The sequence below is a fragment of the Bradyrhizobium sp. Kon58 genome (genome assembly GCF_055807455.1).
Genome location: NZ_JBVVOT010000043.1, coordinates 1 through 46,440 on the forward strand (window position 1 = coordinate 1; position 46,440 = coordinate 46,440).

Consider the following 46,440-nt stretch of genomic DNA (forward strand, 5'->3'; position numbering starts at 1 on the left):
TGGACGACGACGGACAGCCCCGCACCGTCGATTCCGGCGACGTCAACGCCTACATCAAGGACATCACGGGCGAGGACCTCAGCGCCAAGGATTTTCGGACTTGGGCGGGAACCGTTCTGGCGGCGTTGGCGCTTGCCGAATTCAAGAAGTACGACAGCCAGGCCGAGGCGAAGCGCAACGTCGTCACCGCGATCGAAAGCGTCTCGAAGCAGCTCGGCAACACACCGGCCATCTGCCGCAAGTGCTACGTGCACCCGGAAGTCCTGAACGCCTACCTGTCAGGTGACCTCGTGAAGATGATTGAGACCAAGATCGCGCAGAAGTTCAAGCGCCAGTACGCCAAGCTCACTTCCGACGAGATCGTGGTGCTGGCATTTCTCCGGAAACGTCTCGATTCTCTGACGGAGCCCGCCTAGCCGGGCCTACCCGGTCTCCGGACGCCTGCGTCCTCCTCGATGTCTCCAGGCACACCTCGGCTGGGGCTCTCGTCGGCAAAAAGGGGCCTTCCATTCAAAGCCGGGATGCTGGGCGTGGTGCGGGCCGGCGGGACGGTCGTTTACCGTTCGGTTCCGCTTCCGTCCTTGCCATTCGCGGCTCTGCCGGCTGGGTAGATGGACCCGTGCACAAGTCCCCGTCCCGATACCCGAAGCAAAACCGTTCTTAGGTCGCATCGGCCTGGCCGCAAGCAACGTAAGGGCGGTGCGCTTGGGGCTGGGGAGGCGTAATGGACAGTTTGGGACTATTTCAGCCGCCGCGCCTAGGCTGCGGCTTCTTCTTGGACTTCGATCTACCTCAAGAGGTGTTTGCTCTCGCGTGTTCGCGCGCCTCCCGACGACGTTCACGGCGTTCGCGCCGCCGCTTGGCACGGTCGGCGGGCTGTCGCAGCGGAGGAACGGGCGCTGTGTCGGATACCAATTTGGGAGCCTCATCGGCTGCGGCCTGTTGGGCCGGCTCGGATGCCTCCGGGCGGGCTTCCATGAATTCAAGCACTGCCCGACCCTTTGCCGTAATCTTCCAGCCCCCGCTGATGCGTTCGACTAAGCCTTGAGAAAAGATATCGAGATCGGGTACCCGCGCGGCGAGGCGCTTGGTCCGATTCGCCCACTCGCGGCCACTGGTCGCCAGGATGGCCATGTCGCGCTTGAGGTCTTCCATGACGGCGAAGCCGTCCGGATAGCTCACCAGGATCTTCAGCACCGTGACCTGGAAATTCACGCCCGCCTCGACCGATCAGCGCCACATCGTGGGTGCACGCGAAAGGGCATCACGGCCTACCTGCCTGAGTTCGTCTAGTGATACCTCACCTTTGGTAGCAGCCTCCAGTATCTTTGAGGCGACATGGGTACGCACTCCAATCTCGCGGTGCGAAACGCTCTCGGAAACTTCGTTTAAGACCGCGCGCAATAGCGCACTAGTTGACGGATCGAACATGAATGCCCCCAGAAGGGAAAACCTATCATAGCCAACATTTCGCGTGCCGCGATTCAAAAATGATTGCGATAGGCCAGCTGGTCTGACCGACCTTTTGGAAATTGCCTCCACGGTGGACTTGCCTTGCAAGATCAGGCAATTCGTAAGGCCATCTTCGAGATCAGGAAGTCGCGTGTCGAGACCCCACCGAGTCTATAGGCAGGTCGTTCTTTCGATGTCGGTAGTCATCCTCCTGGCAGCCGGCGCCGCGGCCCAGGAGGATAAGAAGACCGACGACGACAAGCCGGCCGATCCGGACACGGGTGAGAGCACCGTGGAGGAAAAGACGCTCGGCATTCTGCCCAATCCGCTGCAGAAGTACGGCGTGAAGTTCGCGGCCACTTACATAGGCGAGGCGTTTGGTAACGCTTCCGGCGGCCTGAAACAGGGAGCTATCTACGAAGGCCGTCTCAACCTCGCAGTGGATGTCGATCTGCAGAAGCTCGTCGGCATCGACAAACTCACTTTTCACGCCAACATGTTCCAGATCCATGGCGACGGCCTGTCCCGGAGCAATCTTCAGAACTTCTTCGTCGTCAGCGGAATCGAGGCCCTTCCCTCAACGCGTCTCTACGAAGCGTATTTCGAGAAGCAGTGGGGCGCGAAGAGGATCTCGCTGAAAGTGGGTCAGCTCGCCGCCGACAGCGAATTCTTCAACACCAGATATACAGACGTGTTCACCAACGCCTCAATGGGTTGGCCCGCGATCACGTCGCTTGATCTTCCCAGCGGCGGACCTTCGCCACCTTTGGCGGCTATGGGCGCAAGGCTACTGGTCAACGTGACCGACCAGCTTTCCGTTCTGGGCGGGATCTTCGACGGCGACCAAGCCGGCCCCGGATCGGGCGACCCGCAGGAGCGCAATCGCTACGGCGTGAATTTCCGCGTCAACGATCCGCCGTTGTTACTGGGTCAGATCCAGTACGCCTGGAACAACAAGAAGGGCGATCCCAACCTGACCGGCCAGATCAAGTTCGGCGGCTGGCGGCACTTTGGCTCTTTCGCGGATCAACAGCTCGCGTCGAACGGCAGCTCGCTCGCCGCTCCCGGTAGCAGCGGCGAGCCGCTATTGCTCGCAGGAGACATCGGTGGTTGGGCGGTCTTCGAGCAACAGATCTACCGCGTGCCTCACAGCGACAATCGCGGGATCGGTGTGTTCGCAAGGGCCGCCGGCGCGCCCGCTGATCGCAACCTGATCGATCTCTACGCTGATGCCGGCGTCGAGTTCATTGGGCTTCGTGATGGCCGGCCCGATGACAAGTTCGGGATCGCCGCGGGCTATGCCCATCTGTCCAAACGGGCGCAGGCGCTCGACGCCGACTACCGCATGCTGGTGAATCCCAACTGGCCCTCGCGAAACTTCGAGGGGTTGCTGACGACGGTCTACCAATACCAGATAAAGGAGGGCTGGTCGTTGCAGCCAAACTTCCAATACATCATCCACCCGGGCGGGGGCGCCACCGGGCAGGCGACGCCATTCGCCGGCAAGGCCCTCAAAAATGCGTCGGTATTCGGCCTCAGGACGACGCTCAAATTCTAGCACCGCGCGCATCGCACGGACTCTGCTCAGGAAGAGCTCGTGCAGATGAACACGATGGCGCAGGTGGCATCAGAGCGCCCCCCATGTCGTCCTCCGGGCGGACATCTCATTGAGCCTTTTCAGCCTGCTCGCGCTCGCGCAAGCCTCGGGCAAGTTGATCAACAGACGTCTCCTGCGCCAATTCGTCTTGTTGGCAATCCTCGTCATCGACATTCAGCCGCCTGGCAAGCTTCTGCAATATTCTCAAAGACCGCGTCGCCTCCCGTTCAGAGAGCAGATTAATCTGAAGTTCTAGACGATCTCGCTTCTCCAAAATGCGGTCGGTCGCATTTTGGCGAATGAGGACACAGGAGGTGAGAAGTACCGCCTCCAGCGCGAGGAATGTCCCGAGCAGCGGGAACGGGAATGGATCAAGCGCGCGATCGGGGAATACCCGGCCGAAGGCAATCCAACACACCACCGCCCCGCACTGCAGCACCACGAACTGCGGAGTGCCCGCAAACGATCCGATTGCATGAAAAACACGATGATGAAGAGCGATCTTTTCCTCATCCTGCTTTTCAAGCCGCAGGATGGCGTCGATATTTTCTACCGGTCTTTTCGATGATGTCGGCGTTGACATCGTCAGCTGGCGATCTGCTCGGCGGCTCGCCGCGCTGACTGTCGGGTCCGGTCGAGTGTCTCATCTCCGGCTTTTTCGGCCTTGGCACGCGCTTCACATTTTGAGCGAAGCTCCTCAATCTCATCGTCTGTGAGGTGCTCAATTCCCACGAGACTATTGCGCGCCGCACTCACGCGAATGAGTTCGTCCAGCTTTACCTGAATGGCGGCGCTGTCACGGTTTTGCGAGTTCTGAATCAGAAATACCATAAGGAAAGTTACGATTGTGGTCCCAGTATTAATGACCAACTGCCAAGTGTCCGAGAACTGGAAGAGCGGGCCGCTTATGCCCCACACGACCACCACACCCGCAGCTAACAGGAAGGTCGAGGCGCGCCCAGCCGCAAGCGAGGTCTTGTTAGCCAAATCACCGAAGAATTTTGAGATCCGGGATGGTTCGTTTTTCATGACTCAGCCTTTGCCACCAACCACAATGTTGTTTCGGGGCGAAAGTTCCGCGTCAGGAACCGACATACATTGGCAGCAAACCGAGGCATGCTTTGCGCGGGAGCTCCCGAGAGCACGTATTGAGAGCGATCGCAGAGTACGTCCAAGCCACGCCCGTTCGGATGCCGACCTCAACTCTAGAATTCAACTTGCTCCTGATTCGAAAACGGCATGGCCAAGGATTCCATTCACGCCAGTGCCACAAGCCAGCCGCGGATCTCTCACCCGCAGCGTCCTCCACGAGCGATCAGGTTGCGATATCGGGTCTCGTATTCATGCGCCATCCGGCTTGCGGCGAAGCGCTCTTCGAACCGGGCGCGGACCACTCGTCTGTCCAGTCGGCCCAGTTCTTTCACCGCCCTGATCGCCTGCTCCTGACCGTCGACGATGAAGCCGGTGACGCCGTCCTCCACAACTTCAGGCACCGACCCTGATCGATAAGCGATCACGGGCGTCCCGCACGCCATCGCCTCGATCATCACCAGACCGAACGGCTCGGGCCAATCGATCGGAAATAGCAGGCCCGCTGCGTCTGCGAGGAAAGGCTGCTTCTTCGCGTCGTCGACCTCGCCGACGAGTTGAACCGTCTGGCCATCGATGTTCGGCTCGAGCTTGTTCTTGAAGTAGGCCGTCTCCGACCGAGGAATCTTGGCGGCAATTCGCAGCGGCATTCGCGCCGCGCGCGCGATGCGTATGGCGTCCTCCGGTCCCTTGTCAGCCGTCAGCCTCCCCAGAAAGGCCAGGTAGGAACCCGGTTCGTAGGACGGCCGAAACAGATCCTTCGGCAGTCCGTGCTGGATCGTCGCGATCCAGTTCGCCTCCGGAAGTGGCCGAGGCTGGTCGGCGGAAATGGAGACGAATGGAGCGTCTGCAAAGATGCCGATTACCTCGGGCAGACAAGGAAGGTCTAGCCTGCCGTGCATCGTGGTCAGAAAAGGCACGCCGGTTCGGCTCAGCACCGGAAGGGGCAACCAGTCGATGTGGGAGTGGATCACGTCGAAGTCGCCTGCGCGCTCGGCGATGGCCTCGATCAGAAGCGCGCAGGCGGCATTCGGATCGGCACCCTTCCGCCCCAGGCGCAGCGCGCGCGGCCACACGCCGTGGAGCTTTCCCTTCGTCTTGGAATCCCCGCTGGCGAACAGGGTGACGTCGTGTCCGAGTTCGACCAGTTCGTCCACGAGCCAGGCGATCACACGCTCAGTGCCGCCGTAAAGCTTTGGAGGTACGCTCTCGGCCAACGGAGCAAGCTGCGCAATCCGCATCGGCTAGGCTCCGAACACGAACCGCAGGACAGTCACGATCGTCGCGGAAATGAGGGCCGAAATCGCGAGCAGCGTCCAATCAGGCCTCGTGCTTCCGCGGGCCACTCGCGCTGCAAGCGTCTTCATGGCCGTCAACATTCGTCTCGAGGAAGCCGCTGCAGATAGGCTATCCCGAAGCCAGCGAGTTCTTCGGTATCGCTCTCTCGCGCTTCCGACCTGCTGTGGAGGTGGCGCTCCAGCAGGCAGCGCCGGCTGTCGTGCGGATCGACCTCGGGGTGCTGCGCCCGGTACACCGTCCAGGCGGTCTCCATGGCGTTCTTCAAGACGACTTCGTCGACCATACTCACTCCCTCCGGAGACCGAACCCAGTCGCTCCCAACTCAAGGCACTCCGGAAAGTTTCCGGTTATTCCCGCTGGCTTAGCCGCTCGAGAAGGAGCCTTTGCTCGGCTCTTTCGCGCGGTCCGACCGAGCTGCAGGCGTTGGCTTCGGCCGGACCTTCTGGATGCAAGCGGGGCGGCCGTAGCGGTCACGGCGGCGGGCTCCGTACTGGCGCATCGCGCGCCGTCTCCGGCGGCGAGGATTCCATTGCCCGCGCCGCCCGGGCGGCTGCAACCATTGCCTCTTTTTCCCGTTATCGGTAGGGCGCGAGCAATGTGAAAGGAATCTCGATGAAGAAGATCGCGATGTCGGCGCTGATGGTCGGCGCTCTTGGTCTGTCCTCGGTGGCCACCACCTCTCCTGCCGAAGCCCACTGGCGAGGTGGCTGGGGACCGGGCATCGCCGGCGGTCTGTTGGCCGGCGCCGTAATCGGTGGACTTGCCTCGTCGGCTTATGGATGGGGACCTGGCTACGGCTACTACGGTGGCCCCCGCTATTATGGAGCGGGCTATTACAGCGGACCCTACGCCTACGACTACGGCTACGACGAGCCCTATCGCTGGGGTGGTGGTTACGCCACCACGACCTACTACACAGCGCCCGTGTCTTACGGCTACCGGTACCGCCGAGCCGTGCGGCCTGCTTACGCCTATTACCGCGGATCATATCCGGTCGTGCGGCACCGCTGGCACCATCACCGCTGGTGACAGGCCCCGACAGCAACAAGCCGCGCTCGTCGAGGGCGCGGCTTTTCCTCGGTCAAGCGCTTACCACCACTCGCCGAGAAAGGGTTCGTGTCGACCAAGGGCGGCTGACGGGCGTCCCACTTCCCCTAGCTTAAGGCCCTGCTCGTGGGCTTGTTTCGGAGTCCTTCGCCATTCCGCTCGGGAGCGGTGATTGCTCGCCCGGGCCGCCTGATGCCGTCGACACAGGATCTGTTGGCCTAGCGAAAGGATTGGCTGTAGCCACGATCTCGACCACCACATCAGCAAGCCGTCGCCGGATCAGATCGCGTCAAAGGCAACGTCCAAGCCGGCGCGTTCGTCCGGCAACGCTATCGAGCCGTCGCCAGCCTCCCTCCTCAATCTGCACCAAATCCACCTGATCCCATCCGAGCTATTCTCGTCCCTGATTGAAGCTGGCTCCGAGAGTGCGGCGGGGGCTGGGCGAGAACATCTGCTGGTCTGGACCGCGAACGAATGCCGTCGGGACGATCATCTAGCTCGGACCCATGGCGATATCGAGCTGACCGAAATCTGGACGCCGTGTGTTCTCAACGGCCCCTTGTTCAGAACGGCTTCAAACGACAGGTGCTCTCGTCGGCGAAGGCGATCCCCCGCAAGCCAAGAATCCTGCTGCCAGCCATCGTGCGTGAACGATCTCTGATGGTCAGGCGATCGAGTTTACCGCACCTCTGACCGGCATTCCGTCCTGCGCGCCCTCTTTAAGGCAATTTAATGCGGCAGCCTCGCATCCAATTTCCAAAGACTTTTGCAACGGCACTATCTCACTTACCATAGACGCGAAGGCGCCGACGAAGGCATCGCCGGCCCCGGTTGTGTCGATGGGGGTGATGCAGGGAGCAGGCGCGCGGAGACGCTTGCCATCGGCGGTGAAGGCGAGTGCGCCTAGCGCGCCAGCGGTTACGATGCAGTTGAGGTCACCGGCCCTGGCAAGTTCGGCGGCTGCGGCGTCGTAATCCGGCGACGGGGCGAAGCCGATGGCCCTGGCTGCATCCAGAGCCTCATGCTCGTTGACGAGGAGATAATCGGTCACCGAGAGAAGCTCGACCACCATCTCGCGGGTCATCAACTCCGGCACGGGTGCGAGATTCCAGATGACAGTACCGGACACGGATTTCGTCTTGCGTGCGGCCGCCAGCGCTTCTGCGAAAGGCACTTCCATTTGAAGCACCAGGATTGTGTCACGGCCGAATAGCGCGATGGGGAGGTCATCGGCGCTCGCGGTCATGTTGGCGCCGCTTGCCACCGTGATTGCATTTTCACCGGTCTGATCGACGGTGATGAAGGCACAGCCGGTCGGCTGGTCCGATCTGACGACGAGATCCGTGTCGACGCCGTTTGCTCGGAGATTCTCTACCGCTCTGTCGCCGAATCCGTCGCGTCCGATACGGCCCGCCATTCGGACGCGTCCCGACCCGGCAATGCGCGCGGCAGCCACGGCCTGATTGGCGCCCTTGCCGCCGAAATGGGTTCGATAGGAGGGCGCGAGCACGGTGCGGCCGGGGCCCGGAATGACCGGGACATGGGCGACCAGATCGATGTTAAGCGATCCGAACACTAGGATCATGGCGGAGAAACCGTCAGCCTTGCTCGTCCAAGACTCGCAGCTTCTCCACGCGGCGGCGGAAATCCTCGTCGGTGGAGAACTCGGCCGAGAGATAGGACGAGACGAGATCGACGGCCAGCCACGCGCCGACGATCTGCGCGCCGATGCACATGACGTTGACGTCGTCATGCTCAACGCTCTGATGGGCTGAATGGATGTCGTGGCAGACCGCGGCGCGAATGCCCTTCATCTTGTTGGCGGCGATCGAGGCGCCGACGCCGGTGCCGCAGACCATGATGCCACGCGTGGCTTCGCCCGAGGTCACCTTCTGAGCCACGGCGCGGGCGATGTCGGGGAAATCCACCGGCTTGTCGTCATAGGAGCCGACGTCGACGACGTCATGCCCGAGGCTGCGGATGTGGTCGATGACGGTTTGCTTGAGCGGCCAGCCGGCGTGGTCGGATCCGATGACGAGACGCATGTGATGCCCTTCTTGATTTTGCATGGGCGTGGCAGCCGCGCGCGGCTGCCACGATTGTTTCCGGTCTTAGCTACGCATATCCGGCGGCAGCTCGACGCCGTGGAATTTCTTGTAGATCGCGTTGAGCTTGCCGTTCTTGACGTTCTCGGTGATCCAGGTGTTGAGCTTGTCCATCAGGCGCGGCTCCCCCTTCTTCAGTCCGATGGCGAGGTCGAAGGTCGCCAGCGGAATCCGGGACTCGAACACGCGCGAGGGGTTCTTCACGCCGATCTGGTTGATGATGGTCGCGGACGAGGCGACGCAGTCGACCTGACCGGACACAGCCGCCGTGACCATGGTGGCGTCGTCATCGTAACGGGAGATCTTGAGGTCCTTGTCCTTCATGTTGGACAGGGTCGTGTCCTGCGTGGTGCCGCGCGAGACGCCGATCGACTTGTCCTTGAGGTCAGGCCAGTCCTTGACCGTCGATGATTTCAGGCAGCCGACGTCGGATTGCAGCGTCGCATAACGCTTGGTGAAATCGATCACCTTGGCGCGATCCGGCGTCACCGAGAGCGTCGAAATGATGATGTCGGCCTTGCCGGTCAGGACGTTCGGGATACGGGTTGCCCCGGTGGTCTGGATGAACTCGAGCTCGAGCCCCCAGTCCTTGGCGAGCAGCTGCGCGACTTCGACGTCGGAGCCGGTCGGCTTCATGCTCGAGTCCATCATGCCCGAAGGCGGGATGGCGAGGTCGGTCGAGATGCGGATCTTCTTGGCCTGCGTGATATCGTCGAGCAAGTCGGCCGATGCCGGCGTCGCCGCCATCATGACGAGGCCACACAGCGCGGCGGCAGCTCCCAGCAATGTCTTGTTGGTCATTCCTAGTTCCTCCCTATTATGATTTTAAGTTGCCCGTGCCCACGAATTGCGTGAGTTCGGGGGTCGTCGGCGACGTCAGGATCGAGGCAGGTCCGGTTTCGTGAACCTTGCCGCGATGCATGAAGACGATCCGGTCGGCGATGCCTTTGGCAAAGCCCATCTCGTGGGTGACCATCACCATGGTCATGCCATCAGCCGCCAGCTGCTCGATCACCTTCAGCACTTCGCCGGTGAGCTCCGGATCGAGCGCGGACGTGACCTCGTCGAACAGCATCACTTTCGGCTGCATGGCGAGCGAGCGGGCGATGGCGGCGCGCTGCTGCTGGCCGCCGGAAAGCTGCTCCGGGTAGGCGTGAAGCTTCTCCTCGAGCCCGACCTGCGCCAGCACTTTTCGCGCAAGGTCTTTGGCCTGCGACGCTGTCATGCCCTTGACGGCACAGGGCGCCAGCGTGATGTTCTGCTCGATCGTGAGATGCGGAAACAAATTGTAGCTCTGGAACACGATGCCGACGTCCTGGCGCAGCGCGCGCAGGTCGACGTCGGGACGGTCGACCCGATGTCCGCAGACGACGATCTCGCCGCCGTCGACCTTCTCGAAGCGGTCGATGCAGCGCAGCGCCGTGCTCTTGCCGGAGCCGGAGCGGCCGATCAGCGCCAGCACCTCGCCGCGCTCGACGGCAAAACTGACACCATCGAGCACCCGCAGCGAGCCAAAGCTCTTCTGCACGTCGCGGAGCAACACAATCGGTTCGGAGGCGGAGGCGTTCTGCTGCATGTTCAGGCCGGTGCAAGGTGAAACTTGCCACGCCCCATGCGACGTTCCAGCTTCTGGCTGAACAACGACAGGGGATAGCACATGGTAAAATAGGCGACCGCGATGATGGCGTAGATGACGAACGGCTCGAAAAGCGAGTTGTTGACGATCTGGCCCGAGCGCATCAGCTCGACGAAGCCGACGACGGAAGCGAGCGAGGTGTTCTTGATGATCTGCACCATGAAGCCGACGGTAGGCGGCGTCGCGATGCGGATCGCCTGCGGCAGGATCACCTTCATCATGCGCTGGGTCCGGCTCAGTGCCAGGCCTTCGGCAGCCTCCCATTGCGGCTTCGGCACGGACTGGATGCAGCCACGCCAGATCTCGCCGAGATAAGCGGCGACATAGAGTGTCAGCGAGGCGCCGGCGGCCGTGAGCGATGAGACCTTGAGGCCGATTGCGGCGAGGCCGAAATAGCCCAGGAAGAGGATGACCAGCAGCGGCGTGCCCTGGATGAGCTGGACATAGACGCCGCTGGCGATCCGCACCGATTTGAGCGGCGAGATGCGTGCCAGCGCAATCACGAAGCCCACGATGCTGCCGCCGATCAGCGCGATCACGGATAGACCAATGGTCCACAGCGCGCCCTGGCCGAGGAACATCAAATGGTTAATGTTGAGATGTCCGCCCATGGTCATCTCACAACGGTGTGCCGAGCCGGCGACGGCGCGGGAACAGCACGAGGCCGAGGCCCCAGAAGCCCGCGCGCATCACCAGCGACAGGATAATGTAGAGCACGGCGACGATGATGTAGGTCTCGAACGCGCGATAGGTGTCCGACTGAATGTAGTTGGCGACGGCGGTGAGCTCTTCGGCGGAGATCTGCGAGCAGACCGAGGAGGCCAGCATCAACAGCACGAACTGGCTGGTCAGCGCTGGATAGACCTTCTCGATCGCCGGCAGCAGGATGATGTGCCAGTAGATCTGGAGGCGTGACAGCGCCAGTCCTTCGGCGGCCTCGATTTGTCCGCGTGGAACCGCCTCGAAGCCGGCGCGCATGATCTCGGCGGTGTAGGCGCCGACATTGATGGTCAGCGCGGCCACCGCCACGGTAAAGGCCGAGAGTTTCAGTCCCAGGCTGGCGAGGCCGAAATAGACCAGGAAGATCTGCACCAGCAGGGGCGTGTTGCGGATCGATTCGACGTAGACCTTGCAGGTGCCGGCGATCAGCGCGCTGTGCGAGCCGCGGCCGACGGCTGCAAGCGTGCCGAACAGGGCGCCGAGCACGGTCGCAAAAACCGCCAACTCCAGCGTCAGCGCGGCGCCGGCGAGAAAGCTCGGCCAACGCTCCAGCACTGCGGGGAAGTCGAGTTGGAGGCTCATTGTGTCAGGTTCAGCCGGTGGTCTGGTTGGTCATGCGGTCATAGACGCGGAAAAGCGCCTGGTTGCCATTGTTGCCTTCGCCATGCGCGCGCGCGTCCACATATTGGCTGGTGACGAGCGCCGTGCCCGGCAGCGGCACGCTCAGCGCCTGCGCGTGCTCCTGCACGAGGCGGAGGTCCTTCAGCTGGAGATCGATCCGGAAGCCGGCGGAGACATCACCGGCGATCATCGCGGGGCCGAGCTTGTCGAGCATCCAGGAGGCGGCGGAGCCTCCGAGCAGCACTCGGCGCAGCAAATTGAGATCGAGGCCCGAAGCGCGCCCGAGCGCGAGCGCCTCGCAGATGGCCTGGATGTTGATGCCGCAGATCAGCTGATTGCAGAGTTTGACGGTCTGCCCGGCGCCGGACGCGCCGACATGCGTGATGGTGGTGCCCATCGCGCGGAAGAACGGCTCGGCCTGCGCGAAGGCGTTCGCATCACCGCCGGCCATGATCGAGAGTGCGGCGTTCTTGGCGCCCAACGGCCCACCCGAGACCGGCGCGTCGATGAAGCTGACGCCAATTTTTTGCAGGTCGGCATGGATGCGGCGGACCGCGACCGGCGAGATCGTGCTCATGTCGACGATCAGCTTGCAGGGGGGCGGCGACTTCAGCAGCCCATGCTCACTGTAAACAGTCGCCTCGACATGGGGCGTGTCGGGCAGCATGGTGATGACGATGTCGGCGCCTTGCGCAGCATCGGCCGGGTTCTTGGCCCGGGTCGCGCCTTCCTGGACGATGTCGGCTAAGGCGGCCTCGTTGAGGTCGAACGCGTGCACCGCGTGCCCCGCCTTCAGAAGGTTGCGCACCATCTCCAGGCCCATCGTACCGACTCCGATGAAGCCGACGCTGCCCTTGTCGTTCCGTCCCATGCTATTCGTCCGTTTCTAGGTTGGTCCGCGATCAGCGCGAGGCGCTGGTCTTGTCGATGTCGCCGACGACGGCCCTCCTGCGGTATTCGTCGCCAATGGCAAAATGCTTGCGCAGTGTCGCATCCGCTCGCTCAGGGTCGCGCGCGATGATCGCGTCGAATATGCGCCGGTGGTCGTCGATGAGGTACGTCTTCATCGACGGGAAGGCCTGCACCAGCTTGCGGCGGCTGCGATGCGAATGCGTCAACAGACCCGCCAGCGACCCGTGCAGGACGGTCAGCGTCTCCGAATGCGAGGCCACGACGATTGCGCGATGGAATTCGAAGTCGGCCATGCCGCCGGCATCGGACTCGTCGATGGTGTCCCCAATTTTCGCCAGTGCACGCTGCAGCCGTTCGAAATCGGCAATGTTGGCGCGCTCGCAGGCGAGGCGGATCGCCTGGCATTCGATCGCGACGCGCGCCTGCATGACGTCGTCAAGCATGTCTGCCTGGTGGGCAAGGGCGAAGGTGAAGAAGTCGTTCAGTACCGAGACGTCCGGCCGGGCCACCACAGTGCCGATGCGGTCGCGGATCTCAACGATGCCGAGCACCGTAAGGGCACGCAGCGCCTCGCGGACGATCGGCCGGCTAACGCCAAGCAGGGTGGCGAGCTCGCGTTCCGAGACCAGGCGGTCGCCCGGCCTGAGCGAGCCCGCGAGCAGGCGTTCGCGCAGGAAGGCAAACACCTTCTCAAACCCTTTTTCGGCTTCGACCGCGCGCTTAAGCTCCATCCCGATCTCGCTGGTCTGATCTTGGTCAGACCAGTATGACGACAAGCTGACCTCGTCAACTCTTTTGATGTGGGGCTATCCGTGGATTCCGGTTTCAGTGCAAGTCGGTCGAGGTGGGGCCGTGTAGCGCGCGGCCCCGGAATCAGGCGTGGCTTGGAAACGCGCCTCCTTCCGTTGTGCTGGACGGCTGAGACCGGGCAGCATGCGGAAGGCACCGAACCAAATCCCTTCTTCGGCCGTTTCGAGTCCGACCCACAACTTGTTGGATTGTGGAATGGAGAAAGCCTCCCCCACTTGGCAAGAGGATCGTTTTTTGGAAATTGACAGATCTTCGTGTTGTCCAGATCCTCGACAAACCTCGGGAGGGCTCTTGATCGAGCGGTGTGTTGGCGATGTCTTCAGGATAGTCCCCGCGCCTACGTCAGCGTCCAGATCCGTCCATAATGCGGCGGGATATTTAGATCTACTTGCTGAAGCGAAGGCACGTTCCTCAGGTCGAGAGCGCCGCCATGCAGCTCTTCGACGTAATCCCCGGCCATCGGAAACCAGAACGGGACGGTCCGGTCAGTCTCTCCAAAATTCACGGCGATCAAGGTGTAGCGACCACGGTCGTAGCGGGCGAAAAGAAGCACTCCGAACTGCTGATATCGGTCCCAGTCATTGAAGAAGAAATACGTGCCCTGACGAATGTGGTCGCGGTGCCGCCGGATCCGCAGCAGCTTACGCACCAGGCTTAGGGTGGGCCGTCCTGAATCATCGTAGAAGAAATCCCAGCGCATGGGCCGCAGCAGCGAGACGCGGCCCATTCCGAAATCGGGCAGAAAGTAGTTTTCGGCGAATTCCTCGCCTTGCCAAAGCATCGGAATTCCTTTGCTCATCAGCAGGCTGATCAAATAGGGCTGCAGCATGTACCAGCGTGCCCGGTCTCCCTCGGCGAACAGCGGATTGCCGGCTTCGTCGGGGTTGGAGGTGCCGAAATTGCACAGAAAGCGCTCGTGATCGTGATTCTCGATGTACTGGAGCGCGGTCTTGGGGATGTCGTCGCCGTTGACGGTCTCCCGGTCGGGGTAGCCGAAGAGGCCAAGCTGCAGGCCGAGGTCGGCGAGCCGGCCGCGATCCCCCTGGGCCACCGCGCGTGCCGCGCCATAGGTGCCGTTCTGCCACGTGCAGTTGGAATAGGTCGAGCGCAGCACGTCCTCCGGAGCTTCGAGCTGTTCGGCCATCTGCACGAGAGTCAGCGGCCTGCCGGCCGCTCCGTCGAAGCGGCTCCAGTACGGGCGACCTGCCGCGATGTTCGCCTTGGTCAGCTGGTGCGTCTCATAGACCAGGCTCGCATAGCCCACGCCCATCGGCCCGTCCCAATAGTTCGGGACGCAGTCGTAACGGAAGCCGTCGACGTGATAGACCTCCAACCAATGGTGATTTGCCGTGTAAAAGAAGTCCCGCGTGATCGCCCGATTGAAATCCGTGCTCTTGCCGAAGTTGCTGAAGTAGTCCTTGGCAAACGGCCCCATGAACGGATTATCGCGGTACCGCAGCCGCGTGTAGGCGTCGTAGTACGGGAAATCCACGCCCGTATGGCCATAGACGACGTCCACGATCACCGCGATCCCGTGCTGGTGGCAGATGTCGACTAGCTGCTGGAAATCCGACCGCTTGCCGAACCGCTCGTCGACACCAAAATAGCCGATCGGCAGATAGCCCCAGTCCACAGAGTTTCCGACGTTGGACAGCGGCATGATCTCGATGGCGTTGATCCCGAGGTCGGCGAGGTAGGCAACGAGCTCGCGAGCGCGGTCGAGGTCGTTGCCGAACTCGGCGATGTTCACCTCATAGAGGATCAGGTCGGCCAGCGCGGGCGTACGCCATTGCGCCTCGCCGGCACTCCAGACGTAGGGCTCATAGCCCAGGGTGAAGGCGGATTGCTTGCCGACACCGAACTCGCGCGCGAAGGGGTCGATGATCCAGTCGAGCGTGCCTACGCTCGGGTTCGTGATCGTGTAGCGATAGACGTAGCGGCCCGGATTGCCCCAGGCTGAGCCCGGGACTGCAGGCGGCGTGCCGGCGATTGGCACCGCGACCGACCAGAAGTCCCCATACGGCGGACGAAAACTGTGTGTGAGCTGAAATTCCCGAGCCGGAAATGCCTGAAGAAACTGATCTGCCTCATGGATGATCTTAACGGTGACGACGTTGCCATCAGCCGCCGACACCCAAGGGAGCCAGAATCCGAACGTCATGGTGCCGCGTGCTTCGACGGCGCCCAACGATCCGAGTGGCATCAAGTTCATGCCACAGCGCCTTCCAACGACTTCCACTGAATGTTGCGAAAGAACACGCGGCCCGTATGCGTTTGCAGGCCGACGAAGCGCGGGTCTTGCGCGGTGGACGGCAGGCCGCGGCGCGGAGACTGCGGATCGCCGGCGAAATGGAAAATGTTTACCGCCTGCCCGTTCAGCGCGACCGTGATGTCGGCCCCATCGACGGTGATCTCATAGTTGTTCCATTCTCCGACCGGATGGACGGTCAATGGACCGTCGGTTGGCCCCTTGAAGGCGTAGACTGCCCCCGTCCTGTGGATCGGCGCATTGTCTGGACGGGCCAATTCGTCGATCTGAATTTCGAAGCCGAAGTTGACGCCGACATAGGCCGTGTTGTCGTAGCCTTCGTTTCGAGGGTCGGGGAAGCCGATGAAGACGCCCGAATTGTCGTCCGGCGCCGTCATCATCCATTGCAGCCGCAAAACATAGCGAGGCGGCGTCCGGCGCTTCAGCCAGAGCAGCCCCAGATCGGTCCCCGTTCGTGCCTCGAGAACCCCGCGCCGGACCCGGAACGAGCCAGGGTCGTCCCGGCCGGGCTGGTTGCTGATCATCGACATTGTCCAGTCCCCGAGAGAGGTGCCATCGAACAGCGTCTCGAAACCCGCCTCGGCCGCGAAGGCAGGAGGCGTCATGATCAGGTCGCCGGTGCGGCGCGAGAGCGCTATCCCGGTCAGCATCGGGTTGGGCGAACCGATGCTCGGGAAGAGCGCCGGGCCGGCCGCATACAGGTTCTCGGTGTGATGGAAGCGTCCGTTGCCGTCCGTGACGCTCGTGGTCGGATCGGTGCCCATCCAAAGTGTCCCGGCTTCATGATGGGTCGTCCCGAGCCCGTCCTGGTTGCTCTGGAGCACCTGCATGGGCTGACCGTTGGCCAAGACGGCGGCGACCTTTTGCATCGCCGCATCCATGACGGCCCAGAGATCCTGATCGCGCTGCGTCGGTGTCAGCGCAACCGATGCACGACGAACGCCGTATTCGTCTGTCCGCGAGCTCAGATCGACGCGGCCTGGATGAGCGGCGGGATTGGCCGGATCGGCGGGCTCCATCTCTCCGAGCCCTCTGATTGCAATTGCGACATGCGTGTCGGTCGAGGTCTTCAGCTGATCGAAAAAGTCGACGTCGGGCACCTTGCGGTAGAGCTCGTCCTCGGCGCCGCTGGTGCTGCCGCCGCCGCTCGCGGAGATCTGAAGGTGGAAGTGGCCGATCAGATCACCATTCGGGCGCGTTGCCCGTCCCTTCACGAACAGGGCCGCAGTCTGCAGCTCGTTCACCGCCGGCGAAAGCCCGGAAATCGCCGACCGCGGCACGCGGATGACAAGGTTCGAGCGAAGGTGCGCAATCAGATTCTTGCCGATGAGCGACAGGGTCGGAAGTCCGGTGGCATCGAACGATGCGAGAGCCAGCCGCGCGTTCTCGATCGTGCCGAGCGCGATGACAACGGCACCACCGGGTGCCAGATCTATCGGACCTCGACTAGTGTCGATGCCTGAGATGCGCCAGGTCCCTGCCGCGGTGGGGACGCTGCGCAGCGTCAGCACATGCGTGTCGGGCAGCACCATGAATTCCTTGACCGAATCATTGCCGTTGGAGTCGCTCGCCGCAGTCCGAGCCGCCTTCATCAGCAGCGGAACGACGCTGAACTTGTTCAGCGGGAAGAACCCCGCGTGTGGCGGGCGCGCCTGCACAGCCAGCGGCGCTTCCAGCTTCAGCAGGTTTAGGAGGTCGTTTTGCGAAAGTCCGCCGCTCGACGACAGGCCAAGCAACTGTGCGGGGTCGGCGCCCGACTTCAGCAGCGGAGATGGCGGGAGCGCGTCGAGCGCGAACGCTCCGGGCACGCTCGACAAACTGTCGAAGAGCCGGCGACGCAGCGCATTCTGCAATTCGCCGAAAATGAAGTCGTTCGCCTCGTCGACACCGATCTGGCGAGAACTCTCATCGAAATAGCGGCTGTTCAGATCGACTACGGTGTTTGCGGGCCAACCCAACATCTCCTCGTCCAGCAGACGAGGCGACCAACCGCCCCAATAGAGCGATCTGCCCCCGAGCGTGTACGCTAGTCCTTTGAAGGGAATAGTCGACTTCCATGGAATTCCCCAGACCTCGTTGCGTGGGGGCTCCGGCTGCGGCAGGCTTTCGTTCAAAAGGAACGGATTAGCCGGATCGGCAAACCCTTGGATCCCCGTGTTCTGAACATGCTCAGGGACGGTGAACATCCCGGCATCGACGACCAGCGTCCTCAATCCGCCACCCGTTTGTTTCTGGCGGAACCACAAATGCTCAGCCATCGCAGAACCGAACGTCCCGCCTCCCACGATGATGAAATCGAACGGACGCCCGCCTGCGGATTTCCAGGCATCAACTTCCGCGAGATTGTTGCAGAGATAGCGGCCTTGAATGTCTTTGGTGAACGAGGTCGTTTCCGTAGTGATTGGCATTGCCCGTCTCCTGGTGCAATCCTCGGACTCGCCTGAGTGTTAAGACACGGCTTCCTTCAACCTTAAATGAGCTAATTCACAGATTGCTCTTCTTTCACTGACGACGGCCTCTTAGGCCGCCAAGTTCCAAATCCTCGCACAAGAGCCCGGAACCTGTTGAGTCAGAAACGCTGAAGCTCCGCCGAACTTCGCGCAAGCTGCTGGATGCCGTCCACGCCCCCAGCCCTGCTCCGCTACTACGTCGCGAGCCACCGAACTGGTTGCGGCATTCGGCTTTGCCATTTCGATCACCTTGAAGGATGCGGACCAACTTTCGACCAATGGCCATATCCGGTGACGCTGTGGCGGGCTGATGCTGTTCGCCGAAGTCCAAAAAGCTGCGCCCCGGCTTGCGGGCCATCTGCGTACAACCATACCGAAGCCTAGGTTGCGAGGCGCGAAAGCTAGTAGCTTTGGTGCGATCGAGGAACTGCGGAGCTTCAACAATATTCTGTCATGATCAACAAGGAGGGATCCGCATGCCGATCCAGACCGTGATGGACAGTACCGGCGACAGCCGTCACTTCTTCGACTCGGACGATGCACGAGAATTAGCCAAGGCGGAGCAGCGGTTCCGCGAGCTGACGAACGTCGGCTTCACCGCTGCGGTCCGGACCGGTTCAGGTCAGGTGTCGCAGATCCGATCGTTCGACCCCACGGCGGAAGAAACTCTTTTCTTCCCCCGGCTGGTCGGCGGCTGAATTGCTGAGCCGTGTGGCTGTTCAGGCCGTCGCGGCCGGATGAACGCTCACGGATGAGGGCTGCAAAGGCGCTGTTCATTAGACACGGCGCCGAGAGCACTCCGGAAGGACGCGCGCTGCTGCTGCTGCGGCATTACCTCTCGCCTGTCCAACGGCGGCAATTCGCGGAGAAGGGTTATTTCGAGGTAATCGGTGGCGACACGGGCAACCGCTACAGAATCTATGCGGGAGCGGCTGCGAATGTCTGCGAGGTCGGCGAAAACGGCCGTCCAAGGATCGGCTTGTGTTTCCTGCCCGTTGGCGACCTTCCGATTGGAGACGTCATGCTGGCCCAGAAGATCGCGCTCGAAACGTGCGAGGGCAGCGCGCTCGCAGTAGCCCGAAAGTTCACTCCCAGCCGTTTCTTGTTCAGCCGGTCCCGCCCGCTTCGGTAGCGGCGGCGTTGCGTCGCGCGTCGGTGGCGTCGCGTGTTGCCCATCGCCGCTGGCAAACCGCAGCGGTAGGCCTGGAGCGATAGGTAGAGTGGAAGTCGTCCCACTCAGGGGCCGACAGCCGCCTTGACCCAAGCCGGACATTCGATGCCAAACACTGGCGTTCCGCACATCTCTGCCAGGAGGTGGTCGCAACAAACATATCTCAGATCCGCATCGAGGATGGCCAAGCTCACCGGCGCGAGGTGAAATACCTCTGGCTCAGTCGCGGCCTTGTTGTTGGTGACCTGGTGTGACGCATGAACCCCATGGCCCTACCGCGACGTCACAGAGGCCCCAAAGATACAATGTAGGCACACACTGCTCCAGAACCTCACGCGTCGCGAGAAGTCCCTTACAGAGGGGCGCGGGAACTACCTCGGGGGCCGAGAAGGCAGCATTCGCAGGATGACCGATCGGCTGCCGGTTCAAGGCCGAGCAGATGACCGCGATCGCGGTAGTCTAGTGCTCCAATCGGCACGCAGGCGACGATCCGGCGCTCGGAGAAGGAGCTGTCGAGCTCGGCTCGAATTGGATGCGCGTTCCACAACTGATCACGAAGGGAGCTGCGAGATCAGCGGTTCTCATGGAAGCATCTACATTGACCCCCTTAGAGCCGCGAGGCACGGCCACTCCAGCGGAGCCAAGGCTGGGGTGAGAACGGGATGCGTAACATCCTCAAGGGACCTCGCAACTGACCAGGACGCAACCCGACACTGGAGCGGCGACCGCTACGTGAGAACAGCGCGTCCGTTCAACTCACTCGCGGTAACGACAAAATTCGTCGCCGTTTTCATATTCAAAGCAGATTTTGACGCGGCGACGCGGCCGATCCTCATCGCGGAATCGCGAGCGACGGTCCATATCTTCATCATCGCGCTGCGTCCGCCAATTGCCGCCCGTGGTGCGATGGTCCATATCTTCCATCATACGTCCCATATGCTGCTGACGCATGCGGTCCATACCCGTGCGATCCTCATCGCGCTGTGTTGTCCAGTCACGCTTAACGCGGGTATCTTCAGCGGCCTTACGCTCCCTCTCGCGCGCCTGATCGGACTGCTGCGGCGTACGGTCCGGCTGAACAGGAGTCGTCTGGGTCTCGTTCGAGCCGGGTGCAGTCTCGGGTTGTTGAGCAAGGGCGAAGCCGGAGACTAGGAAAGAGGAGAGGAACAGAACGGTCGCTGAAGCTGACTTACGCATGTCATATCCTCGTGGCAATTCTCCTCAACCGAGCGAGCGACGGATTGTTTCTGCTAAGGCCGCACCTTTTTTAAGATGCGGTGCAAGGTGGCAAGGCGGCAAGGAAGCAAGGAAGCGTCCCTTCAGCACAAGGCCGGCGGAAGGAGCCGCTCTCCGCCGATATTGCAGCGCGGAGCTAAACGCTTCCGGTTTGAAACGACAGTTGCTCTCGTCGGCGGAAACGGGCCCTCCATTCAAATGCGGGGTGCTGGGCGTGGTCAGGGCCGCCGGAGCGGTAGCGGCTGGCGATGCCGCGCGGGTTCGGGTCCCGTCCTCCTCTTTTCGCGCGTTGCCGGCGCTGTAGGACACTTCAGGAGGCGCTCGCCCTCGCTCGTTCGCGCGCCTCGCGCCGCCGTTCGCGACGTTCGCGGCGCCGCTTGGCACGGTCAGCGGGTTGCCGCAGCGGAGCAACCTGCGTCGCAGCGACTATCGGCGCCGGAGCCTCCTCGACCAAAGGCGCCTGGATCGGTTCGGTCGCAGCGGGGCGGGCTTCCATGAACTCGAGCACTGCCCGTCCTTTTGCCGTGATCTTCCACCCGCCACCGATCCGTTCGACCAGCCGGTGCGAAAAGATGTCGAGATCGGGCACCCGCGCGGCCAGGCGCTTGGTCCGGTCCGCCCAGTCGCGACCGCTGGTCGCCAGGATCGCCATGTCGCGCTTGAGGTCCTCCATCACGGCGAAGCCGTCCGGATAGCTCACCAGGATCTTGAGGACCGTCACCTGGAAATTCACGCCCCCTCCGGATCAATCAGCGCCACATCGTGGGTGCACGGGACAGCGCGTCGTGGCCGACCCGCCTTAGCCCATCGGGCGAAACCTCGCCTCTGGTGGCGGCCTCCAGGATTTTCGAAGCGACGTGAGTCCGTGCTCCAATCTCGCGGTGCGAAACGCTTTCGCAGACGTCGTCCAGGACCGCGCGCAAAAGCGCGGTTGTCTCCGTATCAAACATGAGGCGCCCCAGAGGGAAAAGGGTAGCGTAGCCCGGTTTTGCCGGCTGGGGATTCAGGCATGTTAAGCTTCCGGGAAAAATGCAGTCGAAGGTATGAGGGAGCCAAGAGTGTCGGGGGCGAGTGTGATTGCGGCTCCGGTCGGTTCTTGCCGGCGGACTATCTGGTTCACTTGCTGGAGATATCATCGGCTTCGAAGCCAACGCGCTGCATCAGACTAGAAAGCGGTATCAACCCGAACGCCATCATCCCAGCAGAGACTGCGAAAAAGTTCAGGTCGAGACTCGCATTCCAGCGTAGCAGCAGATAACCGCCCGCAGCAGCGATCAGCGCGCGGGTCAGAGCTCCGAGCAGCGAAGGCGCGAGCCGCCGGGTGGCTTGGCCTACACAGTACAGCACAAAGCCGAGACCGAAGAACCCAAAGAAGGGGCCGACATCGTGCAGGTACTGCACGCCCGCCTGGATGGTCGCGGGGTCGTCGTTGAAAAGGCCGATCCATTGGCGCGCTAACAGCGCGCCGACGAGTCCTATTGTGGCGGTCACCGCAGCGCCTATAACCGCACCCGTCCAGGCGGCGCGCCGCGCACGCTCGATCAGTCCGGCGCCAAGGCTGGCGCTGACAACCATGCCGACCGGGCCGCCCACACCGTAGGAGATCGGCACAAGCAGGAACTCTAGACGTGAGGCTGAGCCATACCCTGCCAAAGCAGCGATACCATGGGAGCCGACGTAAGCGGTCACAAGCGTCAGCGTTACATTGGTGCTCGCCGCGATGATGGCAGAGACGCCGCCGATCTTGAGGATCGTCAAGGCAGGCGCGAGCGCCAGGCGCGGTGGGGTTGGCGAAGGCCGCAACAAGCCCATATGGCCCCACAGGTAGATTGCGTAGGCAAGTGTTCCGAGAGCGTAGTTGATCAACAGTGCGACGCCACCGCCGATTGGGCCAAGCGCGGGAATGCCGAAGCCGCCGAAAATCAGAAGCGGTGATAGCGGCACCAGCAGCGTTGCGCCTGAGCACACTACAATGACCGGCACTCGCAAGTTTCCGGTGCCGCGCACCGCCGCCATCAGCAAGTTGAATGTCCAGATCAGCGTCGCTCCGCCAAAGACCACCGTCGAATATTGCAGGGAGATCTGTAGCGAAGCGCCATGCCCGCCCATCGCACGATAGATCAAGGGCCCCAGCCCATACATGAATGCGGTGGTTGCCAATCCAAGCGGCAGCGCCAACCCGATTGCGTACCAAGGGTAGGAGCTTGCCTCGGCGAATTCGCCGCGTCCTAGCGCCCGCGCCACCGAAGTGACGATACCACCGCCTGTCGCACCCTGGGAGATCGCTACGGTAAGCGCGAGCAGCGGGAAGACCAGCGTCACTCCGGCGAGAGCGTCGAGCCCGAGCTTTGCGATGAAGTAAACCTCGAGAAGTCCCATCAGCACCTGGACGAGCATCACGGTCGAATTCGGGACCGCCAAGCGGAGGATCGTCAAGGCGACCGGATGGCCTAGCAGCGCGTCAAGTCGGTCATCGCGCAGCGCCATGCGCGCCGTGTGCGGCTTTGAATCGGCGATATTCGCGGGTCCGTTCACGATCACTTCCTCTCGTTGCAGAGAGCGACATGACCACGGCCGCCGAACGCGGCCCAACCATATGAATTGACACGCTCTGTTAGCAAAACTAACAATCTAAAAATGGTCCGTTTACCGCCACTCGAAGCCATGCGCGTGTTTGAAGTCGCCGCTCGTCATGGCAGCTATTCCAGAGCGGCTGAAGAACTTCACATCACTCATGGAGCGGTAAGCCAAAGGATTCGGCAGATCGAAGAGCGGGTCGGGATCAAGCTTTTCGAGCGAATGGGGCACCGAATGGTACCCACGCCGGACGGGCGACGTCTCTATGATCGAGTTGCGCGCTCGTTAGCCGAACTAACCGGGGCACTCACTTCGCTGAGATCTTCCCCCATGGATGCCGAAGTCACGGTGAGCTTGCTACCGGTGATGGCGGCCCGCTGGCTGTTGCCGCGCTTGCCCCGATTCAACGAGCATTACCCCCACATCCACGTCAACGTGAAGTCGGATCGGCAACTCGCCAATTTCAAGTCGGACAAGGTCGATATCGCGTTACGTCTCGGCACCGGAACCTGGAAGGGGCTTCACGCCATCCGGCTGATGGACGAGGAGATCTTCCCGGTCTGCAGCCCGCGCTACAACGGAGGGCAGTTCACGCGAGACCCGTCGGCATTCGTGAATGAGCGGTTGTTAATCGATCCGAACGTCCCCTGGTCGACCTGGTTCAAATCGCTCGGAGTGCAGATCGACCGGAAGATCGTCGGCAACTCCTTCGCCGATGCGAATCTGCTGATGGAGGCGGCGATCGACGGGCAAGGAATTGCGCTCGCGCGCCGCTCGGTCACTCGCGCCGATCTGCTCAACGGCAAATTGGTCCGGTTGTCCGACCATAACTGCCGCCTGCCATTATCGCACTTCCTCGTTCATCCGCCGTTGCTAGAGAGCAATGCGCCGGCGATGGCGTTCCGTGATTGGATGCTGGCGGAGGCCATGGAAGGCTTGGGCTTGCAGCACTAGGTCCGCATTCGCCTCCAAATCGGCCGAGATTGACGGCCGAATCGGCCGAACAGGTGGTACACACCGGTGGTCACAAAACTCGGCCGGGCTTTTTAGGAATCCTTGTTTTCCGCGGATTTTCGCGCATTGGGGGCATCGGGGGAGAGATTCCCACTCTCTCCGCCACTACACGGTTCTTGATGCGATGCCGACTTCAAAGCACTCGGGTCGAGAGCGCCGTCGATGCCGCGTCGTCGACCGACGCGAGGGCTTCGCTGCCGAGCCGGGCGAGGATGCTCTCGGCCATTCGCCTCGCGCCGGGAAGACCGAAGACCACGACGGGGTGATCGCTCGACCGCAATTGGCAGAGTGCATCCACCGCCTAGTCCTCCGCGTGTTCGGCGCTGATCGCCGATCCGATGGCACGGATCTCCGTCCGGATGCTTTCCCGCCGCATGTCGGCCGAGGCGAACAGACGCCGCGCGAGTTCTCGTGCGCACATGAGCGGCGCGGTCGGGCCGATGGGCGAGAATGCCTCGCACCCTGTGAGGACCGCCAGAATTCGGATTCATCTCGCTAGTCGCAGCGGCGCGGCTATAGCCTTCTAAGTCTGCCGCGGAACGAGGTGGGCAGTGTGGGTAGGGCCCTGTTGGAAGTCTCTCCAGGAGGAGCGCGAACAATTCAACGCTAAACTCCGATAGTTCCTCGACCAGCCAGATGCGTTTCCTGCTAAAAAGCGGCAAGGGCGGATTGGCGTCGGCGTATCGGTGAAATTCGCAGCAGGCTCTCGCGCAATAGCGAACCCGGCAGAAGGTCGCTACGGGTAATATTTGCGACGTATTGCCTGATACGCTTCTGTCGCCTTGAAAGTCTTCAGCGCGCGCGAGAAGTCCTCTACGAACCCAGGATCGATTCGTTGCTTACTGAAGCAGACATATACCCCGCCTTCCGCGAGGCTGCGGGTCAGCAGCGGCTCGATCATTGCGGAATTAACACGCTTGTATCGAAGCCCAAGTCCAAGGCTTATCGCCGCGTAGTCAACACGGCCGGCTTCCAGCATGCGCAGGCTGTCGATGCTGCCATGGGTCGGGATCATGTGATCATGTGCGCTTAAAAACCCCGAAAGCTCCGTTGGCACGACCGGTTGTTTCAAAATGGCCAGGGTCGTTACAGGGACCGAGATATCGTGTCCGACAAGATCATCGAAAGTGGAGAATTTCAATTTTCCGACGTCGGCGGTGCGCACGAAGAGGACGACTCGCTGCAGCTGCGTTGGCTCGTTCGGAAAGGCGCAGAGAGACTCTCGCTCGCTGGCGCGATAAACGTTTAGTATTCCGTCCGATTCGCCTCTGGCCAACATCGCCCAAACACGATTTGTGGGATAATATTCTAAGGAAACATCTCGCCCCATCGTCGCCAGAACCTGTCTGACAACGTCGGGATACATCCCTCCAGACTGGCCATAACCCAAATCGACGTCGCTAAAAAATCGCAACGGTTCCGCTGAAAATGCCGGCGCACTGATTACGGAAGCGAGTGTGACCATGGAGCACAGAAAGTTCGAATTTTTGGTCGATCTCGCCATAGCTAGGCACCTTCCCGAAAGACGAAGGTTGCAAATTACCGCCTGAACCGGAATGATGCGAACGTATAATTGTTATGCATGAAACCGGGCCGCGACAATTGGTCCAATCGTCGCCGCAAGTACTGAGTTTTGCATTTTAAATGGGCCAATCAGCGAAATCTAAGGCCAATGCCACCGTCGATGGTGCCGTTTGAGGCACCTTGGAAAAGCATGGCGATGGCTGCCCCGAGGTCTCGGCGGAATTGGCTGGCGCCTTCTCGTACGTGTGCTTTTTTTTAGCTCTATAATCACGCTGCTACTGACGTTCGTGCAGTTGTATTTAGACTATCGCCGCGATGTTCATGCGATCGATATACGGATAGCCGAAATTTTTAATGGCTATCGTCAGAGTCTCGGGGAAGGGCTTTGGAGATTGGATGCTAATCAGCTGCAGTTGCAGATCGACGGGATTCTTCGCCTGCCAGATGTTAGCTATGTCGAACTCCGCGAGGCTACGGATCGTGGCGTCCCTCTTATCATAACCGCTGGTCTTCACGCGGCCGGCTCGCCGGTCCGCAATGAATTCAAAATCCACTATTCGATTCGAGGCACAGAGCGCTGGGTCGGCACTCTTATTATCGAAGCCAGATTTGACCAGATATATCGCCAACTTCTTGGCATCGCAGGGGTCATCATGGCCGGTCAGGCGATAAAGACGTTTCTGACCTCATTCTTCATACTTTTCATTGTTCATCAGCTTATTACTCGTCACCTCGGCGCGATTGCGAGGTCGTTGAAGGAATACGATTTCCAGGATGCGCATACGACGCTTCAGCTTAAGCGGCATCCGCCGCAATCAGCGGATGAGCTGGACTATTTGGTTGGAGCATTCAACCAAATGTATGAGCGCCTGCGGGTCGTCTACAATGATCTTAAGGAACGCGAGGCAAAGGTCCGACGTCTGTTTGAATCGAACATCATCGGAATCTTGATTGGGCATCCTGACGGTCACATCGATGAAGCCAATGAAGCATTCCTAAAGATCGTCGGATACGATCAAGCCGATCTCGCCGCGGGGCGGCTGCGTCGGAGAGAGCTCACGCCGCCGGAGTGGCGTGATCGGGACACGCGAGCCGTGGCTGACATGAGGAGGAACGGCACCGTTCAGCCGTTCGAGAAGGAGTACTTCAGGAAGGACGGCAGTCGAGTGCCGGTGCTAGTCGGAGGTGCAACGTTGGATGAACGAGGGGACGCCGTCGTCGTATTCGCCCTCGACTTAACGGAACGAAAGCGCGCCGAAGCCGAGCTCGCTCATGCAAACCGCGTGTCCACCATGGGCCAGCTCACGGCTTCCATTGGCCATGAAGTCAATCAACCGATTGCGGCCTTGATCATAAACGCAGAAACAACCATACGCTGGCTGGACCGTGAACAGCCGAGCCTGGAGAAGGTTCGGCCATTAATTAATCGAGTTATCAGCGATGGCAAGCGGGCTGCCAATATCATCAATCGAATTCGTAACTTCTCCAGAAAAGCACCCGCGCAGATTGCAGATACTGACGTAAACGAGGCGATCTTGGAGATCACGATATTAGCGCAAGCCGCAATGTCAGACAATGAAGTCGTGGCAACGATGCAACTGTCAGAATCGCTGCCCCACATTTTCGCGGACAAGATTCAGTTGCAGCAGGTGATCCTGAACCTGATCATGAACGCTATTGAAGCGATGAGTGAGATGATAGAAATTCCGCGCGAATTGGCGATCACCACCAGGTGCGCGGAAGAAGGCGGTATACTGATCTCGGTCAGCGATACAGGGCCGGGGCTTCCCGAGGACAACAGCGAACGCATCTTCGACGCGTTTTACACGACCAAGTCCAAAGGCATGGGGATGGGCTTGTCGATTTGCCGTTCGATCGTCGAAGCCCATGGCGGTCGGTTTTGGGCAATGCCAAACGAACCTCGCGGCGCTGTCTTTTCCATTTTATTGCCGATCAAGGGGCAATCGCGTAAGCTTTCCGCAGCCGTTCAAACCTGATCTCTCCGCATCGTCCTTTTCTCGCGAGATGTTGTCATCATCGGCCGAAAGAGCACCGGCCGGTAGTCATCGTGAACGGATTCGGATGGGCGCCCGTCAAGCCATCAGGTGTGAGGGCGGATGCGATCCTGCGTTGGGACGCCATTGAAGCCCCGACGCAGGCGGGTGAGAGACTCCGGCGCTTTCTAACACTAACGTATGGGATGCGCCTACCCCGGGTCTGATAGAGCGGGGATGATCGAGCATGCTAACAGATATTCAAGAGTGCTGGACATTCTTCCGAATACGTTGGCTCCCAGAGGTTTCCCTGATTTGGCTCGCCTCAATGGGTGAGTTTTCTTTTTTCGAGATAGGCGATTCCGGATCGGCAGGCGACTTGAGATAGGGGCTGAACCGAGAACGTCATTCCAGGAAAAGACGTACGGGTGTCCTGATCCGCGGGATCCCTTCCTTGTACGGAGCCGTACTCGGTCGGCAGATAGAGGCAAGCAACCAACCCGCTACGCAAACAAGGAGAGTGCTCCATGTCTGAGCTCATCGCCGGAATTCGCCTGCCCGACAGTGCCATCGCCCGCGCCGCGACGGAGCTCGTGCGCGATACCGAGGACGACCTACTCTACAACCACAGTCGCCGCGTCTTCCTTTGGGGCGCGCTCACGGCAGATCGCCACGGCCTGAAGTACGAGCCGGAGCTGCTTTACCTAGGCGCCATGTTCCACGACATGGGCCTCACGGAGAAGTATTCCAGCCCCGACCTGCGCTTCGAGGTCGACGGCGCCAATGCCGCCCGCGGTTTCATGAAAAGCTACGGCCTGCCGGAGCGCGAGATCGAGGACGTCTGGACCGCGATCGCGCTCCACACCACGCCCGGGATTCCCGAGCATATGCGACCCACTATTGCGCTAGTGACCGCCGGGGTGGAAATGGACGTGCTCGGGATCGCCTACCACGATTTCACGCATGAGCAGCGCGACCATGTCTGTGTCCATCATCCGCGCGAAACGAACTTCAAGGAGAACATCATAGATCACTTCGCCAGAGGCATCATCAATAAGCCGCTGACGACGTTCGGCAACGTGAAGACTGACGTCCTTGCGCTGAAGGACATGACCTATGTCCGCCAGAATTTCTGTTCGATCATCCTCGGGTCGGCCTGGCCGAACTGACCTTTGTTGCTGCGAGCGGAGTAAAATCCAGATGAGCGCCGGTCGAGCCAGGATGTGGGGACCCATGATCGGACCGAGCGAGCGGCGGCTCGTTGAGCAGAGCCCCATCGATAGGTCATGACTCGCAGGGGCCCTGCACCGGACGTTGATCAGGTGGCGCGTTCGAGCTCGGTCGTGTCGAGTTCGTCGATCTCTATCGTCCATGGTTTTGCCTGCCACATGGCAGGCCATGCGCAGGTCAGGTAGGTGGCGGGATGCGCTACCGGCGATCCCCGAGGGAACAACCAGAACGCAAACAACCCTCCGACCGCGGGCCATCTCCTGCGCAGCGCCAGGTCACGATGGTTCGTGCCGAACAGCAGCGCTCGCAGATCAGCCTACGTTGCGGTCAACGGTTCCACCGAGGCGCATCCCGTCGTCGACCACGCGAGCAAGCAACCGTCGCACCGCTTCCATGTTCGTCGGCTGAACGTTCAGCAGCCACAATGCGGTTCCAGCGTTTATAACTATAGCGCTGATGGGCTCCTTAATTGCGTGTGCGAGCGAAGGGGATAACTGCGTCGCGGCCGCGCTACCACCCTTTTGATAATCGTGGCTACGCGGCTCACTGCCACACGCGGGTTGCTCCAAAGGTTTGCGTAAAGCCTTTACACGCGCGCTTGCAGTAAGGGCGTATTTCTCTTTTTTGGAATAGGGCATCGCACCTCCAAGGTTCAAACCTAGTCGCCAACCCAGGCGGTTCCTTCATGCTCACCTTAAAAATTCTTAAGTTTTGACCGCCGCCTCTGGAGCCAACTCGCCCATTTTCAGCGACAGTGGGCCTCCTCACCGCCGGCCCCCAAGTGCCGGAAATGATCGGACAGTATTATGGCACCTTCGAACCGAAGCGTGTCTCAGGCGCCTGCAAATTTGGTTTACGCGTGTGGGCAATGGGAGATCGATCTTGGTCGGCGCGAACTCCGGTCCCGTGGAATCTCTCTCCCGCTCGGCGGGCGGGCCTTCGAGATCATTACAGTTCTAGTGCAATCGGCCCCGGACCTGGTCACCAAAGACCGCCTGATGGACCGGGTATGGCCGGGTGCCATCGTTAGCGAGGGCACGCTCCACGTTCACATCTCCGCAGTTCGGAAGGCTCTCGGTTCGGATCGAGCGTTGCTCAAGACGACCTCCGGCCGAGGCTATCGTCTGCTCGGGAACTGGACGGCTCAGCCGGCGGAGGAAGCCACCGAGTTGGTCCATTCACTGGGGAGGCATCCATCAGGGACACCACCGGCGAATAATTTTCCTCCGCTGATTACTCAGCTTGTCGGCCGAGCTGAGGCTGGGCAGTCTGTGCGAGACCTTGTCTCGGCGTACCGGGTGGTAACCCTCACGGGTCCCGGTGGAATTGGAAAGACCTCGCTCGCGATCGAAGCCACCCGCAGCCTCTTGCCCGATTTTGAAGACGGAGGGTGGATAGTAGAACTCGCCTCGCTGTCCGACCCTGATCTCGTGCCGTCCACGATTGCCGCCACGCTCGGGCTGAAACTCGGGGGTGATATTTCGACGGATTCGCTCGCTCGTGCTATTGGGGGGAAACACATTCTGCTTGTGCTCGATAATTCCGAGCACGTCATCGATGCTGTGGCCAACCTTGCCGAGAGCCTCACTCGGTCATGCGCGCGTACCACGATTGTGGCAACGAGCCGCGAGGTCTTACGAATCAATGGTGAGTCCGTTTATCGCGTTCCGCCGCTCGACGTGCCCGCGCCAGGACAAGCAGCACCCGACTTCATACTCGACCACAGCGCCGTGGAGCTGTTCGTCACCAGAACGAAAGCGCTGAACGCCGGATTCTCCCCGAATGCTGATGAGCTTGTGTCGATTGCCACGATCTGCCGACGTCTCGACGGTATACCACTCGCCATCGAATTCGCTGCGGTTCGTGCCGGGGTTCTCGGGGTTGAACTGGTGGCTGCCGGCCTGCGAGATCGGTTCGCGCTCTTGACTGCCGGACGTCGCACCGCGCTTCCTCGGCATCGAACACTGCGTGCGACCCTGGATTGGAGCCATGATTTGCTCTCGGACGCCGAGCGACGCTTGCTGCGCCGTCTTGCCGTCTTCTCGGGCGGATTCACGATCGAAGCTGCCGCCGCTGTGATGACACATGCAGAGTTCGATGTGGCCGCGGCGACGGACGGCATCGCCAATCTCATCTCGAAGTCTTGGATCGTCTTAAGCGGAACCCAGGGTGCCGCGCGCTGGCAGCTGCTAGAAACGACAAGGGCCTACGCAATCGAGAAGCTCGTCGAGCATGGGGAGGCTGATGCCGCCTTTCATGACCATGCAGCGCATTTTCGCGATCTCTTCAACATGCTGAGGTCAGGCGCACGATCGCCTTCATCAAACGAGTTATCAAAGGGAGACCTGGCGCGCGGCTTCCGAGAGATCGACAACGTTCGCGCGGCACTTGATTGGGCTTACGGCGATGGTGGAGACCCGACTCTGGCGGTCGATCTCACCGAGGCGGTTGCCCCCGTTTGGATTCACCATCTTCTGATCGATGAATGCAGGGAACGGCTTGAACAGGCGGTCAGCCTTATCGACCAAGCGGCCGCTCGCCGCGATTCGGGCCGCAATTTGCGCCTTTTCTCCGCACTGGCAGTTGCGCACATGCAGTCGACAGGAGACGGATCGAAGATCGATGGTGCTTGGTCGCGGGTCGCAGAGCTGGCTGAGGAATTGGACGATCCCGAGTATCGGCTCAAGGCGTTGTGGGGCCTGTGGATCGGTCGCTATTTCAACCGCGACTACCGAGGTGCCTTGCAAGCCGCTGTTCGTTTGGCTTCACTTCCTGACGAAGCTGTCGAGCCGGCCGATCGTTTCGTTGGGGAGAGGATTGTAGGAGTGACCCTGCATATCTTGGGCGACCAGGCCCGAGCGCGGTCACACATTGAAAACATGCTTCGCGGCTATGTCGCGCCGCCCGGCCGTCTTCACCTTGAACGATATCAGTTCGACCAACGGGTGGCTGCGGGGGCATTTTATAGCAAGATTCTCTGGCTTTTAGGGTTCCCAGATCAGTCGATGACAGTTGGAAACCGTGCGCTTGATGATGCGATCGAGCTAGGGGACGACTTCTCGCTTCTCAGTATTGTGGCTTTCGGCCTGTGCCCTGTTGCATTGGAGCGCGGCGATTTTGAGTTCGCTAATGAACTGATTTCAAGAATGTTTAAGTGGGCAGAAACGTTTCGACCAATGCGCGTGTGGGGGCAGTGCTATGCAGGAGTTTCGGCGATTCGGAGCAACGACACGATCCAGGGTCTGTCCCTCCTTCGCGAAGGCCTGAATGGATTCGCGACATCAGGCTATCAAAGCCAATATCTTTTCTTCCTTGGCAGCCTCGCTACGGGATTGTTCAGCTCGGGTAATCAGGACGAGGCCTTGGCGACCCTAGAAAAGGCTCTTGACCAATCTGAAAGGGATGAGGACCGCTGGTACGTCGCTGAGTTGTTGCGGATCAAAGGCGAATTCTTCCTCAGGCTAAATGAACCAAGGTTGACTCTATCGGCCGAGGCTCTGTTCAGTAGCTCACTCGGTTGGGCTCGCAAGCAGGGCGCCGTATCCCTAGAACTCAGGACGGCAACAGGTTTGGCTCGCTTGAGGCAGCAGCAAGGCCGGGAAGACGAGGCGCGCGAACTGCTCGAACCGATTTATCTACGGTTCACCGAAGGCTACGCGACCAAAGATCTGGTTGAGGCCGCCTCACTGCTGAAGTCACTCGGCGCAATTCTCGTTTGAACATCAAGCAGGTGCCTCGGGTTCTCTTCAGCGCCTTGGCCCCTACGCGACCGACATCGCCATCTGCCGATTTCGTGCAAAAATCAGAAGTCATCCGATGTTTTCCTGCGTGCGCCGCGCCGCCGAGCGGCGATGCATCGCGGGGATCAGCTTGGCCGTGGTTTAAGGATATTGAATCTGGCTGCTAGAGTTAACGTCAAGCTTGCGGGTGGGCTCACGATGGACACTGCATGATCGATACATCGCCGCGAGCGCACGTCCCTTCAACAGCACGCCGCGCCGGCTTAGTCCCCCATGCCGGTCGATCCAGCCCTGAACCTTCGCCGGATACATTGAGTAAAGGCTCTCAGTCGCTGCTCTGTTGGACAATCTGCTGTGGTGCGGCCCTGCGTCATAGGCCCCGTGAAAAAGTAACTCCGCACGAGGCGTAACACAAATCCTGTTCTGTGGAATGGCACCCAGAACGATTGTGCAGGCCGACGCACAATATCCATCGATTATAATCATATCGCCGGCCGCGCGTAGGGCCTGGTATCTGACGACGTAATCTCCAATCCGACCTCCAGGATCATCCGATATACGAACGGTGGCGCTACGTGCATCAGCTTTCACCAGCAGCGCTGCAGCTGCCAGCATGCACGTCCCTACGACCCATCGAGCCGCTGTCACATTCAAATTTCCCGAACTGGAGAGCAACCTTTGGCCTGCGCCGAGAACCAAAACAAACCAATCCCGTTCGTCTGGTCTGATAGCGCAAAGCACAGTAGCGGCGACCTTCGCGTGCGCTCATTCAACGATCGGCAAAGGGCTATCATATCAACGTATAAGGGATTCGAGCTCGAAGTGCGGCTACGCTTACATCTGAGAGATCTGGGCGTCCGGACAGACCTCGGCGAGGATGGAAATGCGCCCAGTAAATGGCGCATCGATCAACCGGTGGTTCTCACACTTTTATCTGCTGGTCGAGTCTCGATGAGATCCATGGCGAACAAAGACGAGGGAAGAGAACCGTCCTTGGTGGGGCGCTCGGCGTGAAAACCGAGTGGGGCATTGAGAGGTTGTCCCAGGTGGGTTCAACTCCCGCTCTCTTCCGCCACTTTTCTGAACCGATTGCGTAGGGGCTCGTCTCCAGCCTTTGCAGAGGAACCGAGATGAAGCATTTGTTTGCGGCGTTACGCGTGGTTGCATTGGTTTCACTGGCGATCGTGGGCTGTCACGCGAGAGCTGAGGGTCAAACGATTGTTGTCGCGTCGACCACCTCAACAGAAGACTCAGGCCTATTTCGCTATTTGTTGCCCATTGTCCAGGAGAAGACTGGCATCCAAGTCAAGGTGGTTGCGCAAGGTACCGGGCAGGCTCTTGACACCGGACGTCGCGGCGATGCCGACGTCGTCTTTGTCCATGCCAGAGCAGCTGAAGACAAGTTCGTGGCCGAAGGCTTCGGTCTGAAGCGCTATCCCGTCATGTACAATGACTTCGTACTGATCGGTCCGAAGGACGACCCGGCAGGTATCAAGGGCCGCAACGTTGTGGCAGCGCTGGAAACGATAAAGGACAAAAGCGCGGCGTTTATTTCACGGGGCGATCGGTCCGGCACGCACCTTGCCGAGCTTAGGCTCTGGAAAGAAGCAGGCGTCGAATTCAGCGGCCTCCGTGCTGCGTGGTACAAAGAAATAGGCGAGGGCATGGGAGCGGCGTTGAATAACGCATCGTCATCGAACGCATACGTACTCTCAGACCGCGGCACCTGGTTGGCTTTCAAAAATCGCGGCGATCTTACGATCTTGGTTGAGAGCGACAAGCGGCTCTTCAACCAATACGGTCTCATACTGGTCAATCCCGCCAAGTACCCTTCGGTCAATAAAGAGGCGGGTCAGCGGTTCATAGATTGGCTAACCTCGCCTGATGGCCAAAAAGCAATCGCCGAGTTTAAAATTGGCGGTCAACAATTGTTCTATGCCAATGCAAACGATCCCAATGCCTGAGGCCAACTAGCTCCGTACCTCAGTGAGCAAATCCCGGCGTCTCGGCCATCACCTATTTGGAAAGCGCTAACGCTATTAGCTCATGCTGCCGGGCATGAAGCACCTCACGTGTGGGTGCCCGTCGATATAGTGTTTCCAGACCATTGTACGGCCGAACCGATTCGGTTCTGTCACAACAGCGGTACCCGGTACTTCAACCCATTCGCCCTCGATGCGGACCCTGTAACCACCTCGATAGGAGTCCCAATCCACATCGGATACCAAGTACCCGTCAGCGTCCGTACAGCACTTTCCAAAACCGGATTGAAGACTTTCAAACCATGGCTTCAATGGTGAGCTTCCGAACCGGCCGTCATCGTGTGCAGCGGCGGATGCCGTGAATACGGTTATACCGAGCGCGATCGCCGCAATTTTTGCCTCCAACATCGTTGCGCTCTCCTATCTCGCCTCGCGGCGTCACGGATCTCTGGCGGGGCTGGCCCGATTGGCCGCAGAACAGCTCGCTGCCGACAACTACTGCTTTCCGTGGCGACTTGGCCTTGGGTATGCTGCGTGTGCGTCCCGAATCCCCATCGAAACGCTCCCATAAAGACTTGCGGCACTGGTTGATGATGGTGTCTTAAAACACTGGGCTCCGAGTCCTAACGCGGTCGCCCAGCACTGTTTTTCACTCGTAAAGCCACAATCTGAACCGTGCGTATAGAACACCATGCAGTAATGATCACCCGACGGGGCCGAGCGCCCCAATGCCGGTTGGCTCAATAAAGAAGCGGAAAGCAAACTTGGAAGCGCAGCGGCCGCGGTCAACACCGAACAACGGATACTCTTCATCGAAATCTCCTCAACTTATCCAACGACCAACGTGGTCATACGGCGAAAAGAAATCGATCGTCTATCGGCTTAATGCAGTTAATACGCGGGTATAGTTGAGAATGCCTTGGAACGAGGGCCACAGTTCATAGACATTGCCGCTATCGCCATGTAAGCGCGCCATTTATGGCAGCTCTAGACTACGAGCCATTATAGGCTGCGCCAAATTGCTATGAACGAGGGAGTTCGGGCCGCGGTCTCGTCACTGGGCCGGAGATTGCCATAATCGCTTCGTTTGTAATCAGTCATACCTTGATATGAGCGACTTCCTGCGAATGTTGTATGGATCGGTACGAGAGCACACGAGAGGATCGTTGCGAGGCCAGTCATTCTTGGCCGCGAGGGCTAGGTGTATGCTCAACCAGTACCGCGACGAAACTTCCACCGCGTTGAAGTTGACGCGGCGCAATGTTCTGGGAGGCGCACTTCCTTTTCGCAGGCGCAATACCGTCACTCCACGTGTGGCGTAGGGCAACGGGAGGTCGGCGGGACCTGAGGCCATTGCGAATCTCGTTCGCGAGGCCGAATGAAGGTGGAAAGTTTATCAACGCAGGGGGATGTGACGTGCTCAGGAAAACATTTGCATCATCGCTATGTCTCTGCGGTGCCCTGGTGGCCTCGCAAGCTTGTGCAGAGTCCACGAGCAATAGCGAGCAGGAGATCGCACTGCTCAAGCAGCAGTTGAAGATGCTGGAGCAGAAGCTCGATAGGCTGCAAAGCCAAACGGTTGCAAACGCGGTGACCGCGGCGAAGGCCAGGGCCGAAGTGAAGGCGGAAGTTAAAGCTGAAGCCCGCTCTGAAGCGACGGCCGTCGTGGCTAACGCGAACGCGGCGATCCCGGTCAAGAGCCCTGCACCGGCATCCGGCGTTGTCGTAACGATGCCGAACAACCGGCCGACCATCTGCACCGCCGAAGGAGCGAATTGCGTCGCGATCACGGGGCGCGTACATTGGGATGTCGGCGGCTACAACTACCGCCCCAACACCGCGGCCACCGTGCCACAGAGGCTCGATAGCGGCGAGAACGTCCGCCGTGCCCGCATCGGGCTCGCCGGCAAATTCTTCAACGACTGGAATTTCGCACTGGTCTACGATTTCGGCGGCACCTCCGACGGATTTGGCGGGGCAGCTCCGGGATCGTTGCCCGGCGGCGGGGTCTCCGGCATCGAGAATGCCTATCTCAGCTACACCGGTTTGAAGCCGTTCGGCGGAAGGATGGCAGTCGAAGCTGGCATCATGGACCTGCCTTACACTCTCGATGAGGCCACGAGTTCCAACGACATCATGTTCATGGAGCGGGCCTCGCCGGGCATCATCGCCACCAACATTGCCGCTGGCGACTTCCGCTCCGCGGCCGGCACGCGGTGGTACAACGACCAGTTCTGGGTCGGCGGCTATGTCACGGGACCAGCGACGGGCGCGATCCACTCCGCCTCGAGCGCCACGCCAGCAGGCACCGGCGAGCAATATGGCGCCGTGGCGCGCGTTGCAGGCAACCCCATTAGCGGCAAGGACTATTCGGTGCATATCGGTGCCGACGCGCAGTGGCTGATCCAGCCGCCGCGCAATCTCATCGCGAACACAGAGACGGTCACGCTGAGCGACCGTCCGGAATTGCGTCTGGACCCGACGACGCTGGTGTCCACCGGTGCCATCGCCAATGTCTCGGGTGCGCAGGTGTACAGTGTCGAGGCGGCCGCGACCTACGGTCCGCTGATCCTCCAGGGCGAATATTTCTGGTACAATGTCGATCGCACCGCCAATACCGGCGTGCCGCTGGTCGGCGCGTCGAGTCTCAAATTCCACGGGGGCTACGCTCAGGCGGGCTACGTTCTGACAGGCGAAGGTCGTAGTTACAACTCGGCCAATGCCGCTTATAACGGCGTGAAGCCGGCGCATCCGTTCTCGCTGGACGGCGGCGGCTGGGGTGCCTGGGAAGTCGCCGGACGCGTGAGCCAGATCGACCTCAACGATCAGCTCGCGACTGCCAATGGCATCACCGGCGGACGCCAGACCGTCTACACGCTCGCGCTCAACTGGTATGTCAACGGTAACGTCCGCTTCATGCTCGACTACCTGCATGGCAGTATCTCCAAGCAGGCATCGCCGGTCTCGACCGCCGATGTCGGTTCAAGGTTCGACGCCGTGGCGATGCGGACGCAGTTCGCGTTCTAAAAAACATTCTTTACAAACTGGTTCGGAGTTCTCTCCGCGCCCGAACCAATTTCGTGGTCATGTTCAACGACGGCTGGAGCGGCAGCGGGCGGGGCGCCGCTCATTCGTGTGTCTAGTTCGGGACCCTCTATGCCGAACTGGGCCGGCGAAATCGGCTCGACGGATCGGGCACTGTGGTTGCGTTGATGATCGGCGGGTCAGTATTGCTTCGCGTGTTCGTCGTGAAGGAGTTTTGCGTCCCTCAGCCATGGGCAGACGTGGACGTTCTTTTCGCAATGTGAGTCTGGCGTGCGTCCAGAGGATCCTGCCGGATTGCTCTGGCCGAAGCTGCGTCACAATAGTTAGGCAATTTGGCACCAGCGAATTAAAAGACGATACAACTGCGTAAAATATGAGCGCAACAGCGGAGGTTGGACCGCACCGAGATCGGTGTGGCGTTGATAGGGACGTGGTTGCAGGGTACGCCGCAACGTGCGCTCGGTACTCTTCCCGCTCTAGTGCACACGGAGGCTAACGTACTGGCCTATATTGACGGCTTCGAGTTTGCTTCGGTTCGCAATCGCGGCGCTATTTCTGATCGGCCTCATCACCCGCGCACCTCAGAAGGCGTTTGCACCGGATCCAACGATCATCGGCTGCGGCTGGCGCTTGCTCTGGCCTTGAGCTTCTCCACTTCTACGTGGGCCAGATTGATCGGCGATAAGCGGGGTTTCGGGCGGTCTCAGTTGTCCCTTTGTCGGGATTGATTCAGTGATACCCAATATCGGATCGCACTTTGCCGCGAAATACCCAATAGGACCAGCTCGTATACATCAAGATTGTCGGAAGTAACACGAGCGCCCCCACGAGCAGGAATGCCTGCGTCCGATCGGAGGATGCGGTCTCCCAAAGTGTGAGATGGGGCGCCACGATTGTTGGATAAAGACTGATCGCAATTCCGAAAAAGGAAAGAGCAAAAAGGCCTAGGCCCCCGGCGAACGGCAAGACCTCCGAGCGGCTATCGAAGGCGCGCCAGGTAAAAATTGCGATGGTAACCGTGGCAATAGGAATCGGTGCGAAGACGAGGATGTTTGGAAGCGCAAACCAGCGCGCGGCAATTGCTGGGTTCATGCTCGGCGTCCAGACGCTGACGATCGCAATCGCTAATAGTACACCGATGAGGCAAACGCGTCCTTGACGGCGGGCGCTCTCTTGCAAATCTCCTTCGGTCTTGAGAATCAGCCAGCCCGCGCCAAGCAATCCATAGCCGAACAGTAAGGCGACCCCCGTCAAGATCGAGAACGGCGTCAGGAAATCAAACGATGAGCCGGCGAATACCCTACCGCTAACCTGGAACCCTTGGATAATGCTCCCGAGCACCATTCCTTGCGCGAAGGTCGCAACACCAGATCCGAAACTGAAAGCATGATCCCAAACTGTTTTGTGCTCCGAGTCGCGAAACCGGAACTCGAAGGCGACACCGCGAAACACCAGCGCCAGCAGCATCACCAGAATCGGAAAATAGACTGCCGGGATGATGATGGCGAAGGCGAGGGGAAATGCCGCAAACAAGCCGAGCCCCCCGAAAACGAGCCAGGTTTCGTTGCCATCCCAGACGGGCGCGATCGAGTTCATGAGAACATTGCGCGCGGCGGTGTTTGGTGCAAAGCCGTATAGAATACCTACGCCAAGGTCGAAGCCGTCGAGCAGAACATAAAAGAACACGGCCATCCCGAGGATTAACGTCCAGATCGGTACAAAGTCCAATACGTGCGTCATGGTTCACGCGCCTCCGTAAATGCCGCGCCTGCCAGCACGGGGGCTTCGGGCCTGCCAGCCGCGATCGTTGCAACGTCGCCAGCCGGAGACCCCGGTCCTGCACGTATAATACGCAGCATCAACAATAATCCGACGGGATACATGATGAGATAAACGGTCGTGTAAGCCAGCAGCGAGATTGCCACATCGCGGCCTGTCAAGGACGGCGAGACGGATTGGGCCGTTCGAAGCAGGCCATAGACGGTCCAAGGCTGGCGGCCGACCTCGGTAACAGCCCAGCCTGCGATCACAGCGATGAACCCGATCGGAGAGACGAGGAGGCACAAAAGCAAGAACCAACGTGTCTCCACCAGTCGCCCGCGCCAGCGTAACCATCCACCGAGTAGCACGACGCCGAGCATCAGCATGCCGCATCCCACCATGATCCGGAATCCAAAGAAGGGTATCGCAACAGGGGGCCGTTGATCGGGAGGGAAGTCCTTGAGACCTTTGACTTCGCCGTCGAGTTTGTGGGTTAGGATGAGGCTTCCGAGACCAGGAATTTCGATCGCGGCTCGATTGCTCTGCGTTCTCTCATCGGGGATCGCGAGCAGTGTCAGGGGAATCTTGCGAGCCGTATCCCAACGTGCCTCGATCGCCGCCAGCTTTGCAGGCTGGTGCTCCAGCGTATTGAGACCGTGATGGTCGCCGAGAAAAATCTGCAGTGGCACCAGCACGGTCAGAAGCCAAAGCGTCATGGACAGCATCGTCCGCCCTTCCGCCAATAATTGTCCGCGTCGGATTAGATAGGCCCCGGTTCCGAGTACGACAAAACCTGCAGTGATGAAGAATGCGACGACGGTGTGCGCCAACCTTGGGAGAAAAGACGGATTAAAGATGATCGCTATCCAGTCCGTTGGGTAGAAACGGCCATCGATGATTTCGTATCCCGCCGGGGTTTGCATCCAGCTGTTGGCTGACAGGATCCAGAACGACGAGAACAGCGTGCCCATGGCAACCATCAGCGCGGCGAAAAAGTGGGTCCAGCGGGGTACCACCTTTCGCCCGAACAGCAGAACGCCGAGAAACCCCGCTTCGAGGAAGAAGGCCGTCAGGCCCTCATAGGCGAACAACGGTGAGAGAACGTTCGATGTAGCATCAGCATAACGGCTCCAGTTAGTGCCGAGTTGAAACGGCATCACCACGCCGGTTACGACGCCCATTCCGAAGGCGACCGAGAATATGCGGATCCAGAACATTGACACACGAAGATAGACCTCGCGGCCAGTAGCAAGATGAAACCCCTCGAGAACAGCGATGTACGCGGCTGCCCCCACGGTAAATGCCGGAAGTAGAATATGCCAGCCGATTACCCAGGCGAATTGCAACCGAGATAGAAATACCGGATCAAAGTCCATTTTTGTACGGCTCCGATGGTACTGCGAGTGGCTGCCAAGGCCAACCTCGGCGTTCATACGGAACGACGCCCAAAATGACGCGCCCCTATTCGCAACTTTATCTGCGCCGATCGCACGACGATTTGCGCTTACAAATTCAAATCTGCGCGGTCATTGATGAACTTGGGCCGGGGTCTTCACTAGTTACCGCGCATTTATCCGAGAGGCACGCTCGCTTCATCGCGTCAATTCAAAACATCGGCTAACGTATTCTTCTCTGTTCTGGTAAGCCATCTGACACTCGACTGTCCGTGGCGGATATTCACTTCACCGTAGAGTGCCTCTGTCTGCTGTGCCAATCATCGGACAATATGGCGCATTCATACTTTGATATGATCGGTTTGGCCCGAGAGTGGCCCGGCGCGGCAGGTCGGCTCCCGCGGGATTGCTCAAGATCCTGTGAGATAAATAGATACGCCGGCGAGTCGATCGTTCAGCCACCGAAGACGCCCTGGGCGTCTCGTCGGCCGACTCGCGCCGATGCCGGAGCCGTGTCTCACACCGAAGGCGAGAGCGCCCTGGCCGGCTCGACGGAGCGGCCCCCTGCGCGGGCATCGCGCGCGGGGCCGCCGCGGAAGCTATGGACGACAAGACGTTCTCCGACGTGCTCGACATCAATCTGAAAGGCGCGTTCTACACCTGCCGCGCCGCCGGCGAGGTGCTGATCGCACATGGCCACGGCGCGATCGTCACCATCGCCTCCATTACCGCCAAGGGCGCCAGCCCGGCTACCCGCGCACTACATGTCCGAGTACATGTTCACACAGGGAGAAGGTGAATATTTTGTTTCGCGGCGCGCGGCACGTGCGCCGATGGGCCCATGTTCTTCCTCCAAGTTGGGTCTGCTCAAGCAGATGCAACCGGCCCCTTCACTCCGCGACGTACGGTTCGATCATTTTCCTCGGGTCGACTATGCGGTCGAAGTCGGCGGCTGATACGTAGCCGAGCTTCAGGGCCGCCTCTCTCAGGGTGAGATCCTCGTCATTTGCGTAATGGGCGATCTTGGAGGCTTTGTCGTAGCCAATCACCGGCGAAAGAGCGGTCACAAGCATCAGCGACCGGTCCACGTATTCCCCGATCTTCTTCAAGTTGGGCTTGGTGCCTTCGATCAGGAATTTGCGAAAGCTCGTGCAACCGTCGGTCATAATCGTGATTGAGTGCGTGATGCCGTAGATGATGACAGGTTTGTAGACATTCATTTCGAGATACCCGCTTGCCCCGCCGAAACCGGTGGTCACATCATGCCCAATCACTTGGGTGGCAATCATCGTCAGCGCTTCGGCCTGAGTCGGGTTAACCTTGCCGGGCATGATTGAGGATCCCGGCTCATTCGCGGGAATAATGAGTTCGGCGAAGCCTGCGCGCGGTCCACAGGACATCAGACGGATATCGTTAGCAATCTTGTAGAGTGAAACCGCCAATGTGCGTAGGGTACCGGACAGCTGTACCAAGGCGTCATGGGCTCCCTGAACCGCAAATTTGTTGCGCGCTGTAACGAATGGCAGGCTCGTCAGCGCGGCAATCTGGGCTGCGGCCGCCTCCGCGAACCCGATCGTCGAGTTGAGGCCCGTACCCACCGCCGTGCCACCCAGTGCGAGGCGATAAACGCCCTTAAGCGCGTCATCGAGCCGCTCAAGATTGTCCGCGAGCATCCCCGCATACCCGGACCATTCCTGTCCAAGAGTAATCGGCGTCGCGTCCTGCATATGCGTCCGACCGACCTTGATGATATCCTTCCACTCGGTGGATTTCGCGAGAACGGAGTCGTACAGCGCCTCCACGGCCGGCATCAAGCGGTGCTTCACGTTGATCGCAGCCGCCATGTACATGGCTGATGGAAACGAATCGTTCGACGACTGTGACATGTTGACGTGGTCATTCGGATGCACTGGCTTCTTGCTTCCGAGTGGCGCGCCCGCGATCTGGCTACAGCGGTTGGAGATCACCTCGTTCACGTTCATATTGAACTGCGTTCCGCTGCCGGTCATCCAGACGTGCAGCGGAAACATATTGTGGTGCTCGCCGTCGATGATCTCGTCGCAGACCTGAACGATGAGCTGATGCTCCAAAGACCCGAGCCGCTTCTCTGCATAGTTTGCGTTCGCCGCGGCCTTTTTCAGTATTGCATACGCGGTGATCATCTCCCGCGGCATCAGATCCGGTCCAATGCTGAAATGCTCGAGCGAGCGCTGTGTTTGCGCGCCCCAAAGCTTGTCAGCCGGGACTTTCACTTCACCGAGGCTGTCGGCTTCCAGTCGATCACCTTCCGTCGCGTGCGCTGGTTCCTCCTGAAGCGAGCCCAACGACGCCGCGGCCGGAATCGGTGAGGCCGCCAAAACCTGCGCCGGGCTGCCAGCGAATCCGAGCGAGGCTAGAAGGTTACCTTTAAGTAGGTTGCGGCGTTCCATTTGTCTGCTCCGTTGAAAAGCATTGAAAATTCACCGACGTGGCTATTGCCGTGGATTCGCCCCTGCAACCGCAGCCACCTCGGCGCCAGGTCCCGTGAAAATACATTGCGTAGACGATCGCTGAACGGCGCCGCCCAAACCTGCCCAAAAAAGTTGTTCTCTAGCACTCCTCGTGCCGAGCAATTCCGGAGAGTCGGCAAAGCAACAGAGCGCATTTAGACGCCGATCGTACCGCGGTCACTCATACATTGAGGTGAGCGACATACTCCGGACGCTGAATGGTTTATTGTGCAATTTGGCAACAGACTTGCAGGCCGGACACTTGGACCCGAAGCCGTTCGGGATGAGGGCGGACCATTGATAAGGTGAGGCGGTCGCCGCGCTGGTTCGAAATGATCGTGGCGTAGTCTCACGTGTTTCCGTGTGCAGCAATTGGAAAAGACCGATCATATCTGCGGCACTTCAAGACAAAAGCGCAGCAATAGTGGGCTGTGACCTGGCTCAATTGACTGGGTTTGGAATTGTCATCTCTTACTCACGGTCGATGGATAGACGGCGATTGAAAAAAGTGGAAGAGAACCGCCCCTGATGGGGCGCTCGGATTCCAAATGAGGGTGAGGCATTGAGAGGTTGTCTCAGGTGGGTTCAACTCCCGCTCTCTTCCACCATATTTTGCGCCGGTCGGGGCGTCGGCAACTCCGAACTCTGAAGCAGGTCTGCCGCCCCATCGCGAGCGCCTCGATCGAAGCTGCCTGCAATCGCCCCGTATCTTTCCTCCAAGCGCCTCATGACGCGTCTTCAGCAATCCCCCCGCGGTATTCGCGTGCGCTCATACGACTATCGGAGGAGAAGGATCATATCAACGTATAAGCGTCTACGAGCGGAAGGCAGCCTACACATGGGAAGCTGTGTCACTGAGCTATGACTGTTTCATCGAGAAGACGAGTAGGAGATGCAGAGCGGCAGCTCTGTCGCTCCGCATAACGGTCTCCTCTAACTCAATTTCCGTTCCACACGACCGGGAGTGTCGAGTCGTTCGCGTGGCGGGAGGGTTTTTGCCGGTCAGCATGTATTCGCAGTCGGGTCGCGTACCTCAAGAGGTGAGCGGAGTACTGTCCGGAGCCCTCGGCACGCATCAATAACAGGAGTATGCCATGGGTATCGAGCAGAAAGTCGCCATCATCACCGGTGCGTCGCAGGGCATCGGCGCCGCACTGGTCAAGGGCTTTCGTGGTCGGGGCTATCGTATTGTTGCAACGGCACGCTCGATCAACGCATCGAGTGACGATGACGTTCTCGCGGTGCTCGGGGATATTGCCGACTGGAACACCGCCGAGCGGGTGGTTTCGCAGTCCATGGCCAGGTTCGGCCGCATCGATACGCTGGTCAACAATGCCGGCATCTTCCTCGCGAAGCCGTTCACGCAGTACACCGCCGACGACTACGCTGCAGTCATGGGCGTCAACGTTGCCGGCTTCTTCCGAATTACACAGCTCGCGATCGCTGAAATGGAGAAGCAGAGCTCGGGCCACGTTGTCCAGATCACGACTAGCCTGGTCGATCAGGCCAATTCGAACGTGCCCTCCGTATTGGCGTCGTTGAGCAAGGGCGGGCTGAATGCCGCGACCAAATCGCTTGCGATCGAATATGCGAGACGCGGCATCCGCGTGAACGCGGTTTCACCCGGCATCATCAAATCGTCGATGCACCCGGTTGCAACGCATGCTCAGCTTGGCGCGCTGCATCCCGTCGGCCACATGGGCGAGATGTCCGACATCGTTGATGCCGTGCTCTATCTCGAGCAGGCCACCTTCGTCACGGGCGAGATACTGCACGTCGACGGCGGTCAGAGCGCCGGCCATTGAGTCTAGGAGACGAACCATGCCGATCGTGACCATCCGGGTGACCCGCGAAGGAACGACGTTGGACACGCAGTCGCTTACGGCCGACGAAAAGGCGGCGCTAATCAAGGGATCGAGCGAGCTCCTGCTCGATGTGCTCGGGAAGCCGCTCGATGCCACCTTCGTTGTGATCGAGGAAGTCGACCCAGAGAATTGGGGGTGGGGCGGCCTGCCCGTGCTGGAATTCCGGCGGCGCCGCGCCGCTCAGACGGGATGATCGGTGCGCCAACCCGCGCACGCGGATGCACGAGCAAAATGAATGCAGATACGAAGGGCCAGACCCGCACACATCCAGTGGTCGGTTTTGGGCTCGTTTGGCGACGTCGGCGGTGTCAAGAACGATCGATTGTGTCAGCGGCGGGCTGGGCTGCCCCCGATGCGAACAACCAGAACGCAAACAACACACCGGCCGCGGCGCATCGTCTCTGCAGACCCAGATCGCAGATGGCTCTACGCGCACAACAGCGCTCGCATCAGCCTACGTTCCGGTCAACGGTTCCACCAAGGCGCATTCCGTCGTCAACCACACGAGCAAGTAACCGTCGTACCGCCTCCAAATTTGTCGGCTGATGAAGCTCTCACGTGATGTGCTCAGAAGGCGCATTGCCAGCCAGCCAAGGCCCGCCACCCAGCCGACCATTGCGACCGCGACGCATCAACAAGACCACTTGGTAACCTATACAGCAAACCAAGAGTGGTTCTGTTTCAGCAAAAGGCGTCGCATCCGAAGCAGGTTGAGGTCGTGCCGGCCGGCGTTAGGTGTTAATCCCCTTGCTGGATGGCCGCCCAGAGAGCGCTATTCGCGCTGGTTATGTCGTCGGCGTGCCTCCGCGTCAGAAAGCTCGGCCGCTGGTTCCAATGGTCGGGCAGTTTCACGAAAGCCCCATTCCTGTGTCGCGGGTGCAAAAGGTGCTCGATGCGCTTTGTTCAACCCGACTGTAATGAGGGAAAGATGCAGGATCGCGGTACTGGCGTTTTCGATATCGACTCTGCAGTCGAGGCCAGACCGGACATCAGGAAGGCGCGGGCAAATTGACGCGAATGACCCAGAGCGGTCCTTCGCGCCTTCTTTTCCTTCCCGTCAGTTGATCCGCTGACCTGTGATCTGCCAAGGCCCGGGATTGAGCACTAGGCCGCTCGCCTTGCCTATCTCATCGTGCAGGAAAGCAAGACGCGTGTGCTCGCGCTAAGCCGAATCCCGCTAAGAAGTTCGACGTTCTCCAAGCGGGCACTCGCTTGCGACTCACGTGCCGCGCAACAGCTCGCTCGCGACGATCCAGTCGTTGCCGTTGAACTGGAGCATATAGCCGTCCTTGATCGGGCGGAAATCTTGCGGCGTGGTGTTGAGCGTGATGCCTGGCATCAGCAGCGACAGCGGCACGTTCTTCAAATTGGCCGCCTGCGCCATGATGTTCTCGCGCGTCAGATTGTCCTT

The 46,440-nt window shown here is 60.0% G+C and carries 41 protein-coding genes, 2 tRNA genes and 3 pseudogenes; 17 read left to right on the forward strand and 29 right to left on the reverse strand.

Features of this window, described 5'->3' with window-relative positions:
* A pseudogene (locus AC0L20_RS36570) lies at nucleotides 1–416 on the forward strand (DNA topoisomerase IB); the annotation flags it as partial.
* Nucleotides 417–792: 376 nt separating this feature from the next.
* Here AC0L20_RS36570 and AC0L20_RS36575 read toward each other — a convergent pair.
* Nucleotides 793–1,215: a hypothetical protein gene (locus tag AC0L20_RS36575; RefSeq protein ID WP_473249103.1), complete on the reverse strand. Its 423-nt coding sequence runs from the start codon at nucleotides 1,213–1,215 to the stop codon at nucleotides 793–795.
* Between the two features lie 15 nt (nucleotides 1,216–1,230).
* The gene (locus AC0L20_RS36580) at nucleotides 1,231–1,431 is read right to left on the reverse strand and encodes a hypothetical protein (protein ID WP_473295213.1); all 201 of its coding nucleotides are present in this window, start codon (nucleotides 1,429–1,431) and stop codon (nucleotides 1,231–1,233) included.
* Nucleotides 1,432–1,645: 214 nt separating this feature from the next.
* Here AC0L20_RS36580 and AC0L20_RS36585 point away from each other — a divergent pair, with 214 nt between their 5' ends.
* Nucleotides 1,646–3,010 (forward strand): carbohydrate porin, encoded by a 1,365-nt coding sequence (locus tag AC0L20_RS36585; RefSeq protein WP_473295214.1) that lies wholly within the window; start codon nucleotides 1,646–1,648, stop codon nucleotides 3,008–3,010.
* A 106-nt stretch (nucleotides 3,011–3,116) separates the two neighbouring features.
* On the opposite strand, the gene AC0L20_RS36590 is transcribed toward AC0L20_RS36585, so the two are convergent.
* The 4 genes from AC0L20_RS36590 to AC0L20_RS36605 form a co-directional block, all read right to left on the reverse strand.
* A complete protein-coding gene (locus AC0L20_RS36590; protein ID WP_473295215.1) occupies nucleotides 3,117–3,632 on the reverse strand; it encodes a DUF1003 domain-containing protein in 516 nt (171 codons plus the stop codon).
* 2 nt (nucleotides 3,633–3,634) lie between these two features.
* Nucleotides 3,635–4,078, reverse strand: a complete 444-nt coding sequence (locus AC0L20_RS36595; RefSeq protein WP_456766533.1) for a low affinity iron permease family protein — start codon at nucleotides 4,076–4,078, stop codon at nucleotides 3,635–3,637.
* Nucleotides 4,079–4,338: 260 nt separating this feature from the next.
* Nucleotides 4,339–5,379, reverse strand: coding sequence for a glycosyltransferase family 4 protein (locus tag AC0L20_RS36600; protein ID WP_473295216.1), 1,041 nt, complete (start codon nucleotides 5,377–5,379; stop codon nucleotides 4,339–4,341).
* Nucleotides 5,380–5,510: 131 nt separating this feature from the next.
* On the reverse strand, nucleotides 5,511–5,720 hold the full coding sequence (locus tag AC0L20_RS36605) for a hypothetical protein (protein WP_204512971.1): 210 nt from the start codon (nucleotides 5,718–5,720) through the stop codon (nucleotides 5,511–5,513).
* Nucleotides 5,721–6,049: 329 nt separating this feature from the next.
* Here AC0L20_RS36605 and AC0L20_RS36610 point away from each other — a divergent pair, with 329 nt between their 5' ends.
* Complete coding sequence (locus AC0L20_RS36610; protein ID WP_473249108.1) at nucleotides 6,050–6,466, forward strand: hypothetical protein; 417 nt, start codon at nucleotides 6,050–6,052, stop codon at nucleotides 6,464–6,466.
* 682 nt (nucleotides 6,467–7,148) lie between these two features.
* Here AC0L20_RS36610 and AC0L20_RS36615 read toward each other — a convergent pair.
* The 10 genes from AC0L20_RS36615 to AC0L20_RS36660 form a co-directional block, all read right to left on the reverse strand.
* Nucleotides 7,149–8,069: a ribokinase gene (locus tag AC0L20_RS36615; protein ID WP_473295217.1), complete on the reverse strand. Its 921-nt coding sequence runs from the start codon at nucleotides 8,067–8,069 to the stop codon at nucleotides 7,149–7,151.
* Between the two features lie 13 nt (nucleotides 8,070–8,082).
* The gene (gene rpiB / locus AC0L20_RS36620) at nucleotides 8,083–8,529 is read right to left on the reverse strand and encodes a ribose 5-phosphate isomerase B (RefSeq protein WP_368507419.1); all 447 of its coding nucleotides are present in this window, start codon (nucleotides 8,527–8,529) and stop codon (nucleotides 8,083–8,085) included.
* Nucleotides 8,530–8,595: 66 nt separating this feature from the next.
* Entirely contained in the window at nucleotides 8,596–9,390 is a 795-nt protein-coding gene (locus AC0L20_RS36625) for a transporter substrate-binding domain-containing protein (protein WP_473295218.1), read from the reverse strand.
* 16 nt (nucleotides 9,391–9,406) lie between these two features.
* On the reverse strand, nucleotides 9,407–10,165 hold the full coding sequence (locus AC0L20_RS36630) for an amino acid ABC transporter ATP-binding protein (RefSeq protein ID WP_204512705.1): 759 nt from the start codon (nucleotides 10,163–10,165) through the stop codon (nucleotides 9,407–9,409).
* A 2-nt stretch (nucleotides 10,166–10,167) separates the two neighbouring features.
* Entirely contained in the window at nucleotides 10,168–10,836 is a 669-nt protein-coding gene (locus AC0L20_RS36635; protein ID WP_354211472.1) for an amino acid ABC transporter permease, read from the reverse strand.
* Nucleotides 10,837–10,843: 7 nt separating this feature from the next.
* Complete coding sequence (locus AC0L20_RS36640; RefSeq protein ID WP_368507422.1) at nucleotides 10,844–11,527, reverse strand: amino acid ABC transporter permease; 684 nt, start codon at nucleotides 11,525–11,527, stop codon at nucleotides 10,844–10,846.
* Nucleotides 11,528–11,537: 10 nt separating this feature from the next.
* A complete protein-coding gene (locus AC0L20_RS36645) occupies nucleotides 11,538–12,437 on the reverse strand; it encodes an NAD(P)-dependent oxidoreductase (RefSeq protein WP_473295219.1) in 900 nt (299 codons plus the stop codon).
* Nucleotides 12,438–12,468: 31 nt separating this feature from the next.
* Nucleotides 12,469–13,209: a FadR/GntR family transcriptional regulator gene (locus tag AC0L20_RS36650; RefSeq protein WP_368507423.1), complete on the reverse strand. Its 741-nt coding sequence runs from the start codon at nucleotides 13,207–13,209 to the stop codon at nucleotides 12,469–12,471.
* 416 nt (nucleotides 13,210–13,625) lie between these two features.
* Nucleotides 13,626–15,449 (reverse strand): alpha-amylase family glycosyl hydrolase, encoded by a 1,824-nt coding sequence (locus AC0L20_RS36655; protein ID WP_473295220.1) that lies wholly within the window; start codon nucleotides 15,447–15,449, stop codon nucleotides 13,626–13,628.
* A 47-nt stretch (nucleotides 15,450–15,496) separates the two neighbouring features.
* The gene (locus AC0L20_RS36660) at nucleotides 15,497–17,965 is read right to left on the reverse strand and encodes a 3-keto-alpha-glucoside-1,2-lyase-like domain-containing protein (protein WP_473295221.1); all 2,469 of its coding nucleotides are present in this window, start codon (nucleotides 17,963–17,965) and stop codon (nucleotides 15,497–15,499) included.
* A 518-nt stretch (nucleotides 17,966–18,483) separates the two neighbouring features.
* Between AC0L20_RS36660 and AC0L20_RS36665 the strand changes: the two genes are divergently transcribed.
* Both AC0L20_RS36665 and AC0L20_RS36670 read left to right on the forward strand, forming a co-directional pair.
* Nucleotides 18,484–18,705, forward strand: a complete 222-nt coding sequence (locus AC0L20_RS36665) for a hypothetical protein (RefSeq protein WP_368507426.1) — start codon at nucleotides 18,484–18,486, stop codon at nucleotides 18,703–18,705.
* A gap of 53 nt (nucleotides 18,706–18,758) precedes the next feature.
* A complete protein-coding gene (locus AC0L20_RS36670; RefSeq protein ID WP_473295222.1) occupies nucleotides 18,759–19,139 on the forward strand; it encodes a hypothetical protein in 381 nt (126 codons plus the stop codon).
* A 795-nt stretch (nucleotides 19,140–19,934) separates the two neighbouring features.
* Here AC0L20_RS36670 and AC0L20_RS36675 read toward each other — a convergent pair.
* From AC0L20_RS36675 to AC0L20_RS36690, 4 genes are all read right to left on the reverse strand, one after another.
* A complete protein-coding gene (locus AC0L20_RS36675; RefSeq protein ID WP_247398534.1) occupies nucleotides 19,935–20,375 on the reverse strand; it encodes a hypothetical protein in 441 nt (146 codons plus the stop codon).
* Between the two features lie 349 nt (nucleotides 20,376–20,724).
* Entirely contained in the window at nucleotides 20,725–21,147 is a 423-nt protein-coding gene (locus tag AC0L20_RS36680) for a hypothetical protein (RefSeq protein WP_473295223.1), read from the reverse strand.
* Between the two features lie 16 nt (nucleotides 21,148–21,163).
* The gene (locus AC0L20_RS36685; protein ID WP_368507428.1) at nucleotides 21,164–21,364 is read right to left on the reverse strand and encodes a hypothetical protein; all 201 of its coding nucleotides are present in this window, start codon (nucleotides 21,362–21,364) and stop codon (nucleotides 21,164–21,166) included.
* Nucleotides 21,365–21,530: 166 nt separating this feature from the next.
* Complete coding sequence (locus tag AC0L20_RS36690; protein ID WP_473295224.1) at nucleotides 21,531–22,949, reverse strand: MATE family efflux transporter; 1,419 nt, start codon at nucleotides 22,947–22,949, stop codon at nucleotides 21,531–21,533.
* 129 nt (nucleotides 22,950–23,078) lie between these two features.
* Between AC0L20_RS36690 and AC0L20_RS36695 the strand changes: the two genes are divergently transcribed.
* Nucleotides 23,079–23,945 carry a LysR substrate-binding domain-containing protein gene (locus AC0L20_RS36695; protein ID WP_368509088.1) on the forward strand — a complete coding sequence of 289 codons (867 nt, stop codon included), beginning with the start codon at nucleotides 23,079–23,081 and terminating at the stop codon, nucleotides 23,943–23,945.
* Nucleotides 23,946–24,138: 193 nt separating this feature from the next.
* Here the strand turns inward: AC0L20_RS36695 and AC0L20_RS36700 are convergent, their stop codons facing one another.
* Nucleotides 24,139–24,303, reverse strand: a complete 165-nt coding sequence (locus AC0L20_RS36700; RefSeq protein WP_473295225.1) for a hypothetical protein — start codon at nucleotides 24,301–24,303, stop codon at nucleotides 24,139–24,141.
* A 438-nt stretch (nucleotides 24,304–24,741) separates the two neighbouring features.
* Nucleotides 24,742–25,509 (reverse strand): substrate-binding periplasmic protein, encoded by a 768-nt coding sequence (locus AC0L20_RS36705; protein ID WP_473295226.1) that lies wholly within the window; start codon nucleotides 25,507–25,509, stop codon nucleotides 24,742–24,744.
* Between the two features lie 265 nt (nucleotides 25,510–25,774).
* Between AC0L20_RS36705 and AC0L20_RS36710 the strand changes: the two genes are divergently transcribed.
* Complete coding sequence (locus tag AC0L20_RS36710; protein WP_473295227.1) at nucleotides 25,775–27,526, forward strand: sensor histidine kinase; 1,752 nt, start codon at nucleotides 25,775–25,777, stop codon at nucleotides 27,524–27,526.
* 524 nt (nucleotides 27,527–28,050) lie between these two features.
* Nucleotides 28,051–28,692: an HD domain-containing protein gene (locus AC0L20_RS36715; RefSeq protein WP_473295228.1), complete on the forward strand. Its 642-nt coding sequence runs from the start codon at nucleotides 28,051–28,053 to the stop codon at nucleotides 28,690–28,692.
* Between the two features lie 372 nt (nucleotides 28,693–29,064).
* Here AC0L20_RS36715 and AC0L20_RS36720 read toward each other — a convergent pair whose 3' ends face one another.
* Entirely contained in the window at nucleotides 29,065–29,391 is a 327-nt protein-coding gene (locus tag AC0L20_RS36720) for a hypothetical protein (protein ID WP_473295229.1), read from the reverse strand.
* Between the two features lie 168 nt (nucleotides 29,392–29,559).
* On the opposite strand from AC0L20_RS36720, the pseudogene AC0L20_RS36725 reads away from it, so the two are divergent.
* From AC0L20_RS36725 to AC0L20_RS36740, 4 genes and pseudogenes are all read left to right on the forward strand, one after another.
* Nucleotides 29,560–29,868: pseudogene (locus AC0L20_RS36725) on the forward strand (winged helix-turn-helix domain-containing protein); the annotation flags it as partial.
* Between the two features lie 183 nt (nucleotides 29,869–30,051).
* Nucleotides 30,052–32,472, forward strand: coding sequence for an ATP-binding protein (locus tag AC0L20_RS36730; protein ID WP_473295237.1), 2,421 nt, complete (start codon nucleotides 30,052–30,054; stop codon nucleotides 32,470–32,472).
* Nucleotides 32,473–33,471: 999 nt separating this feature from the next.
* Nucleotides 33,472–33,568: transfer RNA gene (locus AC0L20_RS36735), tRNA-OTHER, on the forward strand.
* 55 nt (nucleotides 33,569–33,623) lie between these two features.
* A complete protein-coding gene (locus tag AC0L20_RS36740) occupies nucleotides 33,624–34,457 on the forward strand; it encodes an ABC transporter substrate-binding protein (protein WP_473295230.1) in 834 nt (277 codons plus the stop codon).
* Between the two features lie 75 nt (nucleotides 34,458–34,532).
* Here the strand turns inward: AC0L20_RS36740 and AC0L20_RS36745 are convergent, their stop codons facing one another.
* Together AC0L20_RS36745 and AC0L20_RS36750 are read right to left on the reverse strand one after the other, a co-directional pair.
* The gene (locus AC0L20_RS36745; RefSeq protein WP_473295231.1) at nucleotides 34,533–34,883 is read right to left on the reverse strand and encodes a hypothetical protein; all 351 of its coding nucleotides are present in this window, start codon (nucleotides 34,881–34,883) and stop codon (nucleotides 34,533–34,535) included.
* An 87-nt stretch (nucleotides 34,884–34,970) separates the two neighbouring features.
* Complete coding sequence (locus AC0L20_RS36750; RefSeq protein WP_473295232.1) at nucleotides 34,971–35,288, reverse strand: DUF3551 domain-containing protein; 318 nt, start codon at nucleotides 35,286–35,288, stop codon at nucleotides 34,971–34,973.
* A gap of 603 nt (nucleotides 35,289–35,891) precedes the next feature.
* Here AC0L20_RS36750 and AC0L20_RS36755 point away from each other — a divergent pair.
* Nucleotides 35,892–37,502, forward strand: coding sequence for an OprO/OprP family phosphate-selective porin (locus tag AC0L20_RS36755; RefSeq protein WP_473295233.1), 1,611 nt, complete (start codon nucleotides 35,892–35,894; stop codon nucleotides 37,500–37,502).
* 747 nt (nucleotides 37,503–38,249) lie between these two features.
* Here the strand turns inward: AC0L20_RS36755 and cydB are convergent.
* Entirely contained in the window at nucleotides 38,250–39,260 is a 1,011-nt protein-coding gene (gene cydB, locus AC0L20_RS36760; protein ID WP_473295234.1) for a cytochrome d ubiquinol oxidase subunit II, read from the reverse strand.
* Nucleotides 39,257–40,714: a cytochrome ubiquinol oxidase subunit I gene (locus AC0L20_RS36765; protein ID WP_473295235.1), complete on the reverse strand. Its 1,458-nt coding sequence runs from the start codon at nucleotides 40,712–40,714 to the stop codon at nucleotides 39,257–39,259. Before AC0L20_RS36765 ends, cydB begins: the two co-directional genes overlap by 4 nt.
* Nucleotides 40,715–41,147: 433 nt before the next feature.
* Here AC0L20_RS36765 and AC0L20_RS36770 point away from each other — a divergent pair, with 433 nt between their 5' ends.
* The gene (locus AC0L20_RS36770; RefSeq protein WP_473295238.1) at nucleotides 41,148–41,474 is read left to right on the forward strand and encodes an SDR family NAD(P)-dependent oxidoreductase; all 327 of its coding nucleotides are present in this window, start codon (nucleotides 41,148–41,150) and stop codon (nucleotides 41,472–41,474) included.
* Between the two features lie 91 nt (nucleotides 41,475–41,565).
* Here the strand turns inward: AC0L20_RS36770 and AC0L20_RS36775 are convergent, their stop codons facing one another.
* Nucleotides 41,566–43,104 (reverse strand): class II fumarate hydratase, encoded by a 1,539-nt coding sequence (locus AC0L20_RS36775; RefSeq protein WP_473295236.1) that lies wholly within the window; start codon nucleotides 43,102–43,104, stop codon nucleotides 41,566–41,568.
* Nucleotides 43,105–43,674: 570 nt separating this feature from the next.
* Here AC0L20_RS36775 and AC0L20_RS36780 point away from each other — a divergent pair.
* From AC0L20_RS36780 to AC0L20_RS36790, 3 genes are all read left to right on the forward strand, one after another.
* Nucleotides 43,675–43,772, forward strand: a tRNA-OTHER gene (locus tag AC0L20_RS36780).
* Nucleotides 43,773–44,258: 486 nt separating this feature from the next.
* A complete protein-coding gene (locus AC0L20_RS36785) occupies nucleotides 44,259–44,969 on the forward strand; it encodes an SDR family NAD(P)-dependent oxidoreductase (RefSeq protein WP_085350959.1) in 711 nt (236 codons plus the stop codon).
* A 16-nt stretch (nucleotides 44,970–44,985) separates the two neighbouring features.
* Nucleotides 44,986–45,222, forward strand: a complete 237-nt coding sequence (locus tag AC0L20_RS36790; RefSeq protein ID WP_166517736.1) for a tautomerase family protein — start codon at nucleotides 44,986–44,988, stop codon at nucleotides 45,220–45,222.
* A gap of 1,026 nt (nucleotides 45,223–46,248) precedes the next feature.
* Here the strand turns inward: AC0L20_RS36790 and AC0L20_RS36795 are convergent.
* Nucleotides 46,249–46,440: pseudogene (locus AC0L20_RS36795) on the reverse strand (ABC transporter substrate-binding protein); the annotation flags it as partial.

Excerpts from the sequence above, each read along its gene's own strand:
- AC0L20_RS36580 (WP_473295213.1), bottom strand. The coding sequence starts at position 1,431 with ATGTTCGATCCGTCAACTAGTGCGCTATTGCGCGCGGTCTTAAACGAA.
- AC0L20_RS36585 (WP_473295214.1), top strand. The coding sequence starts at position 1,646 with ATGTCGGTAGTCATCCTCCTGGCAGCCGGCGCCGCGGCCCAGGAGGAT.
- AC0L20_RS36590 (WP_473295215.1), bottom strand. The coding sequence starts at position 3,632 with ATGTCAACGCCGACATCATCGAAAAGACCGGTAGAAAATATCGACGCC.
- AC0L20_RS36595 (WP_456766533.1), bottom strand. The coding sequence starts at position 4,078 with ATGAAAAACGAACCATCCCGGATCTCAAAATTCTTCGGTGATTTGGCT.
- AC0L20_RS36600 (WP_473295216.1), bottom strand. The coding sequence starts at position 5,379 with ATGCGGATTGCGCAGCTTGCTCCGTTGGCCGAGAGCGTACCTCCAAAG.
- AC0L20_RS36605 (WP_204512971.1), bottom strand. The coding sequence starts at position 5,720 with ATGGTCGACGAAGTCGTCTTGAAGAACGCCATGGAGACCGCCTGGACG.
- AC0L20_RS36610 (WP_473249108.1), top strand. The coding sequence starts at position 6,050 with ATGAAGAAGATCGCGATGTCGGCGCTGATGGTCGGCGCTCTTGGTCTG.
- AC0L20_RS36615 (WP_473295217.1), bottom strand. The coding sequence starts at position 8,069 with ATGATCCTAGTGTTCGGATCGCTTAACATCGATCTGGTCGCCCATGTC.
- rpiB (WP_368507419.1), bottom strand. The coding sequence starts at position 8,529 with ATGCGTCTCGTCATCGGATCCGACCACGCCGGCTGGCCGCTCAAGCAA.
- AC0L20_RS36625 (WP_473295218.1), bottom strand. The coding sequence starts at position 9,390 with ATGACCAACAAGACATTGCTGGGAGCTGCCGCCGCGCTGTGTGGCCTC.
- AC0L20_RS36630 (WP_204512705.1), bottom strand. The coding sequence starts at position 10,165 with ATGCAGCAGAACGCCTCCGCCTCCGAACCGATTGTGTTGCTCCGCGAC.
- AC0L20_RS36635 (WP_354211472.1), bottom strand. The coding sequence starts at position 10,836 with ATGGGCGGACATCTCAACATTAACCATTTGATGTTCCTCGGCCAGGGC.
- AC0L20_RS36640 (WP_368507422.1), bottom strand. The coding sequence starts at position 11,527 with ATGAGCCTCCAACTCGACTTCCCCGCAGTGCTGGAGCGTTGGCCGAGC.
- AC0L20_RS36645 (WP_473295219.1), bottom strand. The coding sequence starts at position 12,437 with ATGGGACGGAACGACAAGGGCAGCGTCGGCTTCATCGGAGTCGGTACG.
- AC0L20_RS36650 (WP_368507423.1), bottom strand. The coding sequence starts at position 13,209 with ATGGAGCTTAAGCGCGCGGTCGAAGCCGAAAAAGGGTTTGAGAAGGTG.
- AC0L20_RS36655 (WP_473295220.1), bottom strand. The coding sequence starts at position 15,449 with ATGACGTTCGGATTCTGGCTCCCTTGGGTGTCGGCGGCTGATGGCAAC.
- AC0L20_RS36660 (WP_473295221.1), bottom strand. The coding sequence starts at position 17,965 with ATGCCAATCACTACGGAAACGACCTCGTTCACCAAAGACATTCAAGGC.
- AC0L20_RS36665 (WP_368507426.1), top strand. The coding sequence starts at position 18,484 with ATGCCGATCCAGACCGTGATGGACAGTACCGGCGACAGCCGTCACTTC.
- AC0L20_RS36670 (WP_473295222.1), top strand. The coding sequence starts at position 18,759 with ATGAGGGCTGCAAAGGCGCTGTTCATTAGACACGGCGCCGAGAGCACT.
- AC0L20_RS36675 (WP_247398534.1), bottom strand. The coding sequence starts at position 20,375 with ATGCGTAAGTCAGCTTCAGCGACCGTTCTGTTCCTCTCCTCTTTCCTA.
- AC0L20_RS36685 (WP_368507428.1), bottom strand. The coding sequence starts at position 21,364 with ATGTTTGATACGGAGACAACCGCGCTTTTGCGCGCGGTCCTGGACGAC.
- AC0L20_RS36695 (WP_368509088.1), top strand. The coding sequence starts at position 23,079 with ATGCGCGTGTTTGAAGTCGCCGCTCGTCATGGCAGCTATTCCAGAGCG.
- AC0L20_RS36705 (WP_473295226.1), bottom strand. The coding sequence starts at position 25,509 with ATGGCGAGATCGACCAAAAATTCGAACTTTCTGTGCTCCATGGTCACA.
- AC0L20_RS36715 (WP_473295228.1), top strand. The coding sequence starts at position 28,051 with ATGTCTGAGCTCATCGCCGGAATTCGCCTGCCCGACAGTGCCATCGCC.
- AC0L20_RS36720 (WP_473295229.1), bottom strand. The coding sequence starts at position 29,391 with ATGCCCTATTCCAAAAAAGAGAAATACGCCCTTACTGCAAGCGCGCGT.
- AC0L20_RS36740 (WP_473295230.1), top strand. The coding sequence starts at position 33,624 with ATGAAGCATTTGTTTGCGGCGTTACGCGTGGTTGCATTGGTTTCACTG.
- AC0L20_RS36745 (WP_473295231.1), bottom strand. The coding sequence starts at position 34,883 with ATGTTGGAGGCAAAAATTGCGGCGATCGCGCTCGGTATAACCGTATTC.
- AC0L20_RS36750 (WP_473295232.1), bottom strand. The coding sequence starts at position 35,288 with ATGAAGAGTATCCGTTGTTCGGTGTTGACCGCGGCCGCTGCGCTTCCA.
- cydB (WP_473295234.1), bottom strand. The coding sequence starts at position 39,260 with ATGACGCACGTATTGGACTTTGTACCGATCTGGACGTTAATCCTCGGG.
- AC0L20_RS36765 (WP_473295235.1), bottom strand. The coding sequence starts at position 40,714 with ATGAACGCCGAGGTTGGCCTTGGCAGCCACTCGCAGTACCATCGGAGC.
- AC0L20_RS36775 (WP_473295236.1), bottom strand. The coding sequence starts at position 43,104 with ATGGAACGCCGCAACCTACTTAAAGGTAACCTTCTAGCCTCGCTCGGA.
- AC0L20_RS36785 (WP_085350959.1), top strand. The coding sequence starts at position 44,259 with ATGGGTATCGAGCAGAAAGTCGCCATCATCACCGGTGCGTCGCAGGGC.
- AC0L20_RS36790 (WP_166517736.1), top strand. The coding sequence starts at position 44,986 with ATGCCGATCGTGACCATCCGGGTGACCCGCGAAGGAACGACGTTGGAC.